The following is a 42,253-nucleotide window of genomic DNA, read 5'->3' as shown; positions in this document are numbered from 1 at the left end:
AGACGACGGCGGACCCCATCCGGGTGCGCCGGGTCCGGACTGCGGCGGACCCCACCCGTCTGGGGCGACAGGCCCTGGCTGCGGCTGATCCCAACCCGGCGGTGTCGAGGTGGGCATCCCGGAGACCGGGTAGGGCTGACCGGAACCGGGCGGACCTGTCGTACCCCAGCCGGGGTGCGGCGCGCCCGGAGTCGACGCGGGTGGCTGCGGCTCGCCGCTCGATGCCGGTCGCTCCCAGCGGGCGGGCTCGGACGGAGGCAGCTCGGCCGGAGCCGGCTGGCCGGCCGGCTCGTCCGCAGGGGGCCGCGCCGGATCCGTCACGAGGTCCTCCTGTCGAAAGGCCGCCACGCCACACGGCGGACACCGGCCAGGCTACCGCCGCAGGTGCCGGCGCCAACGCCGGGCGCGGCCGCTCAGTCCATGTTCGCCGGGTAGTCGTGACCAAACGGCGCGCCGGCCAACCGCACCACGCCGATCACCACCAGGGCCACCACGCTGACCGCGACCAGCACCAGGCCGGTCCAGGCCATCCGCTCCCCCCGGCGCAGCCAGCTGCCGCCGGTCAGGAAACCCCCCGAGGAGTACGCCTCACGGCGGGCCTGCCGGGCCAGTTGCAGCGCCACCGTCGCCGGCACCACCCCGCCGATGAACAACCCGGTCAGCATGCCGAGCAGCCCGAGGGCGAAAACCGCCCGGGCCTTCGTGGCGCGGGCCGGATCCGGGTCCAACGGGTGGCGCAGGCCCTGCTGCGCGACGGACACCTGCCCGGGTGCGGTCGTCATCCCCCCATCATGCCGAACCCGGACCGGGGGTGTGTGGTCCGGACGCGACGAGGCCCCCGGCGGATACCGGGGGCCTCGTCGTGTGCGTGGTGTTTAGCGGTACGACCCGAAGTCGAAGTCGTCCAGCGGCACAGCCTGCCCGCTGGCCGGCCCGAAGCCGTAGTCGGTCTCCGGGTACCCGGTCATCGAGTAGACCTTGGCCTTGGCCTCCTCGGTCGGCTCGACCCGGACGTTGCGGTACTTGCTGATGCCCGTACCGGCCGGGATGAGCTTTCCGATGATCACGTTCTCCTTGAGGCCGACCAGCGAGTCGCTGCGCGAGTTGATCGCAGCGTCGGTCAGCACCCGGGTGGTCTCCTGGAAGGAGGCCGCCGAGAGCCAGGAGTCGGTGGCCAGCGAGGCCTTGGTGATGCCCATCAGCACCGGACGACCGGCGGCGGGCTCGCCGCCCTCCGAGACGAGTCGGCGGTTCTCCGACTCGAACAGCGCCCGGTCGACAAGCACGCCCGGCAGGAACTCGGTCGAGCCGGAGTCGATGACCGTCACCCGCTTGAGCATCTGGCGGATGATGATCTCGATGTGCTTGTCGTGGATGAGCACACCCTGCGAGCGGTAGACCTCCTGGACCTCACTGGTCAGGTGGACCTGGACCGCCCGCGGACCCATGATCCGCAGAAGCTCGTGCGGGTCGATGGTGCCCTCGGTCAGCTTCTCGCCGACCGCGACGTGACCGCCGTCGTGGGTACGGAGCTTGACGCGCTTCGAGATCTTGTCGTAGACGATCTCTTCGCTGCCGTCGTCCGGCACCACGATGATCTTCCGCGAGCGCTCGCCGTCCTCGATCCGGATCCGACCCGGGGTGTCGGCGATGGGCGCCTTACCCTTCGGGACCCGAGCCTCGAAGATTTCCTGCACACGCGGCAGACCCTGGGTGATGTCCTCACCCGCGACACCACCGGTGTGGAAGGTACGCATCGTCAGCTGCGTACCGGGCTCACCGATGGACTGGGCGGCGATGATGCCGACCGCCTCGCCGATGTCGACCGACTTGCCGGTCGGCAGCGACCGGCCGTAGCAGGCCGCGCAGACGCCCAGCTTCGACTCACAGGTGAGCACGCTGCGCACCCGGACCGTCTCCACGCCGGTGGCGACGATCTTGTCGACCCCGATGGAGTTGATGTCCTGACCGCGCTCGGCGACCACGGTGCCGTCCGGCCCCTTGATGTCGTCGGCCAGGGTCCGGGCGTGCACGCTGGTCTCGGCGTGGGTGTGGACGACGAGCTTGCCGTCGAGCTTCTCGCCGATCTGCATCGGGATCGCCCGGTCGGTGCCGCAGTCCTCTTCACGGATGATGACGTCCTGCGAGACGTCCACCAGACGACGGGTCAGGTAACCCGAGTCGGCGGTCCGCAGCGCGGTGTCGGCGAGACCCTTACGGGCACCGTGCGTGGAGATGAAGTACTCCAGCACGGACAGACCCTCCCGGTAGCTGGCCTTGATCGGCCGCGGGATGATCTCGCCCTTCGGGTTGGCCACCAGACCACGGATCGCGGCGATCTGCCGGAGCTGGAGCAGGTTACCGCGGGCACCCGAGTTGATCATCTTCCACAGTGGGTTCTCCTGCGGCAGCGCGGTGTCCATCTCCTTGGCGACCTCGTTGGTCGCCTTGGTCCAGATCGTGATGAGCTCGCCGCGACGCTCCTCGGCGGTCATCAGACCACGCTGGTACTGCTTGTCGATCTGGTCGGCTTCCTTCTCGTACTTCGCCAGGATCTCCGCCTTACGCGGCGGAGCGATGACGTCCTCCATGCCGATCGTCACGCCGGACCAGGTGGCCCAGTGGAAACCGGCCTCCTTGAGCCCGTCCAGGGTGGCGGCCAGCGCCACCTTGGGGAAACGCTCGGCGAGGTCGTTGACGATCGCGGAGAGCTGACCCTTGCGGATCTCGTAGTTCACGAAGCGGTAGCCCTGCGGCAGCGTCTCGTTGAACAGCACCCGGCCCAGCGTGGTCTCCACGGTCAGCGGGTCACCCTCGACCCAGCCCTCCGGGGCGGTCCACGCCTCGGCGCCGGCGCCGTTGTCGACACCGACCACGCCACGCAGGCGGATCTTCACCGGCGCCTGCAGGTGCAGCTCGCCGTTGTCGAAGGCCATTCGCGTCTCGGCGTCCGAGCTGAACGCCCGGCCCTCGCCCTTCTCACCGGCGGTGAGGTGGGTGAGGTGGTACAGGCCGATGACCATGTCCTGCGTGGGCATGGTGACCGGCTTGCCGTCGGCCGGCTTGAGGATGTTGTTCGACGACAGCATCAGGATCCGCGCCTCGGCCTGGGCCTCGGCGGACAGCGGCACGTGCACCGCCATCTGGTCACCGTCGAAGTCGGCGTTGAACGCGGTGCAGACCAGCGGGTGGATCTGGATGGCCTTGCCCTCGACCAGCTGCGGCTCGAAGGCCTGGATGCCCAGGCGGTGCAGGGTCGGCGCGCGGTTCAGCAGCACCGGGTGCTCGCCGATGACCTCTTCCAGCACGTCCCACACGACCGGGCGCTGACGCTCGACCATCCGCTTGGCGGACTTGATGTTCTGTGCGTGGTTGAGGTCGACCAGCCGCTTCATCACGAACGGCTTGAACAGCTCCAGCGCCATCTGCTTGGGCAGACCGCACTGGTGCAGCTTGAGCTTCGGGCCGACCACGATGACCGAACGGCCGGAGTAGTCGACGCGCTTGCCCAGCAGGTTCTGGCGGAACCGGCCCTGCTTGCCCTTGAGCATGTCGGACAGCGACTTGAGCGGGCGGTTGCCCGGGCCGGTGACCGGCCGGCCGCGACGGCCGTTGTCGAACAGCGCGTCGACGGCCTCCTGGAGCATCCGCTTCTCGTTGTTGACGATGATCTCGGGTGCGCCGAGGTCGATCAGTCGCTTGAGGCGGTTGTTCCGGTTGATCACGCGGCGGTACAGGTCGTTCAGGTCCGAGGTCGCGAACCGGCCACCGTCGAGCTGCACCATCGGGCGCAGGTCCGGCGGGATGACCGGGACGCAGTCGAGCACCATGCCGAGCGGCGAGTTGCGGGTGTTCAGGAACGCCGCGACGACCTTGAGCCGCTTGAGCGCCCGGATCTTCCGCTGGCCCTTGCCGGACCGGATGGTCTCCCGCAGGCTCTCGGCCTCGGCGTCGAGGTCCATGTTCTGGACCAGCGCCTTGATGGCCTCCGCGCCCATGGAACCGGTGAAGTACTCACCGAACCGGTCGCGCAGCTCGCGGTAGAGCAGCTCGTCGGTGACAAGCTGCTTCGGCTCCAGCTTGCGGAAGGTGTCCAGCACCTCGTCCAGGCGGTCGATCTCGCGCTGGGCCCGGTCGCGGATCTGGCGCATCTCGCGCTCTCCGCCCTCCTTGACCTTGCGCCGGACGTCCGCCTTGGCACCCTCGGCCTCCAGCTCGGCCAGGTCGGCCTCGAGCTTGGCGGCCCGCTTCTCGATCTCCGAGTCGCGGCTGTTCTCGGACTGCCGCTTCTCGGCCAGGATCTCGTTCTCGATCGTCGAGAGGTCACGGTGACGCGACTCCGCGTCCACGCTCGTCACGACGTACGAGGCGAAGTAGATGATCTTCTCGAGGTCCTTGGGGGCGAGGTCCAGCAGGTAGCCCAGCCGGCTCGGCACGCCCTTGAAGTACCAGATGTGGGTCACCGGAGCGGCGAGCTCGATGTGCCCCATCCGCTCACGACGGACCTTGGAGCGAGTCACCTCGACGCCGCAGCGCTCACAGATGATGCCCTTGAACCGCACGCGCTTGTACTTACCGCAGTAGCACTCCCAGTCCCGCTGCGGACCGAAGATCTTCTCGCAGAAGAGCCCGTCCTTTTCCGGCTTCAGGGTGCGGTAGTTGATCGTCTCAGGCTTCTTGACCTCGCCGTGCGACCACTGACGGATGTCGTCGGCGGTGGCGAGACCAATGCGCAGCTCGTCGAAGAAGTTGACGTCGAGCACTATGTCCCCTATGTCGTCGTCTGTACTGCTAATTCTCGGGTGGGGTCGGGGGCCGGCGAGCCGGCCCCCGACCGCTCACCTCAGACCTCTTCGACCGAGCTCGGCTCGCGCCGGGACAGGTCGATGCCCAGCTCCTCTGCGGCCCGGAACACCTCGTCGTCGGTCTCGCGCATTTCCAGGGCCACACCGTCGCTGGACAGCACCTCGACGTTGAGGCACAGCGACTGCAGCTCCTTGAGCAGCACCTTGAACGACTCCGGGATGCCCGGCTCCGGGATGTTCTCGCCCTTGACGATGGCCTCGTAGACCTTCACGCGGCCGAGCACGTCGTCGGACTTGATCGTGAGCAGCTCCTGCAGGGCGTACGCGGCGCCGTACGCCTGCATCGCCCAGCACTCCATCTCACCGAAACGCTGACCACCGAACTGCGCCTTACCACCCAGCGGCTGCTGCGTGATCATCGAGTACGGGCCGGTCGACCGAGCGTGGATCTTGTCGTCGACCAGGTGGTTGAGCTTCAGGATGTAGACGTAGCCGACCGCGATCGGGTCCGGCAGCGGCTCGCCGGAACGACCGTCGAACAGCTGTGCCTTGCCGGTGCGGCCGATCAGCTGCTTGCCGTCCCGGTTGGGCAGGGTCGACTCGAGCAGACCGGAGATCTCCTCCTCGCGGGCACCGTCGAAGACCGGGGTGGCCACGTTCGTGTCCCCCACGGACTCGTGCGCGTCGATCGAGCGGAGCTGGCGCTTCCAGTCGGCGTCGTCACCCTCGACCTTCCAACCGGTCTTGGCGACCCAACCGAGGTGGGTCTCCAGGACCTGGCCGATGTTCATCCGGCTCGGCACACCGAGCGGGTTGAGCACGATGTCGACCGGGGTGCCGTCCTCAAGGAACGGCATGTCCTCGATCGGCAGGATCTTCGAGATGACACCCTTGTTGCCGTGCCGGCCGGCGAGCTTGTCGCCGTCCTGGATCTTGCGCTTCTGGGCGACGTAGACCCGGACCAGCTCGTTGACACCCGGCGGCAGCTCGTCGCCGTCCTCGCGGGAGAACGTGCGCACACCGATGACCGTGCCGGTCTCGCCGTGCGGCACCTTCAGCGAGGTGTCCCGAACCTCACGCGCCTTCTCACCGAAGATCGCGCGGAGCAGACGCTCCTCCGGGGTCAGCTCGGTCTCACCCTTGGGCGTGACCTTGCCGACCAGGATGTCGCCGGGGACGACCTCGGCACCGATCCGGATGATGCCGCGCTCGTCGAGGTCGGCGAGCATTTCCTCGCTGACGTTCGGGATGTCGCGGGTGATCTCCTCCGGGCCGAGCTTGGTGTCCCGAGCGTCGACCTCGTGCTCCTCGATGTGGATCGAGGTGAGCACGTCCTGCTGCACGAGGCGCTGCGACAGGATGATCGCGTCCTCGTAGTTGTGACCCTCCCAGCACATGAACGCCACCAGCAGGTTGCGTCCGAGCGCCATCTCGCCCTCGTCGGTGCACGGCCCGTCGGCGATGACCTGACCGGCCTCGACGCGGTCGCCCTCGAAGACCACCGGCTTCTGGTTGACGCAGGAGCCGGCGTTGGAGCGGCGGAACTTGTGCAGCAGGTACGTCCGGCGGTGGCCGTCATCCTGGTGGATGGTGACGTAGTCGGCGCAGAGATCCTCGATCACACCGCCGACCTCGGCGACAACCACGTCGCCAGCGTCGACCGCGGCCCGGTATTCCATGCCCGTGCCCACGAGCGGCGCCTCGGCCTTGACCAGCGGCACCGCCTGGCGCTGCATGTTCGCGCCCATCAGTGCCCGGTTGGCGTCGTCGTGCTCGAGGAACGGGATCATGGCGGTCGCGACCGAGGTCATCTGCCGGGGCGAGACGTCCATGTAGTCGACGGCGCCGGGGAGGACGTCCTCGGTCTCGCCGCCCTTACGACGGCAGAGCACCCGCTCCTCGGCGAACGTGCCGTCCGCCTTCAGACGCGCGTTGGCCTGCGCCTTGACGAACCGGTCCTCCTCGTCCGCGGTCAGGTAGTCGATCTGGTCGGTGACCCGACCCTCGACGACCTTCCGGTACGGCGTCTCGATGAAGCCGAACGGGTTGACCCGGGCGAAGGTGGACAGCGCGCCGATCAGGCCGATGTTCGGGCCTTCCGGCGTCTCGATCGGGCACATCCGGCCGTAGTGGGACGGGTGCACGTCGCGGACCTCGAAGCCGGCCCGCTCGCGGGACAGACCACCCGGGCCGAGCGCGCTCAGCCGGCGCCGGTGGGTGAGACCCGCCAGCGGGTTGGTCTGGTCCATGAACTGGGACAGCTGCGACGTCCCGAAGAACTCCTTGATCGCCGCCACCACCGGGCGGATGTTGATCAGGGTCTGCGGGGTGATCGCCTCGACGTCCTGCGTGGTCATCCGCTCGCGGACGACCCGCTCCATCCGGGACAGGCCGACTCGGACCTGGTTCTGGATCAGCTCACCCACGGTGCGCAGGCGCCGGTTGCCGAAGTGGTCGATGTCGTCGGCCTCGTAGCCGTCCTCACCGGCGTGCAGCCGGCACAGGTATTCCACGGTGGCGACGATGTCGTCCTCGGTCAGCGTGCCGGTGGTGATCGGCACGCCGACTTCGAGCTTCTTGTTGAACTTGTAGCGCCCGACCTTGGCGACGTCGTACCTCTTCGGGTTGAAGAAGAGGTTGTCGAGCAGGGTCTGGGCGTTCTCGCGCGTCGGCGGCTCGCCAGGGCGCAGCTTGCGGTAGATGTCTAGCAGGGCCTCGTCCTGGCCGGCGATGTGGTCCTTCTCGAGCGTGGTCATCAGCAGCTCGGACCAGCCGAACTTCTCACGGATCCGCTCGGCCGACCAGCCGATGGCCTTGAGCAGGACCGTGACGGCCTGCCGACGCTTGCGGTCGATGCGTACGCCGACCGTGTCGCGCTTGTCGATGTCGAACTCCAGCCAGGCACCCCGACTCGGGATGACCTTGACGCTGGAGAGGTCGCGGTCGGAGGTCTTGTCCGGCTGCTTGTCGAAGTACACGCCCGGGGACCGGACGAGCTGGCTGACCACGACGCGCTCGGTGCCGTTGATGACGAAGGTGCCCTTGGGCGTCATCATCGGGAAGTCACCCATGAACACCGTCTGGCTCTTGATCTCGCCAGTGGTGTTGTTGGTGAACTCCGCGGTCACGAAGAGCGGAGCGCAGTAGGTCAGGTCCTTCTCCTTGCACTCCTCGATCGAGGCCTTGACCTCGTCGAAGCGCGGCGCCGAGAAGGAGAGTGACATGGTGCCGGAGAAGTCCTCAATGGGACTGATCTCTTCAAGGATCTCCGCGAGACCCGAGCGTGCGTGCGGGTCGTCCGCCGACCGGCCCTGCCAAGCCTCGTTGCCGACGAGCCAGTCGAAGGACTCGTTTTGGATGGCAAGGAGGTTGGGGACCTCGAGGTGTTCGGTGATCCTGCCGAATGAAACTCGGCGGGGAGCGAATGCGCTCGACGTACGACTGGTCTTCGCAGGGCGGGAAGCTGCCAAGATGCGTCCTTCCGAGGACCGGTGCTGCAGAACGGCTGGTACGCGTGCACTCCAATGACCCCACCAGAAATATCCGTAAACGGACATTTCCGAGCAGGGGTCAAGTCGGAAGGCAGCGCAAACTAGCAGTGTAGCCGAGAGGCTAACCGCTGTCCAGCCCACCCCGCAGGTCGTTTGCGGAACGTGCCTCGGCCCCCGTGAACCGGGGTCTGCCGGGCCGCTCAGAACGCAACGTCCCCACTGGGCCGCTCAGGTCGACGCGGCCGATGGTGCCGCCGCTGTCATACCCACGTCGTGGCCGTCGCAAGCGCGGTGTCTTGCTGGTGCCAGCGTGCCTGGCAGCCTGGGGCCGCGTCAAGGGCCGGTATCCGGGTCGGCCCTTCTTTCCCACCGAAGGGCGACCCGCCGAGCGCGTTCGGATAGACAGTCGCGACTGTCGGCGCCCAGCTCAGGGGCAGGTCGGCCCAGTAACCACAGACACGGCGGGGGGGGGTGCGGGTGGGGTGCACCCCCCCCCCGCCGCCCACGATGGGCCGCAGACCCGCCCCGGAGACGCCCGGGGGGCGCCCGCTCCGGGGGGGGCGGGCGCCCCCACACCCCCCCCCGGGGGGGGGGTTCCCGGGGGCCCCCCCCCCCCCCCCCGCGACGCGATCGTGTCCCAGCTCACGAGCCAGGTACGCGCAGGTGGAGCTCAGGTCACTTGAGGGTGACCTTGGCGCCCTCACCCTCGAGCTTGGCCTTCGCCTTCTCGGCGGTCTCCTTGTTGACCTTCTCCAGGATGGCCTTCGGCGCGGACTCAACCGCGTCCTTGGCCTCCTTGAGGCCCAGGCCGGTCAGCTCGCGCACGACCTTGATGACCTGGATCTTCTTGCCGCCGTCAGCCTCGAGGATGACGTCGAACTCGTCCTGCTCCTCCTCGACGGGAGCAGCGGTGCCGCCGCCGCCACCCGGGCCCGCGATCGCGACCGGAGCCGCGGCGGTGACCTCGAAGGTCGTCTCGAACTGCTTCACGAACTCAGAGAGCTCGATCAGCGTCATCTCCTTGAACGCGTCGAGCAGCTCGTCGGTGCTGAGCTTCGCCATATCTGGCGTCCTTTCCTGATTCTGTTAAGTAAGAACTGGTGCGCCGTGGGGGCCTCAGGCCGCCTCGGCGCTCTCCTTCTCGCGCTTGTCCTGCAGTGCGGCCGCCAGACGGGCGGTCTTCGACAGCGGGGCCTGGAACAGGGCCGCGGCCTTGCTCAGGTTGCCCTTCATCGCGCCGGCCAGCTTGGCCAGCAGCACCTCGCGGGACTCCAGGTCGGCGAGCTTCGTGACCTCGGCCGCGGAAATGGCCTTGCCCTCGAAGACACCGCCCTTGATGACGAGCTTCGGGTTGGCCTTCGCGAAGTCGCGAAGCCCCTTCGCCGCCTCGACGACGTCGCCCGAAACGAAAGTCAGCGCGGTAGGACCGGTGAACAGCTCGTCGAGGCCGGTGATGCCCGCGTCCGTCGCTGCGCGCTTCGCCAGCGTGTTCTTCGCGACCGTGTAACTGGTCTCGGCGCCGAGCGTGCGCCGAAGCTGGGTGAGCTGGGAAACCGTCAGACCGCGGTACTCGGTCAGCACGGTGGCGCCTGCGCTGCGGAAGTTCTCAGTCAGCTCAGCGACGGCCGTGGCCTTGTCGGCCCGGATTGGCTTGTCCGCCATGTCCCTCCTCTCTCGTTACTCGAGGCTGGTCCCCGTCACGGCCGAAGCCGGAACGGGAGCGGAGGCAGCACGACAACGAAAAAGCCCCGGCGCAGGGCGCACGGGGCGAGGGCCGGTGGATCAACACAGTCGGCGGACCATGTCTCACTGCCGAGTTACGCTTGCCGCCCTACGCGGGTCGCCCGTTGTCGCGGGACCTTCGACCGTGCCGGAGCACGGTGACCAGCGGTCTTTGGGTGGTTCCTCATCCATGAGAACACGGATGACTCGTTGAAGACTACGCGTCGCGGCCACCAGCGCCAAATCGCGCCTGGTGAGCCACACCACCGGACGCCGGCGCCGCTCAGCCCTGGGCCCGCCGCCGCCACAGGTAGCCGCCGACTACCACCGTGCTCCAGGCCAGCGCCCACCCGGTCAGCCCCAGCAGGGTGAGGGCGGCCGCGTCGCCCGCGGTGGTGCGCGCGGTGGCCATGATCGGCGGCGCCAACCAGGGCGCCACCGAGTCGCTCAGGCCGAGCACCACCGCGCCGACACCGCCCAGGGCCAGCACCGCGACACCGTACGCGGCACCGCCCGCCGACGCCCGGCTGGCCAACGCGCCCAGGGCAACCGCGGCGGGTACGGCGAGCAGGTGCGCCCACAACCCCAGCGCGAGCCCGACCGGGATCGACCGGTGCTCCGGCTCCACCGGACCGGTGACCCCGCCGACCAGCCACGGGAAGATCAGCGCGACGGCCACCGCCACCAACGCCGCCACACCCGCGGCGACGAATCCGGCAAGCCGCTCGCGCGCCACCCCGACTGTCACCTGGGCCAGCCGGCGCTGCACGTCCGGCTCGACGTCGAGAAGGATCTTGGTCTGCCAGGCGAGCACCGGGAAGAGCACCACGGCCGAGACGCCGTACGCCTCGTCCGGCTGGGCTCGACCGCCGCCGTAGAGCGTGCCGAGCACGACGAGGCCGGCGAGCAGGGGTGCCAACGCCCGACCGGTCCGCAGCAAGCCGGCGAGCCGCATCCGTACCAGGGCGATCACCGGGCCTCCCCCGCTGCCTGCTCGACCGCGGGGACGGTCTCGGGCTCCCCGGCCGCCGTCAACGGCGGCTCGGCGGGTCGGGCAGCACCGGCCATCTGCGGCGGCTCGGTCGGTCGGGACTGCGGTGCGGTGGTGGAGGCGTCGGCGCGTACCCGAAGAATGTGGTGGCCCTCGGCGCGCAACCGGGCGACGGTGCCGGCGACCCGCGCGGTCGGGACCGCGACCTCGACCACCGCGAACGTCTCCTCCGCCGCCGACGTCTCCTCGGTCAGTGCCCCGTCGGCCACCGACCAGCGGCGCGCGGTCGGCAGCCGGACCGTCTCCCCGCGGTGGTCGCTGACCAGCACGGCACCGTCGGCGGCGAGCACCTCGGAGATCAGCTCGGGAACCAGCTCGCGGGTGGTGGCGTCCAGCCCCTCCCACGGCTCGTCGAGCACCAGCAGGCCCGGTGGTCGCAGCATCGCCTGGGCGAGGCCCACCTTCTGAGCGGTGCCCTTGGACAGCTCCGGCAGCCGGACCGAGCGGAAGGCGGACAACCCGAGCCGGTCGGTCCAGGAGCCGACCGCCTCGTCGGCCGCCGCCGCGCCCAGCCCTGCCATCCGGGCCATTCCGGTCAGGTAGTGGGTCACCGTGAACGGCTGGTCGGCCGGGAACCGCTCCGGCACCCAGCCCACCCGTGCCGGCCGGTCGGCGACCCGGCCCCGGCCGGGCCGCAGCACCCCCGCGGCCACCTGGAGCAGAGTCGACTTGCCGACCCCGTTGCGACCCAGGACGACAGCCACCTCGCCCGGACCGATCCGCACGTCCACGCCGCGCAGCACCCACGGCCCACGCCTGTGGTACCGCAACCAGACATCCTCCAGCCGCATGGGATAGAGGGTGCCACACCTTAGGGGCTGTTTCATGAGGGCGGTCGAGCCGAGGCGGGCCAGTCCTCATGAAACAGCCCCTAGACGCGCCGGGGCGCCGCCACGGTCGTGGCGGCGCCCCGGTGGAGCGATCTGTCGGCTCAGGCGTCGGCGGGGTCCCCGGTGAGGTTCTTCACCAGGTTCGGGTCAACCGGAACACCCGGGCCCATCGTGGAGGTCACGATGACCTTGCGGAGGTACTTGCCCTTGGCCGCGGACGGCTTGGCACGCAGCACCTCGTCGAGCACCGCAGCGTAGTTCTCCACCAGCTGGCTCTCCGTGAAGGAGGCCTTGCCGATGATCAGGTGCAGGTTGGAGTGCTTGTCCACCCGGAAGGTGATCTTACCGCCCTTGATGTCCTGCACCGCCTTGGTGACGTCCATGGTCACCGTGCCGGTCTTCGGGTTCGGCATGAGACCGCGCGGGCCCAGGATCCGCGCGATCCGGCCGATCTTGGCCATCTGATCCGGCGTGGCGATAGCCGCGTCGAAGTCGAGCCAACCACCCTGGATCCGGGCGACAAGCTCGTCGGTGCCCACCTCGTCGGCACCCGCGGCGGCGGCCTCTTCGGCCTTCGCGCCACTGGCGAACACGATCACGCGGGCGGTCTTACCGGTGCCGTGCGGCAGGTTGACCACGCCGCGGACCATCTGGTCCGCCTTGCGGGGGTCGACGCCGAGGCGCATGGCGACCTCGACCGTGGCGTCGAACTTGACGTTGGTGGTCTCCTTGGCCAGCTTCACGGCCTCGGCGGGGGTGTAGAGCTTGGACCGGTCGATGACATCGGCGGCCTTGCGGTAGCTCTTGCTGCGCTGCATTGCTTACTACTCCTGTGGTCTCTGGCGGGCCGCTCGGCGCGGGCCCTCCCACGGTCGGGTCGACGGCCTGGGCCGACGTCAGTCGTTGACGGTGATGCCCATCGACCGGGCGGTGCCGGCGATGATCTTCTCGGCCTGGGCCAGGTCGTTGGCGTTGAGGTCGGCCATCTTCTTCTCGGCGATCTCACGCAGCTGGGCGCGGCTGACCGAGCCGACCTTCTCGGCCTGCGGAACACCCGAACCCTTCTGCACACCGGCGGCCTTGATCAGCAGCCGGGCGGCGGGCGGGGTCTTCAGCACGAACGTGAAGGACCGGTCCTCGTACACGCTGATCTCGGCGGGGACGATGTCGCCCCGCTGGGATTCGGTCTGCGAGTTGTAGGACTTGCAGAACTCCATGATGTTCACGCCGTGCTGGCCGAGCGCGGGGCCGACCGGCGGCGCCGGCGTGGCCTGGCCCGCCGGCAACTGAAGCGTGAACGTCTTGACGAGCTTCTTCTTCGGAGGCATGTCACTTCCTGGGGCTTGGAGCTGGGAAAATGCGGCTGTCGCCGCCCTCGGAGCGCGCACGGTCAGCGCGGTGCGACAGCGGCGACATTCAAGAGTAGCGCAGGCCGCAGCCCACTCGTCCGCCGAGGTCGAGCGGGAGGGCGTACGCCGACGTCGGCGGCGGGTCGGACCCGCCGCCGACGACCAATCAGATCTTGGCGACCTGGTTGAAGTTGAGCTCCACCGGCGTCTCGCGACCGAAGATCGACACCAGCACCTTGAGCTTCTGCTGGTCGGCGTTGATCTCGCTGATCGTGGCCGGCAGCGACGCGAACGCGCCGTCGGTGACGGTGACGGAGTCGCCCACCTCGAAGTCGAGGACCTTGATCTCCGGCTTCGACTTCTTCTGCTCGGTCTCGACGGCCGGCGCCAGCCACTTCAGCACCTCGTCGAGCGAGAGCGGGGCGGGCCGGTCGGCCCGGTCGGTCGCGCCGACGAAGCCGGTCACACCCGGAGTGTTCCGAACACACGAGTAGGACTCGGCGGTCAGCTCCATCCGAACCAGGATGTAGCCCGGGAAGACCTTGGCCTGGATCTGCGAACGCTTACCGTTCTTGACCTCGACCTCTTCCCGGGTCGGCACCTCGACCTGGTAGATGAAGTCCTCCATGTCGAGGCTCGTGATCCGGGTCTCGAGGTTGGTCTTGACCTTGTTCTCGTAACCGGCGTACGAGTGCACGACGTACCAGTCACCCGGCGCGTAGCGCAGCTTCTGCCTCAACTCGGCGACCGGGTCGAACTCCTCGTCCGGCTCGGGCTCAGTCATGGGGAACTCCGGCTCGCTGGCGGCCTCAATCGACTCGTCACCAGCCGCCGTCGCGACCGTCGACTGCTCGTCCACGGGTCCGGCGGTCTCGTCGTACTCAGGCACGCTCGCTCACTTCCATCACTATCGGCTGGAGGCAGCCGGTCAGTCCGAGTTGCCGAAGACAAACAGCACGACCTTGGCGAAGCCGTAGTCCAGCAGGCCGACGATCGTCAGCATCACCGCGACGAACGTCACCACCACAGCCGTGTACGTCAGCAACTCCTTGCGGGTCGGCCAGATGACCTTACGCAGTTCGGCTACGACCTCGCGGAAGAACCGGGCGATGCGGCCGAACACGCCCACCCGACCCGTTTCCGACCGGGTGGTCGGCCGGCTGTCCGCCGACTCTGCCCGGGCACGGGACCGCGTGGCGGTGCCTCCCCGGGAAACCGGCTCGTCCGCGCTGGAGGCGTCGTCGTCGGCTACGTCGTCGACGACCTCGTCGTCCAGACGATCGTCGCCGGCGTCCTCGCCGTGCCGCTTGTTGTCGGCCACTTCGCCCTCCGTCGCGGAATCTCGGGTCGCACGCCGAGTGGCGTACGCGGCGCTGGTCACGCCGGCCGGGCCTAACCGTCCCGCGACGGGCCGCGGCCGGTGGATCATCCGGAGGGCCCGATTGCCTCGGAACCACCCCGCCGATGCCACCACCACGGGCCGGACGCCGCCAAGCTGGCGGCGCGACCCACGGGAACGGTCAGGCCTGAGGCGCAGGGGTGACAGGACTTGAACCTGCAGCCTGCGGTTTTGGAGACCGCTGCTCTGCCAATTGAGCTACACCCCTGTGCGGCAACACTCGCCCCACCCGGTCACAGACGACCGAACAGGGGTCACTTGCCCCACGGCGGACCAGTGTACGGGTAGCCGCCCGACTTTCCCAACCGGTCTCTCCGCCTCGCGTGGCGGGCCTGCTTCAGCGCGTCGTCCGGATGGTCGCGCGGGCCTGTGAGAGCACCTTCTCGCCCCCACAGGTCGCCGTCACGTCGAGGCGGGTGAGCCCGTCCTCGGTCACCTCACGGACCCGCGCGGTGACCTCGATCTCGGCCCCCAGGTCATCGTCCGGGACGACCACCGGCCGGGTGAAACGCACGCCGTACTCGACCACCGCGTCCGGCGACCCGGCCCACTCGGTGATCGCCCGACCGACAAGCGCCATCGTGAACATGCCGTGGGCGATCACCCCGGGCAGACCCACGTTCGTGGCGAACCTGTCGCTCCAGTGGATCGGGTTGAAATCACCCGAGGCGCCGGCGTAGCGGACCAGGTCCGCGCGGGTCACCTGGAACGTCTTGGCGGACAACTCCATCTCAGGCCTCCCCGCGTACGACGATCTTCGACCAGACGGCCACGACCGGTTCCCCGGCGACGGTGTGCACGTCGGTGCGCGTGGTCAGGAAGCCGTGCCCACCCCTGGTGCTGACGTCCTCGATGGTGTTGACGCAGACCAGCTCGTCGCCGGCGACCACCGGTCGGGTGTACGCGAACCGCTGGTCACCGTGCACCACACGGCTGTAGTCCATACCCAGGGCCGGGTCCTCGATGATCTGTCGGCTCGCGGCCATCGTGACGATCACCGGGAAGGTCGGCGGAGCCACCACGTCGGGGTGACCGAGCGCCTGCGCGGCCTCCCGGTCGTGGTGGGCCGGGTCGGTGGCGCCGATGGCGGTGGCGAACTCGCGGATCTTTTCTCGGCCCACCTGGTAGGGGGCGGTCGGCGGATAGGTCCGGCCGACGAAGGAAGGGTCCAGGGACATGCCGCGAACCTACACGGAAAGCACAATCGCCGACCTGGCCGGCAGGCTGCGGCGGAGCCGCACCACACCGGTCAGATCGGCGGTTGGAAAGCTTGGACACCGGCCGGCACGAGGCCGGCCCGGGGTCAGCGGGTCTCGCGGTGGACCGTGTGCCGACCGTCGCGCGGGCAGAACTTCTTCAGCTCGATGCGGTCGGGGTCGTTGCGCCGGTTCTTGCGCGTGATGTAGTTGCGCTCCTTGCACTCCACACACGCCAAAGTGATCTTCGGCCGGACATCGGTAGCCTTCGCCACGGCGGAGTGCCTTCCTCGCTAACGGAAACAACTACGACGCGCCAGCCTAGACGCTGACAGCGCGGACATGCAAAGTGGGCGCCGGAAGCGCCCATTTTTCTTACGACCACCGGCAACGAGCCCGGAAGACGAGAGTAGCGGTGGCCGGACTTGAACCGGCGACACAGCGATTATGAGCCGCTTGCTCTACCATCTGAGCTACACCGCTGCGATGGGTCCAGCTGAACCCTCGAGCCCCCTTACGGAATCGAACCGTAGACCTTCTCCTTACCATGGAGACGCTCTGCCGACTGAGCTAAGGGGGCCTGCGCGAACTCCCCGTGGGGCGCGCAGAAGTAAGAGTACACGGCCCGGCTCGACAGGTGAAATCGGATCCCCGGTGATCGTCTACGCCCTGGTCAGGGCACGACGCGAAGGCGCGGCAGCTCCCCGTTGGAGATCGATTCCGGCTCGACCTGGGCACCGAACCAGGCGGCCAGCCGCTCGTACGGCAGCGGCCGGCTGAACAGGAAGCCCTGCCCGATCTCGCAGCCGATGTCCTGCAGAAGCTCCAGCGTCAGCTCAGACTCCACGCCCTCGGCGACCACCGCCAGGCCGAACTGCTGGGAGAGGGTCACCACGGCGTTGACGATGGCCAGGTCCCCCGGGTCGGTCGCCATGCCCTGCACGAAGGAGCGGTCCACCTTCACCTCGTGCACCGGCAGCCGGCGCAGGTGCGCCAGCGACGAGTCGCCCGTGCCGAAGTCGTCCACCGACAGCCGGACACCCAGGTCACGCAGCCGCCGCAGGGTCGGGATGGGCCGGTCGGTGCCGTCCAGCACCCCCGCCTCGGTGATCTCCAGGGTCAGCCGCTGCGCTGGCACCCCGTACTCGGTCAGCAGCTCCTGGACCCGGTCCGGGAAGTGCTGGTCGGTGAGCGTACGGGCCGCGATGTTCACCGCGATCGGCAGCGGCTGGTCGGCCAGCGCCCAGTCCCGGCTGCGGCGCAGCCCCTCGCGCAGCACCACCTCGGTGAGCCGGCTCAACTGGCCGGTGTGCTCGGCCACCGCCACGAAGTCCTCGGGAGCGACAGTGCCATGCGTCGGGTCCTCCCACCGGGCCAGGCACTCGACACCGACCAGACGCCGATCCCGCAGCGTCACCTTGGGCTGGAAGTAGACCTCCAGCTCGTCCTGGTCCAGTGCGCGGCGCAGGTCGCCCGCCAGACCCAGCCGGCGCAACGATCGGGACTCCAGCGCGGGGTTGAACAGCTGCACGCTGCCCGGCACCGACTTGGCCGCCGTGGCGGCCAGGTCGACCCTGAGCAGCAGGGTCGACGCGTCGCTGCCGTGCTCGGGGTGCACGGCCACCCCGACGGCGGTGTTCACGTCGAGGGTGAGCGCGTCGAAGACCATCTCGTCACGGATCTGGTCACGTAGCTGGGCGGCCAGCTCGAGCGCCGCCTCCGCGCTCTCCAACCGCAGGGTCACCAGGAACTCGTCCCCGCCGGCCCGGCCCACCAGTGCCGACGACGGCGCGCTGGCCCGCAACCGGCTGGCGACCTCGGCGAGGACCTTGTCCCCGGCCGCGTGCCCGAGGGACTCGTTGACCTGGCGCAGCCCGTCCACGTCGAAGAGCAGCAGTGCCACCACCTCGCCGGGGGCAGCGATCGTGAAGGACTCCGCGAGCGCGCCGGTGATCCGCCGGCGGTTGGGCAGCCGGGTCAACGCGTCGTGGTAGGCGTCGTGCCGAAGCCTGTCCACCAGCCGCGAATTTTCCAGGGCGACGGCGGCATGCGCCGCCACGGTCTCGAAGATGGGGATGTCAGCCGGAGCGAAGTGGCCCACGTCGCTGAGCCGGTTGACCACCTCCAGCGTGCCGATCACCGCCTGCCCGGAACGCAGCGGCACCGCGATGACGTCCTTGACCTTGGAGTCGGCGAGCGCGGACCGCAGCATCGGGTCGCCGCCGAAGGCCCGACCGAGAGCGACCGTCCGACCCGAATCACGCGTCTTCTCCCGAAACACCGGCGGCGTCGGGGCGACGTCGAGCAGACCCCGGTCGTCGAGGCGCGCGCTCAGCAGGACTTCGGGGTGCCGGCCCTGCGCCGGAAGCCACAGCGTGGCGTACTCCGCCTGCATGAGAGACCGGACCCGGCCGAGCAGCACGTCCGTCAGGTTGCCGGCCTGACCCGCCTCGCTCATCGCCCGGGTCAGCTCATACAGGTCGCCCAGGGTGCGGTGCTGCCGGATGAACTGCGAGTATGAGCGGTAGAGCACGAAGCCGGCCGCCCCGAGGGCCAGCAGAAGCAGACTCGACCAGAACGTCGTCGCCAGTGCGATGAGGATGATCAGCCCGATCGCCACGTTCAGCACCATGGTCAGCAGGACCTGGACGGCCGTACGCACCGTCTCCCGGGTGCCCTGCCAGCCCTGCAGGAGCGTGATCACGCCGACCACGGCAACCAGGCTGATGAGCGTGTTGGCCGTGACGGCGGCGAAGAGCACGCCCCAGGTCGCGGGGCCCACTCGCTCGTGATGCGGCACAGCGGCCAGCACCAGGCCGGCCACCGAGCTGCCGGCCGCCGCCCGGGCGACGTTGAACCAGAACTTCGGCGGGGCGTAGCCTCGCTGCATCTGGGTGAAGAGCTCGGCTGCCGTGGCGACCACGACCACGAGGAGCGGCGACAACCAGTACGCCACGAGCACCAGCGGGATCTCGCTGAGCGTCACCACGACCGCCTGGCGGCGGGCCACCATGCTGAGCGTTGGTATCCCGGCAGCGACCATCACCACCAGCAGCGCCACAGCAATCGGCCAGTCCGCCAGGTGGCTCGGCACCGACAGGGCGATGACCAGACATCCCACCAACGCCATCCCGGCGAGTGGAGCTGTGATCAGCCAGGCGTGTTCGGTCGTACGACGTCGGACAGCCCTAGGTGACACCGCACCGCCCTGTCATCGCTCACGTCATCGCCGCACCGGAGTCACCGGAGGACGGCGGACTGCGCTCCACTCGGAACCGAAACGCTGTGGCCAGTGGGTGCGCCCCATTCGACAGAGGTGGACTGGAAGGCGCCGCCAAATTGGGCACCTAGGAGGCCAACGGCCAGCGCGGCGAGGGTAAGGGACGCCATACGCAGCCGGCCAAAGTTTCGACCAGACATTGGGAACTCCTGTCGGCAGGGGGGCAGTGCGGGGATGGAGATTCCACGATGGTGCCACAGCGACGTCCGCCAGGAAAGTTCCCGACCCGCGATCAGGCCGACCGACCTGCGAGCTGACCCGCTCGGCCGGGCAGGCACAACGTCCGGCCAGACCATCTGCTGTTCGACCCACGGTGGCACGGCCAAGAAACGACCTAGCAGGGGAAAGCGCACCTACTAGACGTAACAGTTGAATTGAACTGTCGCCCCTCTGTCCCGGATACGCACACTACTCGCCGCTACGTCGCGGCAACAGGGCACTGTCAGCTATCTGGTGACCGCGCCCGGCGCCCCGATCGCCCGGACGCCGATCCACTCCGGGGACGGGCTCAGGACCTGCGCAGCGGCCGGAACGCGGCCCGCAGCTCCGCGGCGAACGTCTCCGGCTCCTCCCACGCGGCGAAGTGGCCGCCGCGGTCGGCCTCGTTGAAGTACGCGAGGTCCGGGTAGACCGTCTCCACCCAGCTACGCGGGGCAGCCCAGATCTCGCCGGGGAACGTGGTGAAGCTGACCGGAACCGAAACCGGCGGCGGGGCCTGGCCGGCCGCGGCGGCCGCCGCCAGGAACCGTCCGAATTCCCAGTACCACCGCGCGGACGAGGCGCCGGTGCCGGTCAGCCAGTACAGCGTGACGTTGTCGACGATCGTGTCCCGGGTGAGACCCCCCGCGGGATCGCCATCGACGATCGCCCGGGAGATCTTGTAGTAGCTGTCGGTGTCATGGTCGAACATCCAGGCTGCCAGCCCGATGGGTGAGTCCAGCAGGGAGTAGCCGATCGTCTGCGGCCGGGTGGTCTGCTCGAGGAAGTAACCGAACCCGTCCATCGTGAAGAGGTTGAGCGCGTCGTGCGCGGCACGTTCCTGCGCGGACTCCGCCGGCAGTTGGTCCTTGATGCCGGTCGCACCGGCCAGCAGGTTGACGTGGATGCCGAGCAGCCCCGCGGGCGCCTGACGGCCCATGGCGTCCGTGACGGCGGCACCCACATCGCCGCCCTGGGCGACGTAGCGCTGGTAACCGAGGCGACTCATCAGCTCCGCCCACGCCCGCGCGATGCGGCCGTTCTCCCAGCCCAGCTCGGCCGGTTCGCCCGAGAAGCCGTAACCCGGCAGCGACGGCAGGACCAGGTGGAAGGCGTCCTCGGCCCGACCGCCGTGCGCGGTCGGATCGGTGAGCGGGCCGATGACCCCGAGCAGCTCCACGACCGAGCCCGGCCAGCCGTGCGTCATGATCAGCGGCAGGGCGTCCTCGTGCTGCGATCGCACGTGGATGAAGTGGATCTCGACGCCGTCGATATAGGTGGTGTACTGCGGCAGGGCGTTCAGCTTCGTCTCGCACGCGCGCCAGTCGTAATCCGTCGCCCAGTAGCGGGCCAACTCCTGGACCGTCGCCAACTGCACGCCCTGGGAGCGATCGGAGGCCAGCTCCCGGGTTGGCCAGCGGGTGGCCGTGATCCGGCGGCGCAGGTCCGCGATCGCCTCCTCTGGCGTGTCGAGCCGGAAGGGACGGATCTCGTTGTCGGACATGCTCTCCACCTGCCGGGCTGGGCGACCGGTGCCGGCGCTCCGGCGGAGCTGGCACGCGCCCAGTCTCGCAGCGGCCCGTCAGCCAATGGACCAAAATGACAATTCAGGCTCTTCGGACAGACGTCCCTGGTCCTCGTAACCTTTCTGATCGTCTCCCACCCGGAACCTCGACGCTTCATGACGGTTCGCGCCTGCTCGGCAGGAGCCGGACCCGGCGACGGACAAGGTTGATGTCGACCACCTCCACCGACAACCGCTCGCCGAGTTGAGGAGCGTGGTCGAGCGCGGACTTGTGGACCAACCCATGGACGCCGTCTCCCACGGCCACGAGGACACCGAACGGCACGATCTGTGTCACCTCACCAACCAGGACAGCGCCGAGACCTGTCCGGGCGAACTCGGCCATGGGGTCGGGCTGCAACGCCTTCAGTGACAGCGACACCCGCTCGCGGTCGAGGTCGACGTCCAGCACCATGACGGCGAGCCGATCCCCCAGGTCCACGACATCGGTCGGGTGATCGAAGTGCCTCCAGGACAGCTCCGGGCAGTTCACCATGCCGGTGACACCGTCAAGCTCCACGAACACCCCGAAGTTCTCGATCTGGACCACCACGCCTGCGGCGACCTGGCCACGCTCAAGCGTTCCCAAGCTCAGTCGCGCGCCGTCGTCGTCTCCCGGCCCCATAGGTCCACCCTAATCAACAGAAGGTGTCGCCGATCTTGTCGTTCCTGGTGTCGTTCCCGCCGTCGATGCAGTTGGTGTGGACCCGGACTAGGACGGCGAGGCCGTGGTCCAGGCGCCGGGTGGCGCAGGTCGGACGAGCGGTTAAGCAGCCTGTCATTCGGTCAACGCCTTCTCGCGGACGAACCTCCAACAGTGGTCACCGACCTACCCCCACCACGGGTCGAATGCGGTGGTTCCGGGTGCTGGTCCGCCGGTACTGTCCGGGCTCACCAGGAATCCGAGCGGCGAGGTCGACATGAACAGCGATGACGGTACGACGGTGCTGTGGCGCCCAACCGGACCGAAAGAGCTGGATCTCGTCCGCGAGTCCGGATGGCGGGCATGGCCGGCGCGCCTGCCGGATCAGCCGATCTTCTACCCGGTCCTCAACGAGGACTACGCGGTGATGATCGCCCGAGACTGGAACGTGCCCGCGTCCGGCGTCGGCTACGTGACCCGCTTCCGGGTCGAGTCGGAGTTCCTGAGTCGGTACCCGGTCCGCCAAGCAGGCGGAAAGACCATTCTGGAGCTGTGGGTGCCGGCCGAGGAGCTGGACGACTTCAACGCGCACATCGTTGGCCTGATCGAGGTCGTGCACGAGTTCCGGTAGCCGCCGGCCGACGGCGAGGGCGGCCGTCACCGGATGATCCCGACGGCCTGGGTCGGTTTGGCTGCACGACGCCGACCGGAGGCAGCACGGCGACTGACGCCGGCGGCATCACCGGAGCCGACGGCGCGGGTGCTCGTCGTACCAATTGCCCTGCGGCTGATCGCGCTCCGACGCCGGCAGGGTGGCGGGATCGCTGGACAAGACGACCTCACCAGGGCTAAGCCGTGCCGGGGACGACGAAGGCCCCTGACTTGCGTTTCCGCAGTTCAGAGGCCTCGTCGTTGCCTGGTGGCGGGTAGAGGATTCGAACCTCTGAAGCTTTCGCGACGGATTTACAGGGCGTCAGCGATCTTGTACCAGTCAGCCGCGCTGAGCTGCCGCTTCTCTGATCCTGGCGGGTGCCGGTTGGCTGACTGCCCACCATCTGCCCACGCCCGCCAGCCGGAGGTAGCCCAACAGGCCACCTCAACGCCGAGCCAGCTTCACGTGATCCTTGTCCGGACCGTCAGGACAAGCTGGATTTTTTTTAGAAGCTCGCCCGACCCGGCCGACGCTGCTGCCTGTGCGCCCAGTGCACCGAGCGCCCCAGCCAAGCCAAGCATCCAAACCTGTGAGGGATCGGGTGCACTTCCTGGCGCAGCGAGCACCATGCACACCGAGGACCCGCCAGCCAGGAGGGCGGCCAGCCCCCCGATGGTCAACCTTCGAGAAACGCGCACGTCCCGACTCTGCCATAGCCCGTCCACCCAGCCGGGTCATCCAAGCGCGTCGCCGATCTTGTCGTTCATGGCGTCGTCTCCCCCGTCGATGCAGTTGGCGTAGACGCGGAGCAGGACGGCGACGCCGTGGCCCAGGCGCCGGGCTACCTCGGTCGACGGGACACCGGCATCCAGACAGAGCGAGGCCGCCGCGTGCCGCAGGTTGCACGGCCGGCAGACGAGCCGCGGATAAGCCAGCGACAGCGGGGGCGCGCTGCCGGATCATGTAGCGATGCTCGGTCAGGATGCCCTCGCCCGCCTCCAGGACGCCGCTGTCTTCTGGAGCGTCGGTTCTGGCACCGCAGCCCAGGTGATCGACGCCGCCTGTGACTGCCTCATCGCGGGCATAGACAGCCCGACTCTCCGGATCCTCGCCGGCATCTCGCCGGTGAAGGGCGAGGAGAATGACGAGCTGCGGCGTTGGCTCGAAGGCGCGCTGTCGGACCTCTCTCTGACTTACTACGGTGAGGGAAGCCGAGAGAGCGAGGAGGAAGCCCTCCGACTCATGGCCCGGCGACTGCTCGTACAGGCCGTCACGCCTCGTGATCTCACCTCTTGGGCATACCGATTCATCTCCCACGACGGGACTCCCCTGGCCGCCGAGCTGATCGCCTTGGACAACGCCTACGAGCTCGTAGACGCCGTTCACGACTGGCAACCGCACACCAGCACCGAGACCAGGGATATTGACGCGGCCGTCGTCGCCGAAGCTGGGCGCCTTCTCGGCGACGCGACGACCGCCGAGAAGGACTGAAGCGCAGGCTCTCATCCGAGGGCGTCGCTGATCTTGTCGTTCATCGTGTCGTCGCCGCCGTCGATGCAGTTGGCGTAGACCCGGAGCAGGACGGCGACGCCGTGGCCCAGGCGCCGGGCGACCTCGGTCGGTGGGACGCCGGCATTGAGCCAGAGCGAGGCCGCCGCGTGCCGCAGGTCGTACGGCCGGCGGACGAGCGGCGAGGCGACCTGCGAATCGGTCAGCGCCTTCTCCCGGGCGAGCTTCCACCACCGGTCGTAGACCGACTCGGAGAGCGGCCCACCGTGCAGGCCGCGGAAGAACCGGCCGTCCGGGCCGACCCCGTGATTCTCGACGTGCGCGCACAGCAGCTCGACGAGCCGGGGCGGGATCGGGACCGTACGAGTCTCAGCCCTCCCCCGGTGCTTGAGTCCACGCCGCTCGTGGGAGCCGCCGTCATCGGTCCAGTGCGACCCGGCGCGCGGCGAGGTGCCGGCGAGCACCAGGCGGCCCCAGCGATATTCGGTCTTCTCGTGGCCGCAGGACCGGGAAGGCTTGACGGCCGCCAGGTCGTCGAAGTCGGCCCCGCAGTCGGCGCACCGGCCGGCAAGGTCGCAGTCCTCCCGCCGTAGGTCCGCGGCTTCCGAGGGACGCATCCCCGCGTAGTAGAGGCAACCGAAGAACGCGGTGACCTTGTCGGCGCGTTTGCCGAAAGATTTGACCGCCTCCAGCAGCGTGGCGACCTGGGCCGGGTTCGCCACCACCCGCCGGTCGATGGACTGGGCAACCTCGGGGGCGGTCCACTGGACCCGGTCGACCGGGTTGGAGGCGATCAGCTCCAGCTCGACGGCGTACCCGAGCACGTTGTAGAAGGTGGCCCGCTTCCGCTGGACGGTGGAGGCAGCCGCGGGCTTGCCGTCGAGGCGTACGCAGAGGCTGTCCAGGACGCGGCGGACCATCGCGGGTGAGTCCAGCTCAACGACCGGCAGGGACGCGGTTTCCAGCCAGGTGAGCGCCGCCGCGTGGTCGGGCGGGATCTCGTCGGACCAGCGGCGGGGGTTGAGCCCGTAGAGGTACAGCGCCTCACGGAGCAGCGCGTCAGTGGGTCGACCGCGCTTTGCCGGCCGGGTCAGGGTCACCGTGATCGAGGTCAGCGCTTCGACGATCGAGCGCCGGGTCTTGGCCGCCGCCCGAGGCCACTTCATCTCGACGTACGCGCGGCTGTGCGCGTACCAGGTGGTGGGGTTCTTGGTTCTGGCCTCGGAGACCGGGCGGCCGGTGGCCGGGTCGAACGGCTCCCCCGCGTTGGCCGCCTGGACCAGCTCGGCGCGGAACGAGTGCGCCAGGGCCTTGGTACGGAACATGTCCTCGAAGCGTTCGCCGCTCACCGCCCAGCGGACCCGCCACGGCCGCGCCTTGCGATCAGCGCGCTTACCGATCTCCCAGATCTGGACCTCGTAGCTCTTCATGCGGCGTCCTGCTCCAGGTCGCCGAGCCACCGACCGAGCGCCGACCTACGGACCCGCAGCTGCCCGTTCGGGAGCTTGATCACCCGCGGTCCCTTGCCGGTCTGCCGCCAGTAGAACCAGGTCGAGCGCGGTACGCGCAGTTCGGCGAGCACTTCCGGCACGGTCAACAACTCCTCGTTCACTGCGTTTCCTCCCCGTCGTGCTGTGCGCTGTGCTGAGTTGCCGAAAGATCTGAGGGCCCCTGCGCGGCCCGGTCCTTGGCGGCGAGCAGTTCGGAGCGCCAGCGGGCGCGTTCGCTGATCGACCGCATGAGTCGGTGGGTCATCGGGCCGACGTCCGGGTCATCGGGTCGGGCCAACTCCCAGGCGTGCCGGACTCGTTCGGTGGTGGCGTCCTGCTCGTCGATGAGCCGGGTGCCGTCGGTGGTGACGCCGAGCAGTGCCCTGACCCAGGCCCGCGCGTCGTGCTTGTGGTCGGCGAGGGTCTTGCCGGACCAGTCGCGGGAGATGAGGATGCGCCGGCCGCCGATGCCGAGGGTGTCGCGCTGGTGGACCTTGCCCTTGCAGCGGCCGGGCTTGAGCTTGGCGTGTGCCTTCTTGGGCTGGACGCCGTAGAGCAGCCAGTTGGCGCACCGGTCGGTGCACGGGGTCAGCTGGAGTTGCTGCCAGAGCCGGTCGAGGTGCTTGCGTTGCCGGTCGGTGGTCGCCTTGTGGCAGTCGCCGGTGTGCTTGGTGATGTATTTCGTGACGTACCGGATGGTCCGTTCGGCGTCCTCGGTGCCGGGCATGACGCCGCGGGCGTCGACCTGGGTGCCGAAGCGGACGACGTGCACCGGCTCGGCATCCGGGTCGTCGTCGATGATGTCGAGGGCTTCCGTCCAGGTGGTCAGCGGCTCGCGGGTGTCTGGGTCTACCCATGTCGCCGCCTGCTCGTCCCAGATCGGGAGCCGGTCGAGGGTGTAGCGCTGGACGTCGACCGAGGGCCACCACACCTGGTGATAGGTCGCCGCCGTCACGGTGCGGAGCACGTCCCGAGGGATGGTGCCCCGGATGGCGAAGTGGGCGTGCGGGGCGAGACGGCGTTGCGGCTCGACGCAGCCGGCGTACTGAACGTTCCAGCCCTCGCACCGCCGAAGGTTCTGCCAGAACCGGTCGAGAAGCCGAGGGAAGTGCACAGCGTCCCAGGCAGCCCGGCGGTAGTCGTACCTGGCCGGATTGACGGGGGTGCCATCGGGGCGGACCGGGCCGTACGAGTCGAGGGTGAGCGTGAGCCACATCGACGGTTGGTAGGTGGAGCCGTCCGGGGCGGTGTAGGTCTTGCCAACGGTCCGGCGCTCGACCTTGCGCCGGGGCAGTTCGGGGGCGTCGTGGCGCCGTTTGGTGGAGCGCTTGCGTCGCTGGCCCGGTTCGTCGTCCTGGTCCTCGTCGCCGCTGGCGTGGGGTGGTCCGACGCGCCCGCGCAGGCCCTCGGCGGCGATGGCTTCCTCTACCTCGCGGATTGCCTCGTCGAGGTCGGTCACCTGGTCCCACTGGGCGGCGCGTACGGCCTCGTCGCGGGAGAACTCCAGGTGTGCGCGGAACAGGATCAGGGACTTCTGCGCCTCTGTAGCGGGTTCCGGGCCGGGTAGCGGCTCGTCGTCGCGGTGCCAGCCCTCGCGGATCTGGGCCTGCCGTAGCCGGCGGTTCTTCTTGGCGCACGGCGGGCACTTGTCCTCGCGGGTCGCGCCGCAGGGCAGGTCGATGACTTCGGTCAGGCCGGTGTCGAGGTCGGTGCGGCGCATGGCGAGCGGGCGGACGCAGACGCCGTACTCGATGGCGATGTCCTTGAGGACGTCGATCGAGCGGGGCAGCGCCATGCGGGCCGCCCGCGACCCCGGCCGAGGAGCAACCGGGGTCGGGGCGGGTTCGAGACCGGGCAGGGTTGGAGCCGTCATCGGATGATCCCGACGACCTGGGGCCGGTTGTGCTGGACGACACCGATCGGAGGCAGCACCGCAGCTGATGCCGGCGGCATCACCGGAGCCGGCGGCGCGGGTTCGACCGGCTGCGGCTCGTCGTACCAATCGCCCTGCGGCTGATCGGGCTCCGACGCCGGCGGAGTGGCGGGTTCACTGGATAGGACGACCTTCACCAGGGCAAGGAAGGCCAGCGACGGCACCGCCGCGACGATCCAGCCCCAGACGGACGGTTCCGCTTCGGCCACCTGGGCGGCGAGGGAGAGCAGCGCGAACGCGATCAGGAGGACGCCGACCAGGCCGACGGGTCGACCGACGCGGCGGCGGGCGCGGATTTCCAGGCCGAGGTAGATGGCCATCAGCTCGACGGCTACGGCGTTGGCCCAGCCGATCCAGTCGGGCTGGCCGTGGGCAACGGTGAGGTCGTGGACGTGGGTGAAGGCGGCGGCGCCGGCCATGGTGCCGATGGCGAGCAGGATCAGCACCCGGACGCCGGACTCGGCGCGTTCGCGGATCATCGGCCGCTGCCGTTGTCGCGGATGGTCAGGGTGATGCAGATCTGTTGGCCGTTGAGGTCGCGGCGGCGGTTGACCATGTGCGCCAGGCCGTGCAGGGCACCGGCGAGCCGGTCCGGGGAACCGTCGAGTTCGATGTGCAGAGGCTTGAGGCGGTGGGTGCCGAGGAAGAAGCTCTTGAGGGACATCGGTTACCTCCGGGCCGGGCCGACGCGGGTACGGATGTGGTCGGGTGGCTCGCCGAGGGAGGCCACCGCTTCGGAGAGGCAGCGCCACAGCGCCCACGCCTCGTCGGGGGTCAGGTACATGCGGCGCCGGCCGCCCCCGACGGCGAGATAGACCGGGTACGCATCGGGCCGGGCGGGGTCGACGCGCACGGACACCGCCGTGCTGGTGGCGCCATCGGTGCCGGGTGCGCGGAGCCGGTAGAAGGTTCGGCCATCGGTCGGTGCGGTCACCGCGGCTCACCCCCGTCGGTGTCCCGGTCGAGGATGTTCAGCAGCGAGTCGGGCAGCAGCGGCCCGCGACGCTGCCGAGGCAGAGGTGGGCGGGCCGGTTCGGTGGCGGTTTCCCGGCCGACCTGGGCGAGGATGTCCGCCGCGTCGGCCGGTGCCGGGTATTCGGCGGCTAGCTCCCGGATGTGGTCGTCGGAGATGTAGGAGAAGCGGACCCGCGCCGGTTCGGGGGTGCCGTCGAGGATCACGTAGCCGACGCCCTTGGCCCAGCGGGGCATCTGGTCGGCGAGGGCACCCCGGTTGCGGGCACCGTCGCCCAACACGAGGTCGACTTGGGCGGCCTCGGTCAGGCCGAGTGCGATCCGGGTCGGGAACAGGTCCCGGAACGGCAGCACCTCTTTGCGGGGGTCCTGCAACGCGGCCACCACCAGGACGCCGACGCCGGCACCCTGCGACAGCAGCAGCCCGAGCGAGCCGGCGATGCGCTTGCGCAGGTCAACGTCTTGGAGGTACGCGGTCAGTGCCGCCATCTCGTCGATGACGACCACGACCAGGGGGTCATCCAGCGTCGGAGTGTGGACCCGCACCGCGCCGGCAAGCCGGGTCTGCCGCTCCCGCATGACCGTCACGGCCTCGTCGAGCAGATCTGCCATGGCCTCGAACGACTTGCAGGCGAACCGGGCGAACAGCGGCCGACCCATGGCGAACTCCATGCCGCCCTTGGGGTCGATCACCCAGAGCCGGACCAGCCCGGAGGAGATCCCGCCGGCCAGGACGCGGACCAGCGACCACAACACCGAGCCCTTGCCGGACCGGGTGGCACCGCCGATGAGTACGTGTGTGGCGAGCAGGTGCAGGCACCAGTGCCGCAGGTCTTCCCGCCGAGCCAGGGGTAGGGCGGTGAAGTCGGGCACCGATGGGACGTCGAACGGGTCGACCAGGGTGCGCAGCGCGTCCGTGCGGACTACCACCAGGTAGACCACCGACGGCCGGTCGCGGAACCGCAGCCGGTCCACCGCGCCCAGGACCAGCGCCCAGTAGCCCGACCGGATCGGCGGGTCATCGGGACGCTCGGAGCAGACCCGGGCGTGCCGCCGGCCGAAGGCGTACGCGAGGTTCGCTGTTGCCTTTTGGAATTCCTCCGGTGTCTGGCCGCGGACCATGCGGATGGTCAGCACGTCGAGCGCCTGATCCGAGCGGACCCGCAGCAGCTCGGGCAGGACCGTGCGATGGTCGTACACCTTGGCCAGGCCGCACAGCGTCATGGCCTCACGCCAGGCCCGCCGGTAGACGAAGAGCTGACGGAACCGGCCGAGGATCGGGCCGGCGCACCAGGTCCACCAGGACGACTCGTGCCGCCATCGCCACAGCGCCGACACGGCGGCGGCCAGGACCACGGGCACGATCACGCCGGTACGGCCGAACTCGCGGTAGAGGTTCACCCCGGCCACGACCAGGCCGACGGCGACCGGGTGGCGAAGGCACCACCACAGGCCCCGCCACATCCACCGCAGCACCAGGCCGACCGCGATCAGCCAGACCGGCAGCTCCAGCCGGCGCGGGCGGATCACCATCAGGTCACCGGCGGTGGTCATCACGACCTCGCCACGCGGCCGGCGCATCATCGCGCACCCGCCACTGTGGGCCGCCGCAGGACGGCAGGCATACGCTTGGACATGTCACTACCTCTCTCGACAGAGCAGGGGAAAGAGACAGAGGGCGGGGCTGCCGTCCGCCAAGACCTGACAGCCCCGCCCCCACCAGATGCGGCTACTGCGCCGCCTTCGTCGCCACGCCCGCCGGGGCACGCATCCCGGTCGCCCGCAGCGAATACGCCATCCGACCGTTGTTGCCCACGTACGGCGTGACGGTCATGCCGTCGAACTCCACCGCCTCGAACAGGCCACCCGTCGGTGGCACCGGCTGGTAGTCCGCCGAGATCTTCACCGTCGTCTCCCGCGACCGCTTCCCCAGCTCCGGATCCAGGTCCATCACCCGGACCTGCCACACCCGCTGGCCGGTCAGCTTGTCTTTCGCCGGGCTACGCCGACCGGTCTTCTCGTCGTAGTCCTCGACCTCGCCCAGGGACTCGGGCACCAACGCGCACCCGGCCGGGAACACGTCCTCACACCGCACCGCGAACCTCGTGCCGCCACGCAGAGCCATCGCTTCAACCTCCAACTTGTTAACTTGTCTGCCAAGTTGAGATCCAAGGTAGACGGCACTTGGCAGACAAGTCAACAAGTTCCCCGGAAGACTCACCTCGTCCCGGCCTCCGACGCAGACGGACGCCTCAGCGATCGCTCGGAGGAAGCCCGCAAGCAAACTCATCCGGCTCCGATAGGAGCGGTGCTCCCGGGAGGCGCCGACCATGTCTTCAAGTCGGCGGTTCACCGAGACGGCAGGCGGTTCGGCGAGGACTCACCACAAAGGCCATCACCCAGGTGGCCGTCCGTCACCGCTGGAGCCAGTTCTCCGCCCCGGGTGCCACGCCGACTGCTACTCGCCCGGCTACCACGCCCGTGGCCTACCGTTCATTGAGCTCTCAGCCGGCATCCGTCACTTGCTAAGTGGGGAATATTCGATGGATATAGCAACTGGCGATTCGGCGTGTTAGCAAGTTGCTAGGGAAGCCGGTGGGTAAGTTGAGGCACGCACCGAAGGTTAGGTCTGGAACGTTTACAAGCGTTGAACGTTCAACGCGAAGCGAAACCGTTCTGGAACCCGCCCCACTACTGCCGGTCGTCAAGGCCGGCACGGAGGAAGCCCCCGCTCCCGGCCAGTCAAGACGAGAAGCGGAGGCTCCGCCCGAGGAGGGATGGGCCTTCCTAAACGGAGGGCTCATCCCCCTCACCTTTGGCATCGGTTCCCACTACCACCAGCGTCAACACTCTGATGATCAGAGCTACCAGCTCAATCAGCGTGCCAACTCCAGCCGTTCGGGACCTCCGCCGGCCACCAGGAGCGCCTCTTTTGCGGCCCCGGCTTCTTCTGCTTGGCATAACAATGATCTCCAAGTGATCGGAGAGGCGCTGGTCGCCTACTGCGGGGTAAGGAAGACGACCGCCCCGCCAGTTGGTGATCAGTGAAGTGCCATCGTGATGCTAGCGGCCCATCGGAAATTGATGATGCGACGCGCGCGCGGGAACCTGTGACTTATGAAGCGGTTGCCTCCCGAACCAATGCGTGTAGAGCGAAGACCGGCAGGGAACCAGTGATCCCATGAACAACGGCAGCCGATCTGTGAATGAAAAGCACTCACGTCCGACGGGCGTAGACGACACGACTGTCGAAGCCCTCGGAGAGCTGAGCAAGGCGCTGGAGACGATTCATCGAGTGCGGGGACACCTGTACTCGGCACACCAGCTCGTCGGCGGGGCGGATCTCACCCTTGACCGGGTGGTGAAGCTGCTCCGCGAGGCCGGGCACGACGAGACGGCCAACCGGGTCGAGCACGAGCTGTTGGGGCGCAACGTGCTACCCGGTCGGTGGACGTTCCAGATCGTGGAGGAGTTCGACGACGGCTACTACGCCGCGTTCCAGGAGATCGAGCGTGACGCACGGGAGAAGCTGGCCGGCGGTCGGCGGCACATCTTTGAGGCGGAGATGAAGGAGCGGCGGCGTACCCACGGGATGCCAGGGCACGAAGCTAAGCCGTAGCGCTGCCGCCGAAGCCGTTCGGGATCATCGAGGCCAGCGCGTTGGCTCGGGCCTCGATGATCCTCATTCGTGCCAGGTACTCGGCTGGTTCCCGGTGCGCGGCCTGGCTGGTGACCTGACCGGGCCACTTGCGGTAGAGCAAGCCGTACTCACGGGTGAAGTAGCCCGAAGTGACGGCGTTGGCGGCGAGCAGGAGACCTGTGTCCTCTGAGGCGGGCAGAGCCATCCAGCCGCCCAGGGCGAAGACGAGATCTCGCCGCAGGCACAGGGTCGCCGGGTGCACCGACGCCCGGTAGTCGTTGGCCTGCCAGAACGACAAGACCGAGCCGCGGTCGATGGGACCGCCGACCGGGTCCTTGTCCCATCCGGTGGTCGAACCGTCGGGCAGCAAGTCGAGTACCCGCGAGGTGGTCCAGCCGATCTGCGGGTGCGCGTCGAACGCGGCGATGTCCCGGGCGAGCGCGCCGGGGGTCAGCTGGTCGTCGGCGTCCAGGACCTTGATGAGTTGCCCGGAGACTCGGGAGAGCGCGAGGGTACGGGCAACACCAGGCCCACCGGGACGGCCGGTGCCCAGACTGATCCGGGGATCGTCGGGCAGCGCGTCGACCAGGGCGCCGGTCTGCCCGTCCTCCTGGACGAGCCATTCCCAGTCCCAACCGTCCGGCATCTCCTGCTTGGCCAACGACTCGTAGGCGCCAGCCAGGTGCTCGATGCTGGGCGCGTGGACCGGGGTGATGACCGAGACGAGCTGCGTCAAGTTTTCCACCGCTGGAGTTTGTGGGAGTAGACAAGCTCGGTGCGGTCGCCCGGCATCACCACGTCGGCGACCTCAACGACCCGGCCCGTGGTGTCGGTCGAGGTCTTCCGCACGGTGAGCACAGAAACGCCCGGGTCAATGTCCAGCAACTCCGCCTCATCCGGCGACGGCGGACGCGCCCGGATCTCGTCGTCGATCCGGTCCAACTCGACGCCAAGCGTGTAGAGCTGGTGCTGCGTCCCGCCCGGCCACGGCTCCTTGCCCGCATCGAGCAGGTCAGGGTTCGCGGCCACCAGGTCGTACGGCAGATAGGAGTACGACACGGTCAACGGCGCGTTCTCGTGCCGCGACGACGTCCAATAGACCCGGCGCAGCAGCGCTGTACCCGGCTCGACCTGTAAGGCCGCAGCCATCTCCGCATCAGCTTCCACCCGGGAGTACTCGGCGTGGAACTTCAGGTCGTCGACGGTCAGGCCGGTGTCGTGCTCGGTGGCGCCAGTCTTCAGCCGCTCGCCCTCGTCGAGCAGGACGCGATCCTTCTCCCACTGGTACCGCTCGGTGTTGCGACGACGTACCCGCTGCCGGGGTGCCCGCACGTAGGTGCCGCGCCCCTGCTCCGCGCGGACCAAACCCCATTCTCGGAGCTGCCGGATGGCGTTGCGGACGCTTGTGCGTGACAGGCCCGAGGTGTCGGCCAACTCGGTCTCGCTGGGCATCAGGGTGCCGGGGGCCAGTTCGCCGCTCACGATCTTCGCCCGCAACTCTTCCGCGAGTTGCAGGTAGCGAGGGCGCCAGTCCCGGCCTTGCACACCGGTCACCGTACCCCCTAGACGTTCCAACGTCTGCCAGGTGGTCCCGCCGGCGGGCCGCTCAGGAACCGGCGGTACGGCTACCGCTGCTCGCGGTGGCCGCGCAGGGCGCAGGCCAGGAGTACGAGGAACGGCTGAGCCTCGACGGGTGTTGGCGTTCACCGCGTCTCTCCGGCCCGCTCGCCGCCTTCTGCCGGTGTCAGCATCTCCAGCTGGGCGTACACCAGTTCGTCGATGAGCCGGTCCACCTGCGCGGGCGACAGAAGCACGGTCTGCGTCGCGCCGTATCGGGTCGCATCGAGCTTCACGGCCAGGTCCCGGCGTGCGAACCGGTCGACGATCAGTTGGACAGTGACCCAGCCGGTCCGCTCCCGTCCGATGGTGGAGAGAAGCCCGCGGTGCATCGGGTCGTTCGGTCCACAGCCTCGACACCAGACTGGGCACACGACCGGCGCGACCGACGACGGTGCCCGACCCTCTGGAATGGCAGCGCCCTCACTCATCGCCGGCCCCTGCTGTCCGGTGGCCTGTGCCAGCGATCCGCGAAGTTGCTCGACCAGTTGGGCTGCCTGCGGCACGGACAGCTCCGCCCAGGCGTTCCCGGCCCGGCACGTCACGTGAACACCGACCATGGGGCCACCCAGAGCCTCACTGCTGATGAGGTACGTGACGACGAGCCCGCCCGCCCGGCTCTCGCCGACCCGCTGCATGGGGCCGCGATGACGGCGAGCCATGTGCGTCATCACGGGCGGCACCAGGTAGCCGCAGCGCTCCGGGGCGCACCAGTCCGGATGGCTCGTGACGGGAGCCGGCTTGTTCGTGGGACTCATCGCCGCCACCGCCCACCGTTGCTTCGGAAGAGCTGCGCACGCGTCATCAAGGGCGCGTACCGGAGCACAGGCAATTGCTGGGTGACGCCCGCTGACCACCGCGGCGAGGAGGTCGTAGAAGCCGCGCGAGAACTCGCCCGACCGATGCTGCTGGCACCCCGGGCGGTTGGGTGCCTCCGAGACCACCAGGACGAGAACCAATGGTGTCGACGATGAGAGCCGGACATCGCACCTCCACAGGTAGGCGGGAACCGGTGGCCAGCCACGGGGGAATGCGGCCGGCCACCGGCCCGGATGAAGGCACGGCGCACCGTCCGACGCCGGACGGGTCGGGTATCGCCGAGCCAACTTGTACGCGCGGCTACCGCAACCGGTCCGACAGGACGCCGCGCATTAGGTGCGACCAGGTCCGACGCGAGACCACCCCTGATACGAGCCATCACTCCAGCCGCACACCAGGAAACGTATCTACAAGTGGACGAGTTGTCTAGACGTCGAAACAGGTCACTTGGTTGGCACTTGGTAAGACAAGTGCCAGGTACGGTGAGCACGTGCCCACCCCGCACTACGGAGAGCCCCGCTATCGCGTCATTGCCGACACGCTGAGGGAACGCATCGAGAGCGGCGTCATCCCGCCAGGCGCCCTCCTGCCAGCAGAGAGCGCCCTCAGCGCCGAATTCCAGGCAGCCCGCGGCACGATTCGTCAGGCCATAGCGGTCTTGCGGGATGCGGAACTGGTTGCTACCGAACATGGACGCGGCACCTACGCGAGCGTTAAGCGACAGGAGAGCGGTCTGGACGGGCCTGACTCGGAAACACGAGAACGGAAGATCCCCGCCAACTCCGACCTCGCAGCCCTCTTCGACATTAATGTCGGGGCAACTATAATCGAGCAGCAGCGAATCGACCGAATCAATGGAGCCGTCCGAACAGTCGTTAGAACCTACCGACCACTCTAACCGAAAAGGGGTATAGGCGTTGGCAGCCTCGATAAGCCCTTAATATGGCCCGGGCCGGGGCCAGGCGCTCGCTCAGCTCCGTTACTGCTGCGACCATTCTGACGCGATCCACTCGGGAGTCATTGGAACGGCTGACTTAAGGCTACGGCGGCCCAGACGATGCCCCGGAGACGCCGCGATACGACGAGAAGGCGGCGGGCCGGCACCGAGATATTGGGGTCCGGTTGGACGCCAGACAGAGTAGACGGTCCAGGTTGCGGGCTGCTGGCCACAGCTGCCGCGCTCACGCCGAAGCTGCCCGCGGCGATCTGCCTCCGACGACAAAAGCTCGACACCTCAGGTAAGAAGTAGGACATAACCTCATGTTGCGGGCGAGCCTACGCCGCTCGACTGTAATCGGAGATGAATCGCCGGATTGGCTGGTTCCCATCGCTATCTTCCTACCGGTAGCGTTAGTCCCTCTCAACCCACTGGATGGCTGGAGAAGGGCAACGGGTGGCGGCCAGCGACCGATACCGGATGATCCGCGCTCTCGGCGTAGGGAGCTACGCGGAGGTGTTCCGGGCTGAGCATCGCGAAACCACAGCGATAGTGGCCTTTAAGCGGGCAAAGCAATTCACCGAAGCGAGAGACCGAATAAAGCGCGAGATTGAAGCCCAAAAGCGGTTGGCTCACCCAAATGTTATGCCAATCTCAGATCATGACGACACGTTCAGCTGGTATGCAATGCCCTTGGCGCTGGGCTCCCTCGCGGACCTCCGAAAAGATCTCGCCGAAGATGATCTGGAAACCATATTGCTGGACGTCGCGGCCGGACTGAAGGTGGCACACGAAGGACGACTAATCCATAGAGATATATCGCCAGGCAACATCTTTGGGATGCCGACAGGAACAGGCAGCCACATTCGATGGCTAGTCGGCGACTGGGGAATGGTGAAGCACCCGCCCGAGGTCGCTTCGAGGCCCTTGACGAAGACTGGCGACCGCATGGGTACCCCAGGTTTCGACGCGCCGGAGCTTGATGTGGATCCTAGCGCTGCCACGCCAGCGGCTGACGTGTTTAGCTTAGGACGAATTGCTGCGTGGTTCGTCTCTGGGAAGCCAGCGCACACAGCTTTTCCAACGCTCCCCGATGGGGATTTCATTCATTGGCGACCGTTCGTGCGGGCCTGCACTGTCCCTGAGGTGGGCCTTCGAGTCCAAACGATCGATGCTCTGCAAGAAATGCTACGCCAGGTCCCTGAGAATCGCGATGTCCCGCTGCACCTACAGGCTGGCCGACTGATTCAAGGGCTATTGTTCGGAGAAGTCGAAAACCTTGGGGCCCTCTTCTCGCTCGCCGAGACCTACCCGAACGATCTCGCACTATTTATCGACTACGTTGCCAGAATCCCGAGCAGCCAACTACCTGCGTGGACTGCCAAGCACCCGGAAAGGGCTGCCAATGTTGCGTCCTTGATGGCGAAGCACTTGATAGCAGGACCTTGGGATGACCGTGACCCTGAGTACGCTGCTACCCCCCTCACGTTTGTGCTGACGGTGCTTCGCTCACTAGTCGACGTACAGTCTCTCGGGCTGGCGCAGGACGTAGCAACCTACTACTTTGCGGCGGATGCCCAAAGAGGCGACGGTGGCCAGAGGGCTAGGACGCTGGAGTGGCTGGCGGAACTGGACGACGCCGCGGCGCGTCCGATCAGTCGTACCATCGCGCCTCGTCCCGAGCTGGTGGAGTATTACCGGGAGCCAGGCTGGCACCCCAGCAACGTCGTCCTGCAAGCCATGCTGACGCCAGCACCGAGCTCGGAGTTTGCAGGCAGCAGGGGGCCTGTAGCGAGCCAGCCAACCGCCGTGGTGGAATAGGCTGTGCAGCACACCACCGACGGGTCGGGAACCACGCAGACGACACCCCTTGGCGCCACCGTGCCGCCAGAGCCTGGCTCTGGCAAAGGTAGGAGTCATGGCACAAGCAGCAGTGAGCCGTTTGACCGGTGGTTCCGCTACCCCGCTGGATTCGCGTCTGACTACGTCTCGCTCCTACTCCAACAGCTTGGACTCAAGCAGGGCAGCCTAATAGTCGATCCATTTGCAGGCACCGCGGTCACCGGGACGTCGGCTCGGCGTTTAGGCCACTCGTTCATTGGCATCGAGGCGCATCCAGCGATAGCAGAACTCGCTTCGATCAAGCTCCAGAAGCCGCCGGGCGATCCTAGCATGCTTATAGAAACAGGACGCCTCTTGGCGGAAAAGGTGCGTGCCGCACCGATTGTCGGCCCTCACGACGATTTGCCTGAGCTAGTAAGGAGGTGCTTCACCTCCGAAGTTCTGTCAACGCTTATTAGCATGAGAGAAGCTATATGTGCTAGCGGCAGCCCATGGAGCACTTATCTCAAATGGGCCTTGCTCAGCACATTACGAGATGTTGCGTCTGTCCGCGTAGGTTGGCCTTACCAAAACCCCGGGATGCAGCGGAAGCCGAGGCATTCAGATCCTCTATCGCGATTTGTGCGGCGGCTTGAGTGGATGACCGAAGACATACAAAACTGGGACTGGTCCGCCTCTAAACAAACTCAAACCATTGTGACCGGAGATTCGACTCGACACTCCAGCTGGGAGAGCATTGCCCCGGCTTCAGCCGCTGGATGTGTCTCGTCTCCGCCCTATCTCAACAATTTTGACTATGCCGATGCGACACGCTTGGAGCTGTATTTTTGGGGAGAAGTGAAGACATGGGCTGAAATGTGCTCAACGGTCCGTGCAGGCATGGTTACTGCCACCACTCAACAAAGTAGCGTCATTGGCGCAAGGTCGGCGGAGGATTTCCTCGCGAGGCACGGCAAGGTGGCGGACGAGGTCAAAGAACTGGTAGCGGACCTCCGAGACCAACGCATGTTGCGACCGCGAGGCAAGGAGTACGATCGAGTCGTTCCTGAATACTTCGCGTCAATGAGCCAGATCCTTGCCAACCTGTCTCTAGCCTTGGCGGCCAATTCAAGCGCAGTGTGGCTGGTGGGCGACAGTGCGCCATATGGCGTCTATATCGACACGCCCGGAATCATCGGCAGGCTAGCGCGCGAACACGGATTCAGCGTCGAGCAAGACATCAAATTGCGCAAAAGAGGTCAACGATGGTCGGGGAACGCAGCCCGGCACAATCTCGAACTGTCGGAAAGGCTAATCTTGCTTCGACGCGGGTGAGTGGTGGCCAGCCCTCGGGGGTATTTCTTCTCGCAGAGGCCGCGGTTCATTTCGTGATTGATCGAATGCATCGAGCAATCGTTTGCGGAGCGTATGGGTATCCGCTGGCCGGTCGAAGGCGACAGACTCGTAGGCCAACTCCCCCGCGGACGCCCTAAACGCAACCACGAGTTGATCGAACGCTGAAGCCAACCTGTCGTGGTTTAGATTCGGACGTCTGGCGAGGTCGCGGCCCAGGAACGACACAACATCTTCACGATACCTCTCAGGAATGTACAGGCGGCTTCTCTTTTCAGGATCCCCCTTATCGATAACAATTCGATGCGCCAAACGACGACGAGCTTCGGTTAACGCATAACCACTTACTAGCTGTTGCTGCTGCTGAGACCGACCGCGACCGTTCCCGGAAACCAACTCGGCGAACCGCTCAGCTCCAGCGAATATGGCGCGGTTAAGGGACCCGCCTTCGGGGTCCCGATTATCCCACTGGGGGACGGCCCGCTCTGGAGAGTCCGAGCGGTTCACAAGGATAGAGATCGTGAGGCCGACGGCGATGGCTTGCATAACCTCGCGGCCTTGGCCCGTCCGCAACTCAACCACCTGCACGAGGCGCCCGCTACTCCACTCCCGATAGAGGTCCAACGCCTCACGTTCGGCCGCGCCGGTTACAGATTGCGACAGTACGACGTGGCCGTCCGACAAATCTTCATGCATTAAGATTTCGAGTATGAGTCGCCCTTCCACACCGACCAGAATCGTGCCCTCGCCCACGTCGGTCACTAACGGACTTCCGAGCTTGTTGAGGCGCCTGACCAAGTCTTGAGGAGTCGGTGGAATTTTGGCCAATCTGTCTCGAAGGCTCTGGCCCCGCACAAGCGGATCAAAGAAACGTCGGCAAAGCTCTTTATCGCCCTTCAAGGTTCCCGGCAATGAGTCATAGGTGAGAGCCCACAACTGCGTGAGATCACGCGTTAGTACCGAAACCTCTGAGGAGGTTAGAACCGCCGGCACGCCGAACAGTGAACGGTGAGTTTCTCTCTTGGGCGTCACAACGATACCGGCTCCGCTAGATAGCCGCGCTGTTGGAGCTTTTCAATCTTCTGGCGATCTAGCTCACTGGAGGCGGGTGTCAATTTCGGCATTCTTTCGAGGGGGAGGATGACGACGATTTGGTCAGACGGGTTCGCGAGGGCACGGGCAGCGAGGTAGTCGAGTAAAGCGCCCATTCGCTCCTCATCGAGGTAAGACCCGAACTCGTCCAAGGCGATGAGCCTATTTTCAGATACCGGCCCTTGGTCCAACTGGGCGACCCTGGCGTGTGTGTATGCGAAGGCCTGCTGTCCACTAGAGAACGCTGCGAGCGGAATCTCATTCGGCCCTTTGGCCCCCGTCCAAGTGACCGTGAGACTGGACGAATCCAGCTGAATGTCTCTAGCGCCATCGAACAATGCCGCGCTGAGAAAGTCATCATTAAACCAACCGCGAACCTGGTCGGCAAGCCATGACCGCGCAACCAAGTCCCAGCGCGAATTGCGCGTCAGCCCTGTCGAGGGCGAACGGAGCATTCCATAAAGTCGCTGGAAGGCTTGGGCAACCGAAGACGTCGCGCGATAGCTAGTCTCAAGTCGATCTCGTGCGACTGCGAGCTTCCTGGAGAGGAGATCCAGAACTTCGGCATGTCCCAACCGGTCACGTTGAGGAAGCTGGCGGAGATCTTGATGAGCGGCTCGAAGCCAAGCGTACCGCTCATCGGTCGCGAGTTCCTTACCGACTTGGAGGATCTGAGCGGCCCGCGCCTCTGCCGTTCGGCTCGCCTTCTCGAACTGCTGCTGTGTGGCGATGTGGCGGCGAGTCAGCTCATCGACGTCGGCGAGATGGCGCTCCCTCCGTCCGCGGACGCGTCCAGGGTCGACGTGCGCCTCTTGGCAAAGTCGGTGCAGCTCAGCGGCGAGTGCAGCCTCGTCGAGCCCTCCGCCCAAGAGGTCCAGGGCTTGACTCAGACGTGCCTCGTCACCTTGCAACGATCGACTCTCTTCGTCGAGAATGTTGCGCGTAGCAACGAGCTCTTCGACAGTACGTGCGGCCTGCTCTGGCAGTTCCTCGACGGCCTTTCGCAGCCGTTCCTCAGCTCGGTGAAGATTAGCCGTCGCTGAATCGAGCTCATCCAACATCTCAGCCATCTGCGAAAGAGCGTCGAGCTGATTGCGAATGCCGTCCATATCCGACTCGAGCTTCTCCGCTTGGGCAGAAGGCCGGCGTTGCGCGAGCTTGTTCGCTTGAATCTGACACAAGCGACGTAATTGCGACACGGTGATCGCAGGAATCGATTCGGTTTCCTCGATCAAAACGCTCGTTGCAAGGTCGTGGCGCTCCCCGTCCTCCAGTCGATCTGCAAGGTCGGTCAAGACCGAGATGAGCATTGGCGTCGCATTTACTTGAGGAAGAAGATCCCCCATCTCTGTTAGACGCTTACCCAAGACCGACCTAAGTTCTGATATAGACTCCCGCACCGGCGCCACACCCGCGGCGGCTGCTACTTTTTCTAGAGATGTCTGCACCAGCCGAAGGGATTTATCCTGCCGCACGAGATGCTTTTGCGCCAAATCAAATTCACGCTCCGCCGCTTCATTGGCTGTCTGCGAAGCGCTTGCGCCTTCAATTTGCTCGTCGATGACTCGCTTCTTGCCATCCAAATCGTTGAGGCGCCGCCGTATTTCTCGAAGTCTGGCATCGATTTCCGGCCCTCGACCACGGACCTGATCCAGGCGACCGGCAACCTCAACAGCCTTCTCTAGGAGGCCCGCGAGCCTTTTCCCTTCTTCGAGGTCTAATGTCGCGGCATCCAAAGCCTTGCGGGCTGAATCCGCCGCATGTAACTCCTGCGGCAATTGAGAGGGAAAGCAATCGCTTATTCTTTCCTGGATCACTCCAATAAGCTTGTCCAAGCCCTCTTGGCGGTGTCCCGCCTCGTCTTCGAGCCAAGATGTCAGGTCTCGCTCTGCCTTGAGGACTCTACTCGCCAATATGTCTAGCGGGGTCTCCGTCGTCAGGATGTGTGAGACCCTCAGAACGTCTGGAATGTCAGTCGCCAGCGCAAGCGTTCCGTCCATCCTGACGGAGCCCAATAGATTGCCAAGGGGTTCTGGTTTCGTTGGCCAGCGTTTAGGGTCGAGATCTATCTCGATTGCCCGACCCCCGTGAAGCCCGGTCACCTCGACGCGAGCAGACGCGAGGTGTCGACAGAACGTCTGCCAGGCCGGGATGTCGTCCGCGAAAGGCTGATCACCCGTGCAAAGACGAAGTAGTTTTATGGCATTGGTCTTGCCGATACCATTATATCCTTCTATCTTACAAATTGAGAAGTCAGGGATCTCTTCGATGATCCGGAGTCCACGGGTCGTCTCTGCGTCAATTTTTATATGCACGAGCCACAACTTTCTCTGCCGCGTCTGAAAGTTCGAACGAATCGGATGCAAGCACCCGAATTATCTCGACATCTATCGCGGTCAGGTCGGACTCAGCTTCACCTTGGGAGGCATCGTCCAACCGCAAGAGGGTGGCCGCCAGTTCCTCGACGACCTGCACGGCGCGTTTTCCCAGATCAGTCATCCCGTAGCCCCAACCGTCGTCCTCGTGGGAGGCCCTGGATACTACCCGGGTTCCGCTCGACAGCGCTCGCCCGCATCTGGGCAAGTTCAAGTTGTCGGGTAAGCGGAACAGGCTTGTGGAATTGTCGTGCAACTGCCGGTCAGGCAGGTATGCCGTCTCGGTATTGCTGCCGATTTCTTCTGTTCTGGATCAAGGCGCCACGCTCCGCGCGGCGCGGGCGGTGAGCCGGCCGGCGGCAAGCCGCCCCGGCCGCCTTCGGCGCCGGGGCGGAGAGCCACCGACTGCCGCCGGACCGCCGCCCCGAACTCCACTAACTAGTACGGCAGCCGCCGTTCGTGAGGTGACCTCGGGTCCCGCAGGAATGAGGACGGCCACCGCATGATCGTCTGTG

The 42,253-nt window shown here is 67.1% G+C and carries 37 protein-coding genes, 3 tRNA genes and 1 pseudogene; 7 read left to right on the top strand and 34 right to left on the bottom strand.

Features of this window, described 5'->3' with window-relative positions; genetic code table 11:
• Window positions 1-413 precede the first annotated feature (413 nt).
• The 20 genes from ACLQ29_RS03395 to ACLQ29_RS03300 form a co-directional block, all read right to left on the bottom strand.
• Complete coding sequence (locus ACLQ29_RS03395; RefSeq protein ID WP_425770191.1) at window positions 414-782, bottom strand: hypothetical protein; 369 nt, start codon at window positions 780-782, stop codon at window positions 414-416.
• 93 nt (window positions 783-875) lie between these two features.
• Window positions 876-4,763: a DNA-directed RNA polymerase subunit beta' gene (locus ACLQ29_RS03390; protein WP_425770190.1), complete on the bottom strand. Its 3,888-nt coding sequence runs from the start codon at window positions 4,761-4,763 to the stop codon at window positions 876-878.
• 80 nt (window positions 4,764-4,843) lie between these two features.
• On the bottom strand, window positions 4,844-8,275 hold the full coding sequence (locus ACLQ29_RS03385; protein ID WP_393370247.1) for a DNA-directed RNA polymerase subunit beta: 3,432 nt from the start codon (window positions 8,273-8,275) through the stop codon (window positions 4,844-4,846).
• Window positions 8,276-8,971: 696 nt separating this feature from the next.
• On the bottom strand, window positions 8,972-9,358 hold the full coding sequence (gene rplL / locus ACLQ29_RS03380; protein WP_425770189.1) for a 50S ribosomal protein L7/L12: 387 nt from the start codon (window positions 9,356-9,358) through the stop codon (window positions 8,972-8,974).
• A gap of 54 nt (window positions 9,359-9,412) precedes the next feature.
• On the bottom strand, window positions 9,413-9,958 hold the full coding sequence (gene rplJ / locus ACLQ29_RS03375) for a 50S ribosomal protein L10 (RefSeq protein ID WP_425770188.1): 546 nt from the start codon (window positions 9,956-9,958) through the stop codon (window positions 9,413-9,415).
• Between the two features lie 343 nt (window positions 9,959-10,301).
• Window positions 10,302-10,991, bottom strand: a complete 690-nt coding sequence (locus ACLQ29_RS03370) for a hypothetical protein (protein ID WP_425770187.1) — start codon at window positions 10,989-10,991, stop codon at window positions 10,302-10,304.
• Window positions 10,988-11,860 carry an ABC transporter ATP-binding protein gene (locus tag ACLQ29_RS03365; protein WP_425770186.1) on the bottom strand — a complete coding sequence of 291 codons (873 nt, stop codon included), beginning with the start codon at window positions 11,858-11,860 and terminating at the stop codon, window positions 10,988-10,990. Before ACLQ29_RS03365 ends, ACLQ29_RS03370 begins: the two co-directional genes overlap by 4 nt.
• Before the next feature lie 140 nt (window positions 11,861-12,000).
• A complete protein-coding gene (gene rplA, locus ACLQ29_RS03360) occupies window positions 12,001-12,717 on the bottom strand; it encodes a 50S ribosomal protein L1 (protein ID WP_357370209.1) in 717 nt (238 codons plus the stop codon).
• A gap of 78 nt (window positions 12,718-12,795) precedes the next feature.
• Window positions 12,796-13,227, bottom strand: a complete 432-nt coding sequence (gene rplK, locus ACLQ29_RS03355; protein WP_110563109.1) for a 50S ribosomal protein L11 — start codon at window positions 13,225-13,227, stop codon at window positions 12,796-12,798.
• 187 nt (window positions 13,228-13,414) lie between these two features.
• Window positions 13,415-14,137, bottom strand: a complete 723-nt coding sequence (gene nusG, locus ACLQ29_RS03350; RefSeq protein WP_393370233.1) for a transcription termination/antitermination protein NusG — start codon at window positions 14,135-14,137, stop codon at window positions 13,415-13,417.
• Window positions 14,138-14,176: 39 nt separating this feature from the next.
• Window positions 14,177-14,569: a preprotein translocase subunit SecE gene (gene secE / locus ACLQ29_RS03345; RefSeq protein ID WP_393370230.1), complete on the bottom strand. Its 393-nt coding sequence runs from the start codon at window positions 14,567-14,569 to the stop codon at window positions 14,177-14,179.
• 213 nt (window positions 14,570-14,782) lie between these two features.
• Window positions 14,783-14,855: transfer RNA gene (locus tag ACLQ29_RS03340), tRNA-Trp, on the bottom strand.
• A 129-nt stretch (window positions 14,856-14,984) separates the two neighbouring features.
• Entirely contained in the window at window positions 14,985-15,377 is a 393-nt protein-coding gene (locus tag ACLQ29_RS03335; protein ID WP_393370228.1) for a MaoC family dehydratase, read from the bottom strand.
• A 1-nt stretch (window position 15,378) separates the two neighbouring features.
• Complete coding sequence (locus tag ACLQ29_RS03330) at window positions 15,379-15,825, bottom strand: FAS1-like dehydratase domain-containing protein (RefSeq protein WP_425760391.1); 447 nt, start codon at window positions 15,823-15,825, stop codon at window positions 15,379-15,381.
• A gap of 125 nt (window positions 15,826-15,950) precedes the next feature.
• Window positions 15,951-16,118, bottom strand: a complete 168-nt coding sequence (gene rpmG, locus ACLQ29_RS03325) for a 50S ribosomal protein L33 (RefSeq protein WP_007073056.1) — start codon at window positions 16,116-16,118, stop codon at window positions 15,951-15,953.
• A gap of 135 nt (window positions 16,119-16,253) precedes the next feature.
• A tRNA-Met gene (locus ACLQ29_RS03320) sits at window positions 16,254-16,326 on the bottom strand.
• Window positions 16,327-16,350: 24 nt separating this feature from the next.
• Window positions 16,351-16,423: transfer RNA gene (locus ACLQ29_RS03315), tRNA-Thr, on the bottom strand.
• A 93-nt stretch (window positions 16,424-16,516) separates the two neighbouring features.
• A complete protein-coding gene (locus tag ACLQ29_RS03310) occupies window positions 16,517-18,973 on the bottom strand; it encodes a putative bifunctional diguanylate cyclase/phosphodiesterase (protein ID WP_425770185.1) in 2,457 nt (818 codons plus the stop codon).
• A 658-nt stretch (window positions 18,974-19,631) separates the two neighbouring features.
• Window positions 19,632-20,825: an epoxide hydrolase family protein gene (locus tag ACLQ29_RS03305; protein ID WP_425770184.1), complete on the bottom strand. Its 1,194-nt coding sequence runs from the start codon at window positions 20,823-20,825 to the stop codon at window positions 19,632-19,634.
• 175 nt (window positions 20,826-21,000) lie between these two features.
• Entirely contained in the window at window positions 21,001-21,510 is a 510-nt protein-coding gene (locus ACLQ29_RS03300) for a S1 RNA-binding domain-containing protein (protein ID WP_425770183.1), read from the bottom strand.
• Window positions 21,511-21,805: 295 nt separating this feature from the next.
• On the opposite strand from ACLQ29_RS03300, the gene ACLQ29_RS03295 reads away from it, so the two are divergent.
• Together ACLQ29_RS03295 and ACLQ29_RS03290 are read left to right on the top strand one after the other, a co-directional pair.
• Window positions 21,806-22,159: a hypothetical protein gene (locus tag ACLQ29_RS03295; RefSeq protein WP_425770182.1), complete on the top strand. Its 354-nt coding sequence runs from the start codon at window positions 21,806-21,808 to the stop codon at window positions 22,157-22,159.
• Window positions 22,160-23,149: 990 nt separating this feature from the next.
• Entirely contained in the window at window positions 23,150-23,671 is a 522-nt protein-coding gene (locus ACLQ29_RS03290; protein WP_425770181.1) for a hypothetical protein, read from the top strand.
• Window positions 23,672-23,682: 11 nt separating this feature from the next.
• Here ACLQ29_RS03290 and ACLQ29_RS03285 read toward each other — a convergent pair whose 3' ends face one another.
• From ACLQ29_RS03285 to ACLQ29_RS03250, 8 genes are all read right to left on the bottom strand, one after another.
• Window positions 23,683-25,119, bottom strand: a complete 1,437-nt coding sequence (locus ACLQ29_RS03285; RefSeq protein WP_425770180.1) for a tyrosine-type recombinase/integrase — start codon at window positions 25,117-25,119, stop codon at window positions 23,683-23,685.
• Entirely contained in the window at window positions 25,116-25,301 is a 186-nt protein-coding gene (locus ACLQ29_RS03280) for a helix-turn-helix transcriptional regulator (protein WP_030329852.1), read from the bottom strand. The genes ACLQ29_RS03285 and ACLQ29_RS03280 overlap by 4 nt, the downstream gene beginning before the upstream one ends.
• A complete protein-coding gene (locus ACLQ29_RS03275) occupies window positions 25,298-27,052 on the bottom strand; it encodes a replication initiator (protein ID WP_425770179.1) in 1,755 nt (584 codons plus the stop codon). The genes ACLQ29_RS03280 and ACLQ29_RS03275 overlap by 4 nt, the downstream gene beginning before the upstream one ends.
• Window positions 27,049-27,591, bottom strand: coding sequence for a DUF2637 domain-containing protein (locus ACLQ29_RS03270; RefSeq protein WP_425770178.1), 543 nt, complete (start codon window positions 27,589-27,591; stop codon window positions 27,049-27,051). Before ACLQ29_RS03270 ends, ACLQ29_RS03275 begins: the two co-directional genes overlap by 4 nt.
• Entirely contained in the window at window positions 27,588-27,776 is a 189-nt protein-coding gene (locus ACLQ29_RS03265) for a hypothetical protein (protein ID WP_425770177.1), read from the bottom strand. The genes ACLQ29_RS03270 and ACLQ29_RS03265 overlap by 4 nt, the downstream gene beginning before the upstream one ends.
• Before the next feature lie 3 nt (window positions 27,777-27,779).
• Window positions 27,780-28,046 (bottom strand): hypothetical protein, encoded by a 267-nt coding sequence (locus ACLQ29_RS03260; RefSeq protein WP_425770176.1) that lies wholly within the window; start codon window positions 28,044-28,046, stop codon window positions 27,780-27,782.
• Complete coding sequence (locus ACLQ29_RS03255; protein ID WP_425770175.1) at window positions 28,043-29,665, bottom strand: FtsK/SpoIIIE domain-containing protein; 1,623 nt, start codon at window positions 29,663-29,665, stop codon at window positions 28,043-28,045. The genes ACLQ29_RS03260 and ACLQ29_RS03255 overlap by 4 nt, the downstream gene beginning before the upstream one ends.
• A gap of 148 nt (window positions 29,666-29,813) precedes the next feature.
• Window positions 29,814-30,209 carry a transcriptional regulator gene (locus ACLQ29_RS03250; RefSeq protein ID WP_091402451.1) on the bottom strand — a complete coding sequence of 132 codons (396 nt, stop codon included), beginning with the start codon at window positions 30,207-30,209 and terminating at the stop codon, window positions 29,814-29,816.
• 1,056 nt (window positions 30,210-31,265) lie between these two features.
• On the opposite strand from ACLQ29_RS03250, the gene ACLQ29_RS03245 reads away from it, so the two are divergent.
• Window positions 31,266-31,703 (top strand): hypothetical protein, encoded by a 438-nt coding sequence (locus tag ACLQ29_RS03245; RefSeq protein WP_425770174.1) that lies wholly within the window; start codon window positions 31,266-31,268, stop codon window positions 31,701-31,703.
• Here ACLQ29_RS03245 and ACLQ29_RS03240 read toward each other — a convergent pair.
• From ACLQ29_RS03240 to ACLQ29_RS03230, 3 genes are all read right to left on the bottom strand, one after another.
• Window positions 31,693-32,469 (bottom strand): glycosyltransferase family 2 protein, encoded by a 777-nt coding sequence (locus ACLQ29_RS03240; RefSeq protein WP_425770173.1) that lies wholly within the window; start codon window positions 32,467-32,469, stop codon window positions 31,693-31,695. The genes ACLQ29_RS03245 and ACLQ29_RS03240 overlap by 11 nt on opposite strands.
• A complete protein-coding gene (locus ACLQ29_RS03235) occupies window positions 32,457-33,278 on the bottom strand; it encodes a GntR family transcriptional regulator (RefSeq protein ID WP_425770172.1) in 822 nt (273 codons plus the stop codon). Before ACLQ29_RS03235 ends, ACLQ29_RS03240 begins: the two co-directional genes overlap by 13 nt.
• A 149-nt stretch (window positions 33,279-33,427) precedes the next feature.
• A complete protein-coding gene (locus ACLQ29_RS03230) occupies window positions 33,428-34,300 on the bottom strand; it encodes a hypothetical protein (protein ID WP_425770171.1) in 873 nt (290 codons plus the stop codon).
• A gap of 350 nt (window positions 34,301-34,650) precedes the next feature.
• Here ACLQ29_RS03230 and ACLQ29_RS03225 point away from each other — a divergent pair, with 350 nt between their 5' ends.
• The 4 genes and pseudogenes from ACLQ29_RS03225 (at window position 34,651) to ACLQ29_RS03210 (ending at window position 38,253) form a co-directional block, all read left to right on the top strand.
• Entirely contained in the window at window positions 34,651-35,058 is a 408-nt protein-coding gene (locus ACLQ29_RS03225; protein ID WP_425770170.1) for a GntR family transcriptional regulator, read from the top strand.
• 495 nt (window positions 35,059-35,553) lie between these two features.
• The gene (locus ACLQ29_RS03220) at window positions 35,554-36,918 is read left to right on the top strand and encodes a protein kinase domain-containing protein (protein ID WP_425770169.1); all 1,365 of its coding nucleotides are present in this window, start codon (window positions 35,554-35,556) and stop codon (window positions 36,916-36,918) included.
• A 3-nt stretch (window positions 36,919-36,921) separates the two neighbouring features.
• A pseudogene (locus ACLQ29_RS03215) lies at window positions 36,922-37,221 on the top strand (DNA methyltransferase); the annotation flags it as partial.
• Between the two features lie 357 nt (window positions 37,222-37,578).
• Window positions 37,579-38,253 carry a hypothetical protein gene (locus tag ACLQ29_RS03210; RefSeq protein ID WP_396683804.1) on the top strand — a complete coding sequence of 225 codons (675 nt, stop codon included), beginning with the start codon at window positions 37,579-37,581 and terminating at the stop codon, window positions 38,251-38,253.
• On the opposite strand, the gene ACLQ29_RS03205 is transcribed toward ACLQ29_RS03210, so the two are convergent.
• The 3 genes from ACLQ29_RS03205 to ACLQ29_RS03195 form a co-directional block, all read right to left on the bottom strand.
• On the bottom strand, window positions 38,230-39,303 hold the full coding sequence (locus tag ACLQ29_RS03205) for a hypothetical protein (protein WP_425770168.1): 1,074 nt from the start codon (window positions 39,301-39,303) through the stop codon (window positions 38,230-38,232). The genes ACLQ29_RS03210 and ACLQ29_RS03205 overlap by 24 nt on opposite strands.
• The gene (locus tag ACLQ29_RS03200) at window positions 39,300-41,180 is read right to left on the bottom strand and encodes a hypothetical protein (RefSeq protein WP_396683390.1); all 1,881 of its coding nucleotides are present in this window, start codon (window positions 41,178-41,180) and stop codon (window positions 39,300-39,302) included. The genes ACLQ29_RS03205 and ACLQ29_RS03200 overlap by 4 nt, the downstream gene beginning before the upstream one ends.
• Before the next feature lie 481 nt (window positions 41,181-41,661).
• Window positions 41,662-41,862 carry a hypothetical protein gene (locus ACLQ29_RS03195; RefSeq protein WP_396683392.1) on the bottom strand — a complete coding sequence of 67 codons (201 nt, stop codon included), beginning with the start codon at window positions 41,860-41,862 and terminating at the stop codon, window positions 41,662-41,664.
• Between the last annotated feature and the right edge of the window lie 391 nt (window positions 41,863-42,253).

It is taken from the genome of Micromonospora sp. DT228 (assembly GCF_049841595.1).
Lineage (GTDB): Bacteria > Actinomycetota > Actinomycetes > Mycobacteriales > Micromonosporaceae > Micromonospora.
Note: the sequence above shows the minus strand (reverse complement) of the source record. Positions and strands in the feature narration are given on the sequence as shown.

Coding starts and splice junctions, on each gene's coding strand:
- ACLQ29_RS03295 (WP_425770182.1), top strand. CDS start 21,806: ATGAACAGCGATGACGGTACGACGGTGCTGTGGCGCCCAACCGGACCG.
- ACLQ29_RS03210 (WP_396683804.1), top strand. CDS start 37,579: ATGACCGAAGACATACAAAACTGGGACTGGTCCGCCTCTAAACAAACT.
- ACLQ29_RS03265 (WP_425770177.1), bottom strand. CDS start 27,776: ATGTCCCTCAAGAGCTTCTTCCTCGGCACCCACCGCCTCAAGCCTCTG.
- rplK (WP_110563109.1), bottom strand. CDS start 13,227: ATGCCTCCGAAGAAGAAGCTCGTCAAGACGTTCACGCTTCAGTTGCCG.
- ACLQ29_RS03310 (WP_425770185.1), bottom strand. CDS start 18,973: ATGGCGTTGGTGGGATGTCTGGTCATCGCCCTGTCGGTGCCGAGCCAC.
- ACLQ29_RS03395 (WP_425770191.1), bottom strand. CDS start 782: ATGACGACCGCACCCGGGCAGGTGTCCGTCGCGCAGCAGGGCCTGCGC.
- ACLQ29_RS03290 (WP_425770181.1), top strand. CDS start 23,150: ATGCTCGGTCAGGATGCCCTCGCCCGCCTCCAGGACGCCGCTGTCTTC.
- ACLQ29_RS03300 (WP_425770183.1), bottom strand. CDS start 21,510: ATGGGGCCGGGAGACGACGACGGCGCGCGACTGAGCTTGGGAACGCTT.
- ACLQ29_RS03255 (WP_425770175.1), bottom strand. CDS start 29,665: ATGCGCCGGCCGCGTGGCGAGGTCGTGATGACCACCGCCGGTGACCTG.
- ACLQ29_RS03335 (WP_393370228.1), bottom strand. CDS start 15,377: ATGGAGTTGTCCGCCAAGACGTTCCAGGTGACCCGCGCGGACCTGGTC.
- rplJ (WP_425770188.1), bottom strand. CDS start 9,958: ATGGCGGACAAGCCAATCCGGGCCGACAAGGCCACGGCCGTCGCTGAG.
- ACLQ29_RS03250 (WP_091402451.1), bottom strand. CDS start 30,209: ATGGCTCTGCGTGGCGGCACGAGGTTCGCGGTGCGGTGTGAGGACGTG.
- rplA (WP_357370209.1), bottom strand. CDS start 12,717: ATGCAGCGCAGCAAGAGCTACCGCAAGGCCGCCGATGTCATCGACCGG.
- ACLQ29_RS03285 (WP_425770180.1), bottom strand. CDS start 25,119: ATGAAGAGCTACGAGGTCCAGATCTGGGAGATCGGTAAGCGCGCTGAT.
- ACLQ29_RS03330 (WP_425760391.1), bottom strand. CDS start 15,825: ATGTCCCTGGACCCTTCCTTCGTCGGCCGGACCTATCCGCCGACCGCC.
- ACLQ29_RS03275 (WP_425770179.1), bottom strand. CDS start 27,052: ATGACGGCTCCAACCCTGCCCGGTCTCGAACCCGCCCCGACCCCGGTT.
- rplL (WP_425770189.1), bottom strand. CDS start 9,358: ATGGCGAAGCTCAGCACCGACGAGCTGCTCGACGCGTTCAAGGAGATG.
- ACLQ29_RS03195 (WP_396683392.1), bottom strand. CDS start 41,862: ATGACTGATCTGGGAAAACGCGCCGTGCAGGTCGTCGAGGAACTGGCG.
- ACLQ29_RS03245 (WP_425770174.1), top strand. CDS start 31,266: ATGAACAACGGCAGCCGATCTGTGAATGAAAAGCACTCACGTCCGACG.
- ACLQ29_RS03305 (WP_425770184.1), bottom strand. CDS start 20,825: ATGTCCGACAACGAGATCCGTCCCTTCCGGCTCGACACGCCAGAGGAG.
- ACLQ29_RS03270 (WP_425770178.1), bottom strand. CDS start 27,591: ATGATCCGCGAACGCGCCGAGTCCGGCGTCCGGGTGCTGATCCTGCTC.
- ACLQ29_RS03365 (WP_425770186.1), bottom strand. CDS start 11,860: ATGCGGCTGGAGGATGTCTGGTTGCGGTACCACAGGCGTGGGCCGTGG.